The 57,287-nt window shown below is 69.5% G+C and carries 52 protein-coding genes and 3 tRNA genes (2 of these 55 only partly in view); 10 read left to right on the forward strand and 45 right to left on the reverse strand.

The window, feature by feature from the left end; translation table 11 throughout:
* On the reverse strand, positions 1-77 hold the start of the coding sequence (rpsJ, locus tag ACXJKD_RS07525; protein WP_009775966.1) for a 30S ribosomal protein S10. The gene continues 232 nt to the left of window position 1, outside the view; 77 of the gene's 309 nt are visible here — the first part of the coding sequence; the start codon lies at positions 75-77; the stop codon falls past the left edge of the window.
* 454 nt (positions 78-531) lie between these two features.
* On the opposite strand from rpsJ, the gene ACXJKD_RS07530 reads away from it, so the two are divergent.
* Both ACXJKD_RS07530 and ACXJKD_RS07535 read left to right on the forward strand, forming a co-directional pair.
* On the forward strand, positions 532-1,842 hold the full coding sequence (locus ACXJKD_RS07530) for an alpha-hydroxy-acid oxidizing protein (RefSeq protein ID WP_457253848.1): 1,311 nt from the start codon (positions 532-534) through the stop codon (positions 1,840-1,842).
* Positions 1,842-2,417 (forward strand): GNAT family N-acetyltransferase, encoded by a 576-nt coding sequence (locus ACXJKD_RS07535; RefSeq protein WP_457253849.1) that lies wholly within the window; start codon positions 1,842-1,844, stop codon positions 2,415-2,417. The genes ACXJKD_RS07530 and ACXJKD_RS07535 overlap by 1 nt, the downstream gene beginning before the upstream one ends.
* On the opposite strand, the gene ACXJKD_RS07540 is transcribed toward ACXJKD_RS07535, so the two are convergent.
* The 5 genes from ACXJKD_RS07540 to rpsL all read right to left on the reverse strand — a co-directional run bounded on the left by ACXJKD_RS07540 (position 2,395) and on the right by rpsL (position 9,149).
* Positions 2,395-4,569 carry a PKD domain-containing protein gene (locus tag ACXJKD_RS07540; RefSeq protein WP_457253850.1) on the reverse strand — a complete coding sequence of 725 codons (2,175 nt, stop codon included), beginning with the start codon at positions 4,567-4,569 and terminating at the stop codon, positions 2,395-2,397. The genes ACXJKD_RS07535 and ACXJKD_RS07540 overlap by 23 nt on opposite strands.
* A gap of 184 nt (positions 4,570-4,753) precedes the next feature.
* On the reverse strand, positions 4,754-5,950 hold the full coding sequence (gene tuf, locus ACXJKD_RS07545; RefSeq protein ID WP_344129948.1) for an elongation factor Tu: 1,197 nt from the start codon (positions 5,948-5,950) through the stop codon (positions 4,754-4,756).
* 116 nt (positions 5,951-6,066) lie between these two features.
* Positions 6,067-8,184 carry an elongation factor G gene (gene fusA / locus ACXJKD_RS07550; RefSeq protein WP_457253851.1) on the reverse strand — a complete coding sequence of 706 codons (2,118 nt, stop codon included), beginning with the start codon at positions 8,182-8,184 and terminating at the stop codon, positions 6,067-6,069.
* Positions 8,185-8,304: 120 nt separating this feature from the next.
* A complete protein-coding gene (gene rpsG, locus ACXJKD_RS07555) occupies positions 8,305-8,775 on the reverse strand; it encodes a 30S ribosomal protein S7 (RefSeq protein ID WP_056915473.1) in 471 nt (156 codons plus the stop codon).
* On the reverse strand, positions 8,775-9,149 hold the full coding sequence (gene rpsL / locus ACXJKD_RS07560; protein WP_056883290.1) for a 30S ribosomal protein S12: 375 nt from the start codon (positions 9,147-9,149) through the stop codon (positions 8,775-8,777). Before rpsL ends, rpsG begins: the two co-directional genes overlap by 1 nt.
* 370 nt (positions 9,150-9,519) lie before the next feature.
* Between rpsL and ACXJKD_RS07565 the strand changes: the two genes are divergently transcribed.
* A complete protein-coding gene (locus ACXJKD_RS07565; RefSeq protein ID WP_457253852.1) occupies positions 9,520-10,026 on the forward strand; it encodes a GtrA family protein in 507 nt (168 codons plus the stop codon).
* On the opposite strand, the gene ACXJKD_RS07570 is transcribed toward ACXJKD_RS07565, so the two are convergent.
* Together ACXJKD_RS07570 and ACXJKD_RS07575 are read right to left on the reverse strand one after the other, a co-directional pair.
* Entirely contained in the window at positions 10,010-10,735 is a 726-nt protein-coding gene (locus tag ACXJKD_RS07570; protein WP_457253854.1) for a glycosyltransferase family 2 protein, read from the reverse strand. The genes ACXJKD_RS07565 and ACXJKD_RS07570 overlap by 17 nt on opposite strands.
* Before the next feature lie 2 nt (positions 10,736-10,737).
* Positions 10,738-11,493, reverse strand: a complete 756-nt coding sequence (locus tag ACXJKD_RS07575) for a class I SAM-dependent methyltransferase (RefSeq protein ID WP_457253855.1) — start codon at positions 11,491-11,493, stop codon at positions 10,738-10,740.
* Positions 11,494-11,600: 107 nt separating this feature from the next.
* On the opposite strand from ACXJKD_RS07575, the gene ACXJKD_RS07580 reads away from it, so the two are divergent.
* A complete protein-coding gene (locus ACXJKD_RS07580) occupies positions 11,601-13,868 on the forward strand; it encodes a hypothetical protein (protein ID WP_457253856.1) in 2,268 nt (755 codons plus the stop codon).
* Positions 13,869-14,036: 168 nt separating this feature from the next.
* Here the strand turns inward: ACXJKD_RS07580 and ACXJKD_RS07585 are convergent, their stop codons facing one another.
* From ACXJKD_RS07585 to ACXJKD_RS07645, 13 genes are all read right to left on the reverse strand, one after another.
* The gene (locus ACXJKD_RS07585; RefSeq protein WP_457253857.1) at positions 14,037-17,915 is read right to left on the reverse strand and encodes a DNA-directed RNA polymerase subunit beta'; all 3,879 of its coding nucleotides are present in this window, start codon (positions 17,913-17,915) and stop codon (positions 14,037-14,039) included.
* A gap of 99 nt (positions 17,916-18,014) precedes the next feature.
* Positions 18,015-21,491: a DNA-directed RNA polymerase subunit beta gene (gene rpoB, locus ACXJKD_RS07590; RefSeq protein WP_457253858.1), complete on the reverse strand. Its 3,477-nt coding sequence runs from the start codon at positions 21,489-21,491 to the stop codon at positions 18,015-18,017.
* 401 nt (positions 21,492-21,892) lie between these two features.
* Positions 21,893-22,531, reverse strand: a complete 639-nt coding sequence (locus ACXJKD_RS07595) for a hypothetical protein (RefSeq protein WP_457253859.1) — start codon at positions 22,529-22,531, stop codon at positions 21,893-21,895.
* A gap of 25 nt (positions 22,532-22,556) precedes the next feature.
* Positions 22,557-23,111, reverse strand: coding sequence for a hypothetical protein (locus ACXJKD_RS07600; RefSeq protein ID WP_457253860.1), 555 nt, complete (start codon positions 23,109-23,111; stop codon positions 22,557-22,559).
* Positions 23,108-24,379 (reverse strand): MlaD family protein, encoded by a 1,272-nt coding sequence (locus tag ACXJKD_RS07605; RefSeq protein ID WP_457253862.1) that lies wholly within the window; start codon positions 24,377-24,379, stop codon positions 23,108-23,110. Before ACXJKD_RS07605 ends, ACXJKD_RS07600 begins: the two co-directional genes overlap by 4 nt.
* The gene (locus ACXJKD_RS07610) at positions 24,376-25,650 is read right to left on the reverse strand and encodes an MCE family protein (RefSeq protein ID WP_457253863.1); all 1,275 of its coding nucleotides are present in this window, start codon (positions 25,648-25,650) and stop codon (positions 24,376-24,378) included. Before ACXJKD_RS07610 ends, ACXJKD_RS07605 begins: the two co-directional genes overlap by 4 nt.
* On the reverse strand, positions 25,647-26,909 hold the full coding sequence (locus tag ACXJKD_RS07615; RefSeq protein ID WP_457253864.1) for an MCE family protein: 1,263 nt from the start codon (positions 26,907-26,909) through the stop codon (positions 25,647-25,649). Before ACXJKD_RS07615 ends, ACXJKD_RS07610 begins: the two co-directional genes overlap by 4 nt.
* Positions 26,909-27,880, reverse strand: a complete 972-nt coding sequence (locus tag ACXJKD_RS07620; RefSeq protein WP_457253865.1) for an MCE family protein — start codon at positions 27,878-27,880, stop codon at positions 26,909-26,911. Before ACXJKD_RS07620 ends, ACXJKD_RS07615 begins: the two co-directional genes overlap by 1 nt.
* The gene (locus ACXJKD_RS07625; RefSeq protein WP_457253866.1) at positions 27,877-28,926 is read right to left on the reverse strand and encodes an MCE family protein; all 1,050 of its coding nucleotides are present in this window, start codon (positions 28,924-28,926) and stop codon (positions 27,877-27,879) included. Before ACXJKD_RS07625 ends, ACXJKD_RS07620 begins: the two co-directional genes overlap by 4 nt.
* Positions 28,923-30,236: an MCE family protein gene (locus ACXJKD_RS07630; protein ID WP_457253867.1), complete on the reverse strand. Its 1,314-nt coding sequence runs from the start codon at positions 30,234-30,236 to the stop codon at positions 28,923-28,925. The genes ACXJKD_RS07625 and ACXJKD_RS07630 overlap by 4 nt, the downstream gene beginning before the upstream one ends.
* A gap of 3 nt (positions 30,237-30,239) precedes the next feature.
* Entirely contained in the window at positions 30,240-31,067 is an 828-nt protein-coding gene (locus tag ACXJKD_RS07635; RefSeq protein WP_457253868.1) for an MlaE family ABC transporter permease, read from the reverse strand.
* A gap of 16 nt (positions 31,068-31,083) precedes the next feature.
* Positions 31,084-31,854, reverse strand: coding sequence for an MlaE family ABC transporter permease (locus tag ACXJKD_RS07640; protein ID WP_091788887.1), 771 nt, complete (start codon positions 31,852-31,854; stop codon positions 31,084-31,086).
* A complete protein-coding gene (locus tag ACXJKD_RS07645; protein WP_457253870.1) occupies positions 31,851-32,852 on the reverse strand; it encodes an ABC transporter ATP-binding protein in 1,002 nt (333 codons plus the stop codon). The genes ACXJKD_RS07640 and ACXJKD_RS07645 overlap by 4 nt, the downstream gene beginning before the upstream one ends.
* 235 nt (positions 32,853-33,087) lie before the next feature.
* On the opposite strand from ACXJKD_RS07645, the gene ACXJKD_RS07650 reads away from it, so the two are divergent.
* Positions 33,088-34,026: a hypothetical protein gene (locus tag ACXJKD_RS07650; RefSeq protein ID WP_457253871.1), complete on the forward strand. Its 939-nt coding sequence runs from the start codon at positions 33,088-33,090 to the stop codon at positions 34,024-34,026.
* 148 nt (positions 34,027-34,174) lie between these two features.
* Here the strand turns inward: ACXJKD_RS07650 and rplL are convergent, their stop codons facing one another.
* From rplL to ACXJKD_RS07695, 9 genes are all read right to left on the reverse strand, one after another.
* Entirely contained in the window at positions 34,175-34,561 is a 387-nt protein-coding gene (rplL, locus tag ACXJKD_RS07655) for a 50S ribosomal protein L7/L12 (protein WP_056924017.1), read from the reverse strand.
* Positions 34,562-34,633: 72 nt separating this feature from the next.
* Positions 34,634-35,308: a 50S ribosomal protein L10 gene (rplJ, locus tag ACXJKD_RS07660; protein WP_457253872.1), complete on the reverse strand. Its 675-nt coding sequence runs from the start codon at positions 35,306-35,308 to the stop codon at positions 34,634-34,636.
* A gap of 283 nt (positions 35,309-35,591) precedes the next feature.
* Positions 35,592-36,359 carry a hypothetical protein gene (locus ACXJKD_RS07665; protein ID WP_457253873.1) on the reverse strand — a complete coding sequence of 256 codons (768 nt, stop codon included), beginning with the start codon at positions 36,357-36,359 and terminating at the stop codon, positions 35,592-35,594.
* 137 nt (positions 36,360-36,496) lie between these two features.
* Positions 36,497-37,216 carry a 50S ribosomal protein L1 gene (gene rplA, locus ACXJKD_RS07670; protein ID WP_056924020.1) on the reverse strand — a complete coding sequence of 240 codons (720 nt, stop codon included), beginning with the start codon at positions 37,214-37,216 and terminating at the stop codon, positions 36,497-36,499.
* Positions 37,217-37,415: 199 nt separating this feature from the next.
* Positions 37,416-37,850 carry a 50S ribosomal protein L11 gene (rplK, locus tag ACXJKD_RS07675; RefSeq protein ID WP_056924021.1) on the reverse strand — a complete coding sequence of 145 codons (435 nt, stop codon included), beginning with the start codon at positions 37,848-37,850 and terminating at the stop codon, positions 37,416-37,418.
* A gap of 92 nt (positions 37,851-37,942) precedes the next feature.
* Complete coding sequence (gene nusG / locus ACXJKD_RS07680) at positions 37,943-38,893, reverse strand: transcription termination/antitermination protein NusG (protein WP_457253874.1); 951 nt, start codon at positions 38,891-38,893, stop codon at positions 37,943-37,945.
* Positions 38,894-38,958: 65 nt separating this feature from the next.
* A complete protein-coding gene (gene secE / locus ACXJKD_RS07685; protein WP_457253876.1) occupies positions 38,959-39,228 on the reverse strand; it encodes a preprotein translocase subunit SecE in 270 nt (89 codons plus the stop codon).
* A gap of 60 nt (positions 39,229-39,288) precedes the next feature.
* Positions 39,289-39,361 (reverse strand) — tRNA-Trp (locus ACXJKD_RS07690).
* 140 nt (positions 39,362-39,501) lie between these two features.
* Positions 39,502-39,888 (reverse strand): LuxR C-terminal-related transcriptional regulator, encoded by a 387-nt coding sequence (locus ACXJKD_RS07695; RefSeq protein ID WP_457253878.1) that lies wholly within the window; start codon positions 39,886-39,888, stop codon positions 39,502-39,504.
* Positions 39,889-39,895: 7 nt separating this feature from the next.
* On the opposite strand from ACXJKD_RS07695, the gene ACXJKD_RS07700 reads away from it, so the two are divergent.
* The 5 genes from ACXJKD_RS07700 (at position 39,896) to ACXJKD_RS07720 (ending at position 45,244) form a co-directional block, all read left to right on the forward strand.
* Complete coding sequence (locus ACXJKD_RS07700; protein ID WP_457253879.1) at positions 39,896-41,194, forward strand: aminotransferase class I/II-fold pyridoxal phosphate-dependent enzyme; 1,299 nt, start codon at positions 39,896-39,898, stop codon at positions 41,192-41,194.
* A gap of 62 nt (positions 41,195-41,256) precedes the next feature.
* Positions 41,257-41,691: an adenosine deaminase gene (locus ACXJKD_RS07705; RefSeq protein WP_457253880.1), complete on the forward strand. Its 435-nt coding sequence runs from the start codon at positions 41,257-41,259 to the stop codon at positions 41,689-41,691.
* Positions 41,692-41,829: 138 nt separating this feature from the next.
* The gene (locus tag ACXJKD_RS07710; protein WP_457253881.1) at positions 41,830-43,155 is read left to right on the forward strand and encodes an MFS transporter; all 1,326 of its coding nucleotides are present in this window, start codon (positions 41,830-41,832) and stop codon (positions 43,153-43,155) included.
* The gene (locus ACXJKD_RS07715) at positions 43,152-44,156 is read left to right on the forward strand and encodes a TolB family protein (protein ID WP_457253882.1); all 1,005 of its coding nucleotides are present in this window, start codon (positions 43,152-43,154) and stop codon (positions 44,154-44,156) included. Before ACXJKD_RS07710 ends, ACXJKD_RS07715 begins: the two co-directional genes overlap by 4 nt.
* 50 nt (positions 44,157-44,206) lie before the next feature.
* Positions 44,207-45,244, forward strand: coding sequence for an adenosine deaminase (locus ACXJKD_RS07720; protein ID WP_457253883.1), 1,038 nt, complete (start codon positions 44,207-44,209; stop codon positions 45,242-45,244).
* Positions 45,245-45,367: 123 nt separating this feature from the next.
* Here ACXJKD_RS07720 and ACXJKD_RS07725 read toward each other — a convergent pair whose 3' ends face one another.
* The 15 genes from ACXJKD_RS07725 to ACXJKD_RS07795 all read right to left on the reverse strand — a co-directional run.
* Positions 45,368-46,444, reverse strand: coding sequence for a UDP-N-acetylmuramate dehydrogenase (locus tag ACXJKD_RS07725; protein WP_457253885.1), 1,077 nt, complete (start codon positions 46,442-46,444; stop codon positions 45,368-45,370).
* A gap of 11 nt (positions 46,445-46,455) precedes the next feature.
* Positions 46,456-46,878: a MaoC family dehydratase gene (locus tag ACXJKD_RS07730; RefSeq protein WP_457253886.1), complete on the reverse strand. Its 423-nt coding sequence runs from the start codon at positions 46,876-46,878 to the stop codon at positions 46,456-46,458.
* A 2-nt stretch (positions 46,879-46,880) separates the two neighbouring features.
* Positions 46,881-47,327 (reverse strand): FAS1-like dehydratase domain-containing protein, encoded by a 447-nt coding sequence (locus tag ACXJKD_RS07735; RefSeq protein ID WP_457253888.1) that lies wholly within the window; start codon positions 47,325-47,327, stop codon positions 46,881-46,883.
* A gap of 114 nt (positions 47,328-47,441) precedes the next feature.
* Positions 47,442-47,612 carry a 50S ribosomal protein L33 gene (rpmG, locus tag ACXJKD_RS07740; RefSeq protein WP_056882210.1) on the reverse strand — a complete coding sequence of 57 codons (171 nt, stop codon included), beginning with the start codon at positions 47,610-47,612 and terminating at the stop codon, positions 47,442-47,444.
* Between the two features lie 149 nt (positions 47,613-47,761).
* A tRNA-Met gene (locus ACXJKD_RS07745) sits at positions 47,762-47,835 on the reverse strand.
* Positions 47,836-47,867: 32 nt separating this feature from the next.
* Positions 47,868-47,940, reverse strand: a tRNA-Thr gene (locus ACXJKD_RS07750).
* 216 nt (positions 47,941-48,156) lie between these two features.
* Positions 48,157-49,347, reverse strand: coding sequence for an acyl-CoA dehydrogenase family protein (locus ACXJKD_RS07755; protein WP_457253889.1), 1,191 nt, complete (start codon positions 49,345-49,347; stop codon positions 48,157-48,159).
* A 36-nt stretch (positions 49,348-49,383) separates the two neighbouring features.
* Positions 49,384-49,833 carry a type II 3-dehydroquinate dehydratase gene (aroQ, locus tag ACXJKD_RS07760; protein ID WP_457253890.1) on the reverse strand — a complete coding sequence of 150 codons (450 nt, stop codon included), beginning with the start codon at positions 49,831-49,833 and terminating at the stop codon, positions 49,384-49,386.
* Positions 49,834-50,107: 274 nt separating this feature from the next.
* Entirely contained in the window at positions 50,108-50,857 is a 750-nt protein-coding gene (locus tag ACXJKD_RS07765; protein WP_457253891.1) for an SRPBCC family protein, read from the reverse strand.
* A gap of 4 nt (positions 50,858-50,861) precedes the next feature.
* A complete protein-coding gene (locus ACXJKD_RS07770) occupies positions 50,862-51,716 on the reverse strand; it encodes an FAD binding domain-containing protein (protein ID WP_457253892.1) in 855 nt (284 codons plus the stop codon).
* Positions 51,713-54,214, reverse strand: a complete 2,502-nt coding sequence (locus ACXJKD_RS07775; RefSeq protein WP_457253893.1) for a xanthine dehydrogenase family protein molybdopterin-binding subunit — start codon at positions 54,212-54,214, stop codon at positions 51,713-51,715. The genes ACXJKD_RS07770 and ACXJKD_RS07775 overlap by 4 nt, the downstream gene beginning before the upstream one ends.
* Positions 54,211-54,699: a (2Fe-2S)-binding protein gene (locus tag ACXJKD_RS07780; protein WP_457253894.1), complete on the reverse strand. Its 489-nt coding sequence runs from the start codon at positions 54,697-54,699 to the stop codon at positions 54,211-54,213. The genes ACXJKD_RS07775 and ACXJKD_RS07780 overlap by 4 nt, the downstream gene beginning before the upstream one ends.
* 153 nt (positions 54,700-54,852) lie before the next feature.
* A complete protein-coding gene (locus ACXJKD_RS07785; RefSeq protein ID WP_457253895.1) occupies positions 54,853-56,049 on the reverse strand; it encodes an XdhC family protein in 1,197 nt (398 codons plus the stop codon).
* Positions 56,042-57,169, reverse strand: a complete 1,128-nt coding sequence (locus tag ACXJKD_RS07790; RefSeq protein ID WP_457253896.1) for a vWA domain-containing protein — start codon at positions 57,167-57,169, stop codon at positions 56,042-56,044. The genes ACXJKD_RS07785 and ACXJKD_RS07790 overlap by 8 nt, the downstream gene beginning before the upstream one ends.
* Positions 57,166-57,287, reverse strand: the 3' end of a protein-coding gene (locus tag ACXJKD_RS07795; RefSeq protein ID WP_457253897.1) for an AAA family ATPase. Its footprint extends 769 nt past the window's final position; only the last 122 of its 891 coding nucleotides appear in the window; its start codon lies off the right edge, out of view; it ends in the stop codon at positions 57,166-57,168. Before ACXJKD_RS07795 ends, ACXJKD_RS07790 begins: the two co-directional genes overlap by 4 nt.

Genomic DNA, 57,287 nt, shown 5'->3' on the forward strand with positions numbered 1-57,287 from the left:
ACAATCTTGCGCGCCGAGTTGTCGATGACCTCGTGGTCATACGACTTCAAGCGGATGCGGATCTTCTGTCCCGCCATCTCCGTTACGTCTCTCTCTCGCCGAACATCTAGCTTGGCCGGCTCTTGGCCATCTCCGACCCCCGCGGTCGGGTGTGTCGCACCCGCTTCGCGGCCGGACGACACGCGTTTTCACGCAGTCGTGCGGTTCGGATTGACCGGCAGAGCCGGGGCTTGCGCTTCCCTGGAGTGTCGCCCCGTGCTGATCGCACGGTTCGAGGTGTGTCACCGGGGGTGGCGGCGTCGACATGGGTCAACGGCGCGCGTCAAGCAACCGGTCCAGTGTGCCAGAGCGGGCGGCGACCTACCAAATCGAGCCGGTGGCACCCGGCATACCCGCACCAGTGGCGCGTCGCGCACCGCCGACCCCGCCCACCCTGCCAGCACCGGTATGCCGCCGGCCCACCTCTCGCGGCGCGTCAGGTCGGCCTCTCGTTCGCAGCCACGGCGCCCGGCTGACTGGCAGGATCGAGCCATGTCGGACCGATCAGCCGTCCCGCCCCCCGAGGGGCCCGGCCGCACCCGCCAAGGTCTGGTCTACCGCGCCGGCGTCCTCGGGCACCGGCCCACCGTGCCCACCGACTTCGGGGAGCTCGAGCGGCGCGCGCAGGCGGCGATGTCGCCGCGGGCCTGGGCCTACGTCGCGGGCGCCGCCGGCGAGGGCGCGACGGCACGCGCCAACCGGTCGGCGTTCGACCGCCACCGGATCGTCCCCCGCATGCTGCCCGGCCGGGCCACCCGTGACCTGTCCACCGAGCTGCTGGGGCGTCGGCTGCCCGCTCCCGTGCTGCTCGCACCGGTGGGAGCGGCCGGGCTGGTCCACCGCGACAGCGACACCGAGATCGGCGCGGCCGCAGCCGACCTGGGCCTGCCCTACATCGTGTCGAACCAAGGGTGTTCCCCCATGGAGGACGTCGCCACGGCCATGGGTTCGGGTCCGCGGTGGTTCCAGCTCTACTGGTCGAAGGACGAGCTGCTGGTCGACAGCCTCCTGGCCAGGGCCGAGGCCAGCGGCGCCGAGGCGATCGTCGTCACGCTGGACACCACGATGCTGGGCTGGCGACCGCAGGACCTCAACCTGGGGTCGCTGCCGTTCTCGCAGGGGATCGGGATAGCCCAGTACACCTCGGACCCCCGTTTCCAGCAGGTCGTCGCCGAGCGGGTGGCGGCCAAGCAGGAGCAGCAGGGCTCCACCGAGGACGTCAAGGTCACCCTCGGCGCGCTGCGGTCACTGCTGTCCATCAGTCGTGAGCACCCCGGCGACCTGCGGTCCAACCTGCGCTCCCCCACCCCCCGCGCGGCCGTGGAGACGTTCCTCGACATCTACTCCAACCCCGGGCTCACCTGGGAGCAGCTCGCGACCCTGCGCGACCGCACGTCCCTGCCCTTCCTCGTCAAGGGGGTGCTCCACCCGGACGACGCGAGGCGCGCGGTCGAGGTCGGAGCCAGCGGCATCGTGGTGAGCAACCACGGCGGCCGCCAGGTCGACGGCGCCATCGCCTCGCTCGACGCCCTGCCCGCCGTACGGGCCGCGGTCGGGCCTGAGCTCCCCCTCGTGCTGGACAGCGGGGTCCGCACGGGGAGCGACGTGGTGAAGGCGATCGCCCTCGGTGCCGACGCCGTGGCGATCGGGCGCCCCTACATCTACGGACTGGCCCTGGCCGGGCGCGTCGGGGTGCGGGACGTCCTGGCCAACATCGTGGCCGAGCTCGATCTGACGATGGGCCTGTCCGGGGTGGGGTCGGTGTCCGAGATCGGACCGGAGCTGCTGGTGGCGGCTCCCTGATGGCGCGGCCGAGCCTGACGACGGCCCGGCTCGAGCTCCGACCGCTCACCGACGACGACGGCGCCCTGCTCGTCGAGCTGGACGGCGACCCGGCCGTGATGGAGTTCCTCACCGGTCGGGAGACCCCTCCCGACGAGGTCATCGAGGTGTGGATGCCGCAACGCACCGACCCGGCCCACGACCGGCTGGGACTGGGCTACTGGTCGGCCTTCGAGCACGACGAGTTCGTCGGGTGGTTCTGCCTGACGCCGACGGGTGGCGACGCCGCCGAGCTCGGCTACCGGCTGCGCCAGCGCGCCTGGGGACGCGGGCTGGCCAGCGAGGGCGCAGCCCGCGTGCTCGAGCACGGCTTCGACACCGTGCGCCTCCGGCGCATCTGGGCCGAGACGATGGCCGTGAACACGCGGTCCCGAGCCGTCCTCCAGCGGCTCGGGCTACGACCCGTGCGCACCGACGTGCGGCAGTGGGACGAACCGTTGCCGGGGTCCGAGCTCGGCGAGGTGGTCTACGAGCTGACCGCCACCGAGTTCGACCGGATGCGGACCGGCCGGGTCAGGGGAACGGGACAGCCTTGAGGTCGTCGATCGACGTGGTGATGGGCGCATTGGTCGCCGTGCCCGAGAGGTAGAGGTAGAAGCCCACGCCACCAGCCGCCTGGAACCCTGCCGTGGAGTCCGTCGCGGTCTTCTGCCACGTCGTGGGCTCGGTGGTCCCGGACTTCCAGACCCGTGCACGGACGGTGGTCGGAGAGGTGCCGGTGACCTGGACCCGGGCCAGCAGTTTCTCTCCGGCCGCCATCGTGATCCCCGGGAGCTGCGTCTCTGCCGCGAGGACGGTCTCTGCGTTGGCCGAGGTGGCCCGCTGCAGCGACAGCCACACTCCGCCGTTGGAGGTGTAGTGCACCTTGGCGCGGTAGTCGCCGACGCCGGCCACCCGCCGACCGTTCAGCGAGACGTACTCGCCGCTGCCGGTGGGCACCTTGTCGAGCGCGATGGTGGCGATGAGGTCGGTCGAGGAGGAGGAGACGCCCGCGAGGGCGAGCCACGGGCCGGACCCTGCGGCGAGCCTCACCTGGCCCACCCCGGAGCCCACGGACAGGTTCGTGGCGGACCCGTTGAAGGTCCAGGCCCCGCCGGTGTCGGCGCTCCCCCAGCCCGAGGCAAGGGTGCGGCTGTACGCATCGGCGGCGAGGACGGTCACCGGGGGCGGGGCGGTCACCGTGACGGAGCTCGTGGTCAGGCCGGTCGCACCGTCGTTGTCGGTGACGGTGAGGGTGACCGGGTAGGTGCCGGCCGCGGCATACGTGCGGCTCGACGTCGCCCCGGTCCCGGTGCTGCCGTCCCCGAACTGCCAGGCGTAGGACGCGATGGTCCCGTCTGGGTCGCTGGAACCCGTGCCGTTGAAGGTGCAGGCCAGGTCGGTGCAGCTGTTCGTGAAGCTCGCCGTCGGGGGCTGGTTGGGCGCCGGGGCGACCGTGACCGACCTCGTGGTGGTGTTGGTGGCGCCGTCGTCGTCGGTCACGGTGAGGGTGATCGTGTAGGTGCCGGCCGCGGCATACGTCCGGCTGGACGTGACGCCCGTGCCGGTGCCGCCGTCACCGAACTGCCACGCATAGGAGCTGATCGTGCCGTCTGCATCGGTGCTGGCAGAGGCGTTCACCGTGCAGGCGAGCTGGGTGCAGCTCGGGGTGAAGTCGGCCGTCGGCGGCTGGTTGGGCGGCGCGGCCCCGCGCGTGATCGTGAAGGCGTCGGTGAAGGTGCCACCCGAGGCGCGGCGGAACGTCGCCGTCAGCACGTCCGCCGTGGCGGAGAAGTCCAGCACGCCGAACGTGGAGTTGATGTTCGCCCCGGCGTAGGCGGCGAAGTAGCCGGCCTCGGGGTCGGTGGTGTTGACGTCGCGCTGGTTGATCCCACCGGTGCCGACCGTGGCGAAGACGGTGCCCACGCCGGCGGCCAGGTCGTTGTCGGAGTCGACGACGCACGAGGCGTTGAAGGTGCCCGGGACGAGCTGGGTGCAGCCGGTGCGGGTGGTGAGCTGCTTGGTGCGCTGATAGAGGTGCTCGTGTCCGCCCAGCACGACGTCGACCTTCTTGGCCAACAGCAGATTGGCCAGGTCGGAGCCCATCTCACAGGCATACATCCCCAGGCTCAGGCACGGCGTGTGGTTGGCGACGACGACCCACGGGATGCCGGCGGTCCGGGCGGAGTCGATCGCCGCCGACGTCCAGTTGTACTGCGGGGTGCCGACGGCATAGCTCAGCGTGCCCGTGGTGAAGGGGATGCCGGCGGCCACGGCGATGTAGCGCACCAGGGGCGCCGACGCGGGCACGTCGACGTAGTACTGGCGCCCGTAGGTCCCCCGCAGGCCGGGCAGCTGGTTGGGCAGGCAGGCCGAGAAGTCGTTGATGTTGCCGTTCTGCCCGTTGCTCTCGTGGTTGCCCGAGATCAGCTCGAACGGATAACCCTCTCCCACGCCGGCCTTGACCGCGGTGCACCACGCGTCCTCGGCGCCCGTGGCGCCGTAGGACATGTCACCGAGCGCGGCGTGGAAGTCGTTGTCGAGCGAGCCGACGAGGTCGAAGACACTCGTCGCGGCGGACGACGCCGAGAAGTCACCGGCGGCGCTGAACCGCACGGTCGGGTCACCGGGTGCCGACGCCACCGGTCCTGCGAGCACGGTGAGGAGCACCACCGTTCCCAGGGCCACGCGGCGGAACCGTCCGGTCATGGCCCGAAAATAGCCCCGCCCGCGCACGCCCGCCTCCCCCACGAGCCGTACCCGGGAACCGGACAGACACGGCATACCCGGTCAAAGTCGGGTATGCCCCGGGCGACCACAGGACAGGGCGAAGGGCCCCGCAGCCGAAGCTGCGGGGCCCTCCAGGTGGTGCTGGTGCGTCAGATCGCAGGAACTACTTCGTGATCTTGGTGACGCGGCCGGCGCCGACGGTACGGCCGCCCTCGCGGATGGCGAAGCGCAGGCCCTCCTCCATGGCGATCGGCTGGATGAGCTCGACGTTCATCTCCGTGTTGTCACCGGGCATGACCATCTCGGTGCCCTCGGGGAGGTGCACGACGCCGGTCACGTCGGTGGTACGGAAGTAGAACTGCGGGCGGTAGTTGTCGTAGAACGGCGTGTGCCGGCCACCCTCGTCCTTCGAGAGGATGTAGACGTTCGCCTCGAAGTCCGTGTGCGGGGTGATCGAGCCCGGCTTGCAGATGACCTGCCCGCGCTCGACGTCCTCGCGCTTGGTGCCACGCAGCAGCAGGCCGACGTTCTCGCCCGCACGACCCTCGTCGAGGAGCTTGCGGAACATCTCGATGCCGGTGACGGTGGTCTTGGTGGGCGGACCCTCGTGGATGCCGACGATCTCGATCTCCTCGTTGACGTTGAGGATGCCGCGCTCGATACGACCGGTGACGACGGTGCCACGACCGGTGATCGTGAAGACGTCCTCGACGGGCATGAGGAACGGCTTGTCGACCTCGCGCTCCGGCTCGGGGATGGCGCTGTCAACCGCGTCCATCAGCTCCAGGACCGACTTGCCCCACTCGGCGTCGCCCTCGAGCGCCTTCAGCGCCGAGACCTTGACGACCGGCAGGTCGTCGCCCGGGAACTCGTAGTCGGACAGCAGCTCACGGACCTCCATCTCGACGAGCTCGAGGATCTCCTCGTCGTCGACCATGTCGGCCTTGTTGAGCGCCACGACGATGTAGGGAACGCCGACCTGGCGGGCCAGGAGGACGTGCTCCTTCGTCTGGGGCATCGGACCGTCGGTGGCCGCGACAACGAGGATCGCACCGTCCATCTGCGCCGCACCCGTGATCATGTTCTTCACGTAGTCAGCGTGTCCGGGGCAGTCGACGTGGGCGTAGTGACGGCTCTCCGTCTGGTACTCGATGTGCGCGATCGAGATCGTGATACCGCGCTGCTTCTCTTCGGGTGCCTTGTCGATGTCGTCGAACGCGAACTGCGGGTTCAGGTCCGGGTACTTGTCGTGCAGGACCTTGGAAATCGCAGCCGTCAGCGTCGTCTTACCGTGGTCGATGTGACCAATGGTGCCGATGTTGACGTGCGGCTTAGTCCGCTCGAACTTTGCCTTCGCCACTTGATGTCCTCCTCAGGACTCTTCTTTGGTTGAACGCCGTGTTCCCAGGCGGGACGTGGCGCGGATTGGGGGTTGTGGAGCTCTGCAGTCCGTGGTGCGACCGGTAATGCTACCGGTCACTCACCACGGGTCTTCTTGATGATCTCCTCGGCAACAGCCTTGGGGACCTCGGCGTAGGAGTCAAACTCCATCGAGTAGTTCGCCCGACCCTGGGTCTTGGACCGCAGGTCTCCGACGTAGCCGAACATCTCCGACAGGGGGACCAGACCGCGAACGACCTTGGCACCACTGATGTCCTCCATGGCCTGGATCTGGCCACGGCGGGAGTTGATGTCACCGATGACGTCGCCCATGTAGTCCTCGGGCGTGCGCACCTCGACGGCCATCATCGGCTCGAGGAGCACGGGGTCGGCCTTGCGGACGGCCTCCTTGAGCGCCATCGAGCCGGCGATCTTGAACGCCATCTCGGAGGAGTCGACGTCGTGGTAGGCGCCATCGAGCAGCGTCGCCTTGATGCCGACCAGCGGGTAGCCGGCGAGCACGCCGTACTGCATGGCGTCCTGGATCCCGGCGTCGACCGACGGGATGTACTCGCGCGGGACGCGGCCACCGGTGACCTTGTTCTCGAACTCGTACAGCTCGCCGGACTCGGTGGTGTCGAGGGGCTCGATGCTGATCTGGATCTTGGCGAACTGGCCGGAGCCACCCGTCTGCTTCTTGTGGGTGTAGTCGAACTTCTCCACCGTGCGACGGATCGTCTCGCGGTAGGCCACCTGCGGCTTGCCGACGTTGGCCTCGACCTTGAACTCGCGCTTCATGCGGTCCACGAGGATGTCGAGGTGGAGCTCGCCCATGCCGGCGATGATCGTCTGGCCGGTCTCCTCGTCGTGGTGGACCTGGAAGGTCGGGTCCTCGGCGGAGAGCTTCTGGATGGCCGTGGAGAGCTTCTCCTGGTCGCCCTTGGTCTTGGGCTCGATGGCCACCTGGATGACCGGGTCCGGGAACGTCATCGACTCGAGCACGATCTGGTCGTTCGGGTCGCTCAGGGTGTCACCGGTCGTGGTGTCCTTCAGGCCGATCGCCGCGTAGATGTGACCCGCGAGGGCCTCGTCCACGGGGTTCTCCTTGTTGGCGTGCATCTGGAAGAGCTTGCCGATGCGCTCCTTGCGGCCCTTGGTCGTGTTGACGACCGCGGAGCCGGAGGAGATCTGGCCGGAGTAGACCCGGATGAAGGTCAGCGTGCCGAAGAACGGGTGCGTGGCGACCTTGAAGGCCAGCGCCGAGAACGGCTCGCTCGTGTCGGGCTTGCGCGTCATCTCGACCTCCTCGTGGTTCGGCTTGTGGCCGACCATCGGGGGGACGTCGAGCGGCGACGGCAGGTAGTCGACGACCGCGTCGAGCATCGGCTGCACACCGCGGTTCTTGAACGCCGAGCCACACAGGATCGGGTAGAGCTCGGAGCTGACCGTGAGCTTGCGGATCGCGCCCTTGATCTCCTCGGGCGTCAGCTCCTCGCCACCGAGGTACTTCTCCATGAGGACGTCGTCGGACTCGGCGACGCGCTCGACGAGGGCGTGGYGGTACTCCTCCACCTTCTCGAGCATGTCGGCCGGGATCTCCTGGATCTCGTACTTGGCACCCATGGTGACGTCACCCTTGGCGTCACCGGGCCACACGAGGGCACGACGGTAGATGAGGTCGACGACGCCGACGAACTCGCTCTCGGAGCCGATCGGCAGCTGGAGCACGAGGGGCTCCGCGCCGAGGCGGTCCTTGATGGTGTCGACGGTGAAGTAGAAGTCCGCGCCGAGCTTGTCCATCTTGTTGACGAACGCGATGCGGGGGACGTCGTACTTGTCGGCCTGACGCCACACGGTCTCGGACTGGGGCTCGACGCCCTCCTTGCCGTCGAACACGGCGACGGCACCGTCGAGGACGCGCAGCGAGCGCTCCACCTCGACCGTGAAGTCCACGTGACCGGGGGTGTCGATGATGTTGATCTGGGTGCCCTCCCAGAAGGAGGTGACGGCGGCAGACGTGATCGTGATGCCGCGCTCCTTCTCCTGCTCCATCCAGTCGGTGGTCGACGCACCGTCGTGGGTCTCACCGATCTTGTGGTTGACACCGGTGTAGAAGAGGATGCGCTCAGTCGTCGTCGTCTTGCCGGCGTCGATGTGCGCCATGATCCCGATGTTGCGGACCTTGGTCAGGTCCGTCAGGACGTCGAGTGCCAATGTGATCGTCTCATCTCGCTCGTTAGAAAAAGTTCGTGGTGGTGCGTGGGGGGCGGGGCCTCGACCACGCACCTCCGGTATGCCGCGTGCACGCGGTGGCACGCGGCATACCGGTCGCTGTTACCAGCGGTAGTGCGCGAAGGCCTTGTTGGACTCGGCCATCTTGTGGGTGTCCTCGCGACGCTTCACCGCGGCGCCGAGGCCGTTGGATGCGTCGAGGATCTCGTTCATGAGCCGCTCGGTCATGGTCTTCTCACGACGCTGCCGCGAGTAGCCGACCATCCAGCGCAGGGCGAGGGTGGTCGCGCGGTTGGGCTTGACCTCGATCGGCACCTGGTAGGTGGCGCCACCGACCCGACGCGACTTGACCTCGAGCGTCGGACGGATGTTGTCCAGCGCGCGCTTGAGGGTCACGACGGGGTCGGAGCCGGTCTTCTCCTTGACGCCCTCGAGGGCGCCGTAGACGATCGTCTCGGCGATGGACTTCTTGCCATCGAGGAGGATCTTGTTGACCAGCTGGGTCACCAACGGGGAGTTGTGGACCGGGTCGACGACGAGGGGGCGCTTGGGCGCGGGTCCCTTGCGAGGCATTACTTCTTCTCCATCTTCGCGCCGTAACGGGAGCGGGCCTGCTTGCGGTTCTTGACACCCTGGGTGTCGAGCGAGCCGCGGACGATCTTGTAACGGACACCCGGGAGGTCCTTCACACGACCGCCACGCACGAGCACGATCGAGTGCTCCTGCAGGTTGTGGCCGACGCCCGGGATGTAGGCCGTGACCTCGATGCCGCTGGTGAGGCGCACACGGGCGACCTTGCGCAGGGCAGAGTTCGGCTTCTTGGGGGTGGTGGTGTACACACGCGTGCACACGCCACGGCGCTGGGGCGAACCCTTGAGGGCAGGAGTCTTGGTCTTGGTGACCTTGTCCTGACGCCCCTTGCGCACAAGCTGGTTGATCGTAGGCAACCTGTTCTCCGTACGTAGTTGATGTTCTGTGCCGCCGGGCCGCGGCTGCGGTCCTGCTGGCACTCCTTGGTGTGGTGCCTTGCCCGACCCCCGCACTCGGGTGTGTCGGGCTCGGCGCTCTCCCCTGCACCCTCCACGCGCGAACCATGGCGGTTCGGTTGCGGAGTGCCCGGCGAGAGGGGTGCTGGTCCAGCGGCCGACGGTCGTTCACGGTGGTCGGCTCCGACTCCAGCGCATGACTGAGGCAGACCTCAGACACAGTGTTCAAAGATACCGCCTGCGTGGTACCCGACCAAATCGGTTACCCCGCGCCCCCCGGTCCCGGATTGGTAGCGTGGGGCGTCAGCCACCCACCACCTCGAGGAGCCCCATGGTCGCGCTGCGTGACCGCCTGCACCCGGTGTTCCGGCAGGTCGTGAAGTTCGGCATGGTCGGCGGCCTCGGTTTCGTCGTCGACGTCGGCGGGTTCAACCTGTTGCGCTTCGCCGGCGGCCACGGTCCCCTGTACGACTACCCGCTCAGTGCCAAGGTCGTCTCGGGCGCCGCCGCCACCGTGGTCGCCTGGCTCGGGAACCGCTACTGGACGTTCCGGCACTCCCGCCGTGCCGCGGCCCACCACGAGTTCCTGCTCTTCGCGGTGATGGCCACCGTGGGCACGCTCATCGCGATGGGCTGTCTGTGGGTGTCCCACTACGCCCTCGACCTCACCTCGCCCCTGGCGGACAACATCGCCGCCAACGGCGTGGGGCTGGTCCTGGCCACGGCGTTCCGGTTCTGGGCCTACCGCCGGCACGTGTTCAGCGACCACGCGGACGGCACCGCCCTCAACGAGGTCGTGGAGGAGCTGGACTCCCCCCGGCTCAGCGAGCGCGCCTGATCGACCCCTTGCGGACCCACATGCGCAGCACGAGCACGATCATCTCCAGGCCGAGCCGGATGGTCTTGTCGAGGTCACCCGTGACCGAGGAGACGCCCACCCGGCTGTGGTAGTTGACCGGGACCTGCACCATCCGGGCCCGCATGATGACCGACAACAGCAGCATCTCGAGCCCGTACGCGGAGCCGTCGAGCCTTGACCGCCGAAGGATCTCGTCGGCCTGCGCGCGGGTCATCACCCGGAAGGTGCACCCCACGTCACTGAGGTAGGCGGTGTTGTAGAGCACCTCGATCAGCTTGGCGACCGCCCAGTTGCCCCACCGCAGGAAGGGTCCCATGTTGGCCCCGTGCCAGATGAAGTTGCTGACCGTCCTCGACCCGACGACGACGTCGCACTCGGACATGAAGGCGAGCAGCTTGGTGAGGTCCTCCGGCTTGAACGTGCCGTCGGGCTCGCAGATGCAGACCAGGTCGGTCTCCGCCTCGCGCATCCCGCGCTTGATCGCCGCGCCGTAGCCCTGGGTGGTCTCGACCACCTCACGAGCCCCCGTGCGCGCCACCTCCTCGGAGGTACCGGCCGCCGCGTTGTTGTTGACGACGATCACCTCGTCGACGACGTCAAGCGCCTCGAAGTCGGCGATGCACTGGGCGATGCTCTCTTTCTCGTTGTAGGTGGGCAGGACGACGGCAAGGCTCTTGCCATTCCACATCTTCAGGCTCCTTGGGGGATGGCAGTCGGGGCGGGCTCGGCGACGACCAGCATCTGACCGGCGAGGGGTTTGACGGGCGAACGCAGGTACCAGGGCACCAGGAAGGTCAGGCCGGAGCCGCGCGACTTGAGGGTGAGCGGCAGGAACCGGGCCCTGGCCTCGACGATGCGCCAGCCCTCGGCGACCAGGTAGTCCTGCAAGGACTGGTCGGTGAAGATCGCGACGTGGGTGAAGTCGTCGAAGTAGCGGCCCGGGTTGAGCCGGAAGTTGGGCTGCATGAGGATCAGCCGTCCGCCGGTCCGCAGCACGCGCCGGGCCTCGGCCAGCAGCTGCTGCGACTGGGGGCGCTGGAGGTGTTCGAGCAGGTTGGACGCGAAGACGACGTCGAAGGTCGCGTCGTCGAAGCGGGCCAGGTCGGTGCAGTCCCCCACCACGGCCTCGACGTGGGGGGCCGCGGCCCGCTCCACCGTGCCGTCGAGGTCCATCGCGACGACGCGGCCGGCCTTGACCTGGTTGGAGAAGTCGCACCAGCCCGCTCCGAGCTCCAGCACGGCCGCATCGGGTCGCACCCACCTCGCGAGGTAGGCACACAGGTGTCTCCACACCTTGATCCTGTTGGGGTCCTGGGACAGCCGCGTCTCGAAGTACCCGGCCGTGTAGACCCCGTCAACCGCGGTGTCGACGGGCGCGTCACCCGTCTCTGCGGTCGGACCACCGCTGCTGGGGGACTCCTGGCGTGCCGCTGCTGCGTCTTCCACGGTCGGCAACCTATCAGCCATGAAGCGGGTCGAAATGCCCACGTATACTCGCGCCAGCCCCGCCTCGGGGCGGCCCCCTGACCTCGAGTGACGGAGACCCTCCCGGCATGTCTGCACCGCACCTGACCCGACGAGGTGCGCGACCCGCCCCACGAGAGGTGCTCCTCGGGGCGCTCGCGCTCGCACCCCTGCTCGCCGTGGCGGGATTCCTCGCATATGCCGTCGAGCGCGGCCTGTCGCCGCGTCATGCCGTGACCGCCGCCGCCGCGGTGGGCCTCGTGCAGGTGCTGCCGGGCGCCCTGTGCTGGCGCGCCGTCCGACCCCGTCAGGGGTGGCTGGTCGAGGACCTGGTCATGGGCTTCGCGATCGGGTGCTGCCTCGCCATCGGCGCCCAGGTCGTGGCGGGGCTGTCGCGGGTCACGTGGCTCTCGGCCGGCATACCGCTCGCCGTCGGCGTGGTCCTCGTCCTCGTCCCTGCCACGAGACGGCGCATCGTGGAGGCCCGCTGGACGGCCCTGCCCCCGTGGTTCGGCCCGGTCGTCGCCCTCGCATCCGTGCCGGTGTTCCCCCAGCTGATGGCCTACTTCCACCGGCACGAGCTGCACTGGCCGGCCGGGGCCTGGCAACCGCACATCGACGTCTACCTCCACCAGGCGCTCGCTGCGGAGCTGCTCAACCGAGGCCCCGCGGCCTGGCCCACGGTCCAGGGCGAGGACCTCGGGTACCACTGGTTCGCGCACGCCTGGATCGCCCAGACCGCGCGGGTCAGCGGCTTGGGGCTGGACGAGGTGCTCCTGCGGTTCATGCCGGCCGTGATGCCCTCGATCGTGGTGGCCTGCGCCGCGGTGGCAGCCCTGCGGCTGACCGGTCGCCCCGTGGTCGGCGCGCTCGCGGGCGTGCTGACGATGCTCGGCGGCACCCTCAACGTCTTCGGCCGCTTCGCGCCCGGATACCCCGTCGAACCCCTGTCCCCCACCCTGGCGATGGGCGCCCCGACCCTGTGTGCGCTCATCGTCGTGCTCGCCGTGCGGTGGCGGGGCGAGTCGCTCCGGGGAGCGTTCGTGCTGGTGCCCCTGCTCGCGGTCGCCGCCGCCGGCACCAAGGGCTCCACCTCTCCGCTCGTGGTCGCCGGGCTCGGCCTGGCCCTCGTGGCCATGCTCGTCTGGGACCGCAGCCGCGCGCGGCAGGTGGCCCTCGACCTGGCCGTCGTCACCGCCGCCCTGGTGTTCACCATCATCGTCGTCTTCCACGGCTCGTCGGCCGGCCTCAGCTTCGGCATCGACGACGCAGCCCAGCAGACGGCTACCGGCACGTGGCTGGGGCCGCTCGACACCCCTGCCCTGCGCTGGATGGCCATCGTCACCTCCGTCCTCGGCGTCCTCGCCCGCGGAGCCGCCGGCTTCGCCCTGCCGTTCTCGGCCCGTTGGCGCAAGGACCCGCTCACCTGGCTGTTGCTGGGTGCGTGCCTCGCAGGCGCGGGCGCGCTGGCTGTCTTCTCGCACCCGGGCAAGAGCCAGTGGTACTTCGCCCTCACCGCGATCCCGTTGCTCAGCATCACCTCGGCCATCGGTCTGTACGAGCTGGCCCGGTCACTCGGAGCACGGCGCCTCATCCCGCTGGGCGCGGTCGCAGCCGTCGGCGGGGTGCTCCTGGCCCTCCTGCCGGAGTGGGTCGAGGGCCGTCTCGTGACGGGCGGCTACGAGCAGGCCTGGTCGATGGTCGGCATCGCGGCCGGTGTGCTGGTCGCCACGGCCCTCGCCGCCGCGGCGATGGGGCGCGGACGGTCGGCGCACCCGGCGCGCGGCGCCGTCGCCGTCAGGGCCGCCACCGCCGTCGGTCTCTGTGCCGTCGTCGGGGGGCTGACCGTCTTCGCCAGCTCGTCCTTCGAGCCGGTCAAGACGGTGTGGCAGCCCGTCTCGACCAAGACGTCCTGGTCGGTGACCCAGAAGCAGATCAACGCCGCCCGCTACATCCGCGACCACTCGGCCATCGACGACGTCGTGATGACGAACCGGCACTGCACCTACCCTCGATCCCCCTTCGACGGCTGCGACAGCCGCCGTTGGGTGGTCGCCGCCTTCAGCGAGCGGCAGATGCTCGTCGAGGGCTGGACCGCGACCCCGAAGGCCACCGAGCTCGCACCGCACGGCAGGGACTCGATCACGGTGAACTACTGGAAGCCCGACATCCTGCGGCTCAACGACGACTTCATCGCCGCCCCCACGGAGGATGCGGCGCGTCGGCTCTGGGGTCTCGGGGTGCGCTGGATCTACGTCGAGCACACCCGGCCCTACGCCAAGACCCTCGAGCCCTACGCCACCCGCCGCTACGGCAACTCCGACGCCGAGGCATACCAGCTGCTGCCGCCCCGCTGACGCCACAGGGCGTCACTGACGGGACGGGGTAGTGCCGCGAAGCGAAGTGACCACTCGGCCGCCACCTGGCTCGGGGCGCAGGTCGGCACCGGCGACGGCACGCCAAAGGGCGGGTATGCCGCGTGGTGACCACGCGGCATACCCGCCCTCAGCGGTGGTGCTTGCTGACTAGTCGAGACCCAGCTCGGCGTCGTCGAGGCGGATGGCCTCGCCGGAGCCGGGACCGAACACCGGGTAGTCGTACTCGTAGCTGGGCATCGAGTACATCGCGGCCTTGGCCTCTTCGGTGGCCTCGACCTTGACGTTCCGGTAGCGCGGGAGACCCGTGCCGGCCGGGATGAGCTTTCCGAGGATGACGTTCTCCTTCAGACCCAGCAGCGGGTCCGACTTGGCGTTCATCGCGGCCTCGGTGAGCACGCGGGTCGTCTCCTGGAAGGAGGCGGCCGAGAGCCAGGAGTCCGTGGCCAGCGACGCCTTGGTGATACCCATGAGCTCGGGGCGACCCGAGGCCGGGCGGCCACCCTCGGCGACGACGCGACGGTTCTCGGTCTCGAACCGACCACGCTCGGCCAGCTCACCGGGGAGCAGGTCGGCGTCGGCGGACTCGATGATCGTGATCCGGCGCAGCATCTGGCGGACGATGACCTCGATGTGCTTGTCGTGGATCGACACACCCTGCTGGCGGTAGACGTGCTGCACCTCGTCGACGAGGTGCATCTGCACCGCACGCGGGCCGAGGATGCGAAGGACCTGCTTGGGGTCGATCGAACCCTGGGTCATCCGGTGGCCGACCTCGACGTGGTCGCCGTCGGCGATCAGCAGACGCGCACGCTTGCTCACCGGGTAGGCGTGCTCCTCGGAGCCGTCGTCCGGGGTGAGCATGATGCGACGGGTCTTGTCGGTGTCCTCGATGGCCACCCGACCGGACGCCTCGGCGATCGGGGCGACACCCTTGGGGGTGCGCGCCTCGAACAGCTCGACGACACGGGGCAGACCCTGCGTGATGTCGTCACCAGCCACACCACCGGTGTGGAAGGTACGCATCGTCAGCTGGGTGCCGGGCTCACCGATCGACTGGGCCGCGATGATGCCGACGGCCTCGCCGATGTCGACCAGCTTGCCGGTCGCGAGCGACCGGCCGTAGCAGGCGGCACAGGTGCCGACGTGCGACTCGCAGGTGAGGACCGAGCGGACCTTGACCTCCTCGACGCCAGCGGCGACGAGGGCGTCGATGACCACGTCACCGAGGTCGATGCCGGCCTCGGCGAGGACGGAGCCGTCCTTCTCGACGTCGGCGGCGAGCGTGCGGGCGTAGACCGAGGTCTCCACGTCGTCGTGCTCGACCAGGGCGCCGGCCGCGTTCTTCTGTGCGATCGGCATGGTCAGGCCACGCTCGGTGCCACAGTCGTCCTCGCGGATGATGACGTCCTGCGAGACGTCCACCAGACGACGGGTCAGGTAACCCGAGTCGGCGGTACGCAGCGCGGTGTCGGCAAGACCCTTACGCGAACCGTGCGTCGAGATGAAGAACTCGAGCACGGACAGGCCCTCGCGGAAGTTCGCGCGGATCGGTCGCGGGATGATGTCGCCCTTCGGGTTGGACACCAGACCACGCATACCGGCGATCTGCCGCAGCTGCATCCAGTTACCACGCGCACCCGAGGACACCATCTTGTAGATGGTGTTGGTCTTCGGGAGGTTGGCCTCCATCTCCTTGGCGACCTCGTTGGTGGCCTGGGTCCAGATCTCGATGAGCTCCTGGCGACGCTCGTCGTCGGTGATCAGACCGCGCTCGTACTGGACCTGGACCTTGGTGGCCTTGGTCTCGTAGCCCTCGAGGATCTCGAGCTTGCGCGGCGGGGTCACGACGTCGGAGATGGCGACCGTGGTGCCCGAGCGGGTCGCCCAGTGGAAGCCGTACTCCTTGAGCGCGTCGAGGGACGCAGCCACCTGGACCTTGCTGTAGCGCTCGGCCAGGTCGTTGACGATGGTCGAGAGGCGCTTCTTGTCGACGACCGCGTCCACGAACGGGTAGTCGACCGGCAGGGTCTGGTTGAACAGCGCCCGGCCGAGGCTGGTCTCGACGATGAGCGAGGCAACCTGGCCCAGCTCGTTCGCCTCGACACCCTCGCCCAGCTCCGTGCCGGGGATCGGCACGACGTCGAGCAGGCGGATCTTGACCTTGCTGCCGAGCTCCAGCTCGCCGGCGTCGAACGCCATGCGGGCCTCGGAGACCGACGAGAACGCGCGGCCGGAGCCCTTGCCGTTCTCCACCTCGGAGGTGAGGTGGTAGAGCCCGATGATCATGTCCTGGGTGGGCATGGTCACCGGACGACCGTCGGCCGGCTTGAGGATGTTGTTGCTCGAGAGCATGAGGATGCGGGCCTCGGCCTGCGCCTCGGTGCTCAGCGGCACGTGCACCGCCATCTGGTCACCGTCGAAGTCGGCGTTGAAGGCCGAGCAGACGAGCGGGTGGATCTGGATGGCCTTGCCCTCGACCAGCTGGGGCTCGAAGGCCTGGATGCCGAGTCGGTGCAGGGTGGGTGCGCGGTTGAGCAGCACGGGGTGCTCGGTGATGACCTCTTCGAGGACGTCCCACACGACCGGGCGGGCCCGCTCCACCATGCGCTTGGCCGACTTGATGTTCTGCGCGTGGTCGAGGTCGACCAGGCGCTTCATCACGAACGGCTTGAAGAGCTCGAGCGCCATCTGCTTGGGCAGACCGCACTGGTGCAGCTTGAGCTGCGGGCCGACGACGATGACCGAACGGCCGGAGTAGTCGACGCGCTTGCCGAGCAGGTTCTGGCGGAACCGGCCCTGCTTGCCCTTGAGCATGTCGGACAGTGACTTGAGCGGACGGTTGCCGGGGCCCGTGACCGGGCGGCCGCGACGGCCGTTGTCGAAGAGGCTGTCGACAGCCTCCTGGAGCATCCGCTTCTCGTTGTTGACGATGATCTCCGGCGCACCGAGGTCGAGCAGTCGCTTGAGTCGGTTGTTGCGGTTGATCACGCGACGGTAGAGGTCGTTGAGGTCGGAGGTCGCGAAGCGGCCACCGTCGAGCTGCACCATCGGGCGCAGGTCCGGCGGGATGACCGGGACGGCGTCGAGGACCATGCCGGAGGGCTTGTTGGTCGTCGCCTGGAAGGCTGTCACGACCTTGAGCCGCTTCAGCGCACGGGTCTTCTTCTGGCCCTTGCCGGTGGCAATGATCTCGCGCAGCAGCTCGGCCTCGGCCACCAGGTCGAAGTCCTCGAGGCGCTTCTGGATCGCCGCGGCGCCCATGCCACCCTCGAAGTACAGACCGAAGCGGTCACGCATCTCGCGGTAGAGGATCTCGTCGCCCTCGAGGTCCTGGACCTTGAGGTTCTTGAACCGGTCCCAGACCTGCTCGATGCGCTCGATCTGCATGTCGGCGCGCTTGCGGATCTGGTTCATCTCGCGCTCGGCGGACTCGCGGACCTTGCGACGGGCGTCAGCCTTGGCACCCTCGGCCTCGAGCTCGGCGATGTCGGACTCGAGCCGCTTGGCACGGGTGTCGACCTCGGAGTCGCGCTTGTTCTCGTACTCCTTCTTCTCCACCTCGATCTGCGCCTCGAGCGAGGGCAGGTCCTTGTGACGCTGCTCCTCGTCGACGGACGTGATCATGTAGGCCGCGAAGTAGATGACCTTCTCGAGGTCCTTCGGGGCGAGGTCGAGCAGGTAGCCCAGGCGCGACGGGACGCCCTTGAAGTACCAGATGTGGGTGACGGGGGCGGCGAGCTCGATGTGGCCCATCCGCTCACGACGCACCTTGGCGCGAGTGACCTCGACGCCACAGCGCTCACAGATGATGCCCTTGAAGCGGACCCGCTTGTACTTGCCGCAGTTGCACTCCCAGTCCCGGGTGGGGCCGAAGATGCGCTCGCAGAACAGGCCCTCCTTCTCGGGCTTGAGCGTGCGGTAGTTGATCGTCTCGGGCTTCTTCACCTCGCCGTGGCTCCACTGGCGGATGTCGTCCGCCGTGGCCAGGCCGATGCGCAGTTCGTCAAAGAAGTTGACGTCGAGCACGTGGTTCCTTCTTCCGTGTCTCTAGCTAGAACTTAAGGGGTTGGTCGTGAGGGGAGGTATGCCGCGTGGTCACCGTGGCGGTGAGCACGCGGCATACCGTCAGACCTCTTCGACCGAACTGGGCTCGCGCCGGGACAGGTCGATGCCGAGCTCCTCCGCCGCGCGGAAGACGTCCTCGTCGGACTCCTTCAGCTCGATGGAAGTGCCCTCGCTGTTGAGCACCTCGACGTTCAGGCACAGCGACTGCATCTCCTTGATGAGCACCTTGAAGGACTCGGGGATGCCGGGCTCCGGGATGTTGTCACCCTTGACGATGGCCTCGTAGACCTTCACGCGGCCCTGGACGTCGTCGGACTTGATCGTGAGCAGCTCCTGCAGCGCGTAGGCGGCGCCGTAGGCCTCCAGTGCCCACACCTCCATCTCACCGAAGCGCTGGCCACCGAACTGAGCCTTACCACCCAGCGGCTGCTGCGTGATCATGCTGTAGGGGCCGGTGCTGCGGGCGTGGATCTTGTCGTCCACGAGGTGGTGCAGCTTGAGGATGTACATGTAGCCCACGGACACCGGCTCGGGGAACGGCTCGCCGGAGCGGCCGTCGAAGAGCCGGGACTTGCCGGAGCCGTCGATGAGCCGGACGTCGTCGCGGGTCTTGGTCGTCGAGTCGAGCAGACCCACGATCTCGTCCTCGCGCACACCGTCGAACACCGGCGAGGCGACTCGCGTGCCGGCCGGGGCCGAACGCGCATCCTCGGGGATGAGCTTTGCCCAGTCCGGGTTGCCCGCGATCTCCCAACCGCGGGAGGCGGCCCAGCCGAGGTGCAGCTCGAGGATCTGTCCGACGTTCATCCGACCGGGGACACCGAGCGGGTTGAGCACGACGTCGACGGGGGTCCCGTCCTCGAGGAACGGCATGTCCTCGACCRGCAGGATCTTGGAGATGACGCCCTTGTTGCCGTGTCGGCCGGCGAGCTTGTCACCATCGGTGATCTTGCGCTTGTTGGCGACGTAGACGCGGACCAGCTGGTTGACGCCCGGGGGCAGGTCGTCGCCTTCGTCCTTGTCGAACACCTTGACGCCGATGACCGTGCCGGTCTCGCCGTGGGGCACCTTGAGCGACGTGTCGCGGACCTCGCGGGCCTTCTCACCGAAGATGGCGCGCAGCAGGCGCTCCTCCGGGGTCAGCTCGGTCTCACCCTTGGGCGTGACCTTGCCGACGAGCAGGTCGCCGTCGCGGACCTCGGCACCGATGCGGATGATGCCGCGCTCGTCGAGGTCGGCGAGGACCTCCTCGGAGACGTTCGGGATGTCCCGGGTGATCTCCTCCGGCCCCAGCTTGGTGTCGCGGGCGTCGACCTCGTGCTCCTCGATGTGGATCGAGGAGAGGACGTCGTCCTGCACCAGGCGCTGGCTGAGGATGATCGCGTCCTCGTAGTTGTGGCCCTCCCACGGCATGAACGCCACGAGCAGGTTGCGGCCCAGGGCCATCTCGCCACCGTCGGTCGCGGGACCGTCGGCGATGACGCCGCCGGCCTCGACCCGGTCGCCCTCGTTGACGACGACGACCTGGTTGTAGGACGTGCCCTGGTTGGAGCGCGCGAACTTGGCGATCCGGTAGGTGCGGGTCGAGCCGTCGTCACCGGCGACGGTGACGAGGTCGGCGGACACCTCGGTGACCACGCCAGCGGTCTCCGCACGGACGACGTCGCCCGAGTCGAGCGCGGCGCGGTACTCCATGCCGGTGCCGACCAGCGGAGCCTCGGACTTGACCAGCGGCACCGCCTGGCGCTGCATGTTCGAGCCCATCAGGGCGCGGTTGGCGTCGTCGTGCTCGAGGAACGGGATCAGCGCGGTCGCGGCCGACACCATCTGTCGGGGCGAGACGTCCATGTAGTCGACGTCGGCACCGGGGATGTAGTCGATCTCGCCGCCCTTGGTGCGGACGAGCACGCGGTCCTCGGTGAACAGGCCGTCGTTGTTGATGACGGCGTTGGCCTGCGCGATGACGTGCCGGTCCTCCTCGTCGGCGGACAGGTAGTCGACCTTGTCGGTGACCTTGCCCTTGACGACCTTGCGGTACGGCGTCTCGATGAAGCCGAAGGCGTTGATCCGACCGTAGGAGGCGAGCGAGCCGATCAGGCCGATGTTCGGGCCCTCAGGGGTCTCGATCGGGCACATGCGGCCGTAGTGCGACGGGTGGACGTCACGGACCTCCATGCCGGCGCGGTCACGGGACAGACCACCCGGGCCGAGGGCCGACAGACGCCGCTTGTGCGTCAGGCCCGCGAGCGGGTTGTTCTGGTCCATGAACTGCGACAGCTGGGAGGTGCCGAAGAACTCCTTGATCGAGGCCACCACGGGGCGGATGTTGATCAGGGTCTGCGGCGTGATCGCCTCGACGTCCTGCGTGGTCATGCGCTCGCGGACGACGCGCTCCATGCGGGACAGGCCGGTGCGGACCTGGTTCTGGATCAGCTCACCCACGTTGCGCAGGCGACGGTTGCCGAAGTGGTCGATGTCGTCGACCTCGACCGGCACCTCGTCGCCGTTCTTGCCGGCGAGGGTGGACTCACCGGCGTGCAGCGCGACGATGTACTTGATCGTGGCGACGATGTCGTCCACGGACAGCACGGAGGCGCTGAGCTCGGCGGCGACGCCCAGCTTGCGGTCGATCTTGTAGCGACCGACCTTGGCCAGGTCGTAGCGCTTGGGGTTGAAGTAGAGGTTGTCCAGGAGGGTCTGGGCGGCCTCACGGGTCGGCGGTTCGCCCGGGCGCAGCTTGCGGTAGATGTCGAGCAGCGCGTCGTCCTGGCCGGCCGTGTGGTCCTTCTCCAGGGTGAGTCGCATCGACTCGAAGTCGCCGAACTCCTCGAGGATGTCGGCCTCGGACATGCCGAGGGCCTTGAGGAGCACCGTGACCGACTGCTTGCGCTTCCGGTCGACGCGGACGCCCACCATGTCGCGCTTGTCGATCTCGAACTCCAGCCAGGCACCGCGGCTCGGGATGACCTTGGCGGTGTAGATGTCCTTGTCGGACGTCTTGTCGGGCGTGCGCTCGAAGTAGACGCCCGGGCTGCGGACCAGCTGCGACACGACGACACGCTCGGTGCCGTTGATCACGAAGGTGCCGCGCTCGGTCATGAGCGGGAAGTCGCCCATGAAGACCGTCTGGCTCTTGATCTCGCCAGTCGTGGTGTTCATGAACTCCGCGGTGACGAACAGGGGCGCCGAGTAGGTCTGGTCGCGCTCCTTGCAGTCTTCGATGGAGTACTTGACCTCCTCGAAGCGGTGGTCGCGGAACGACAGCGACATGGAGCCGCTGAAGTCCTCGATGGGAGAGATTTCCTCGAAGATCTCCTCGAGGCCGGAGCGATCCGGCACATCCCCACGGCCAGCGGCCTTGGCCTCTGCGACACGGGCCTGCCAGCGCTCGTTACCGAGCAGCCAGTCGAAGCTTTCCGTTTGCAGCGCCAGGAGGTCGGGGACCTCGAGGGGTTCGCGGATCTTCGCGAACGACAGACGGCCGGAAGCCGTCCGTGCGGTGGACACAGTCTGAGTCGCGTTGCGCGAGGCAGCCAAGGAGGGGTCCTTCCACGGGCCTTGTCTTAAAACTGATGGTTCGAAACCGGTGCAGCGCCAGCCGCCAGCCGGACCACGCAGGAGACTGGGCCACGAATCCGTGCCGCAGGGCACGACGAAGGGCTGAGGTCTGAGGTGAGGTCAGGAAAGAGGGCAGCGCAAAGGGTTACCATACACGAAAGAGGGCAGCCTCGTCCAACCGTGTCCAGCGGGCTCGCGCCACGAACTGTCGACGGGGGTCAGGCCCGGGCCACAAGCCGCGGGCTGATCCGACGCAGATGAGGATGACGCGCCAAACCCCCCACGTCAAGACAATCTCGGCGCGCGTCGCCGAACGGACTGCGGCGACGCACCCGGGAGGGGTACATCGCCGCAGGTCAGGAGGGCTGTCCGGGGGTGTCCTAGAAGGCCGCGACCTTGCTGATGAGCCAGCGGTCGCCGACCTTCGACATCGTCGCGATGACGCGGTTCTGGTCGACGACGGGCTGCTTCTGGTCGGTCCCGACGCGCGCCTGGTTGACGAACGCGAGCACCGTGACGGTGGTGTCGGAGGAGCTCATCACGCCGATGTCGGAGACCCTGGCCTGCACGACGGTCTGGTTCTTGACCGCGAGCGGCGTGATGTCCTTGGCCATCGCGGCGCTGAACTCGCCCTTGAAGGACCCGGTCAGCAGGCCCTCGATCTGGGCCGCCTGGGCGTCGATGGTCTTGTAGTTGTAGCTGAGCATCTGCTCGATCGACGTGCGGGCCTGGCTGGCCGCCGCCCGGTCGGTCCGCGCCTGGGCCGCCGGGTCGCGCAGGCTGACGCCAGCGACCGTGCCGAGCAGCGCGAGCACCGCGACGAGCGCGACGACCGGCGCCAGCCAGCGTCGACGACCGGCGGTGCCCTGCGTGCCGACCGGTGCCGTGGCGGCGGTCCGCTTCGGAGCCGGCTTCGTGGGCGCCGGCTTCGTGGCCGTCGAGGTATGCCGCGTCAGCGGCTTCGGCTCGACGGGCCCCTGTGCCTGCGGGGCGCGGGCGCGCGAGCGCTCACCGGCCACGCGGGGACGTTGCCGCACTGTGGTCTCAACCGACGAACTCAAGGTTCTCCACCTTCCACTCGTCGCCAACCATCCGCAGGTCGAGCCGCATCCGGTAGGTCTTGGTCTCGCCGTTGGGGACGGCGGTGTTCTTGGTCGGCGCGACCACCCCGACGAGGGCGACGGCCGAGTCCTGGTCACCGGAGACCAGGGCGGCCTCGGTGCGCGCGACGCTCGACTGGGTCTTGTTCGCGACCAGCACCTTGCTCAGGTCGGCGGCCGAGGTCGAGTAGCTCTTGAGGAACTCCCCCGTCGCACCCGCCTTGACCCGCGCCACGTCGGCGTCGACCTGGGTGTAGTCGACGGTGACGAAGTTGATGGCCAGCTGCTTGGCGGCAGCCACGGCAGCGGCGTTGGCCGCCTCGGTCTGCCGCGCGGCATACCAGTCGCGACCGCGGGTCGCCCCGAGCGCGATGCTCGCCACGAGCGCCACGGCCACCACGATCCAGAGCATCCGTGGGGTGAGGCGCAGCGCCTTGACGCGGTCGCCAGGCGTCAGGAGCGCCGGCATCGGGTCGGCAGGGGTGGTGATGGTGCTCATCGAGCAGCCTCCTTCATGATCCACAACCACGAGGACTCGCTGCTCTCACCTCCGGACGGAGGAAGAGGCACCGACACTTGTGGTGTTGCCATGCCCAACGACGCAGCCATCCCCGGGGATACGGGTTGGTCGCCGAAAGCGAAGGGAACGGTCGAGTTCGTGCTCGACGACGGCCCGGGAGCGTTCTGGGCGCCGCGCACGCTGGTGCCGGACCCGCGGGCTGCGGTGCACCGGGCGGCGGTGTTCGCCTTGGCGTCGCTCGTCACGCTCGGGCTGCGCCGCTTCGTGCCCTGGTAGCCCTGGGTGCAGACCGGCGGGTCGTGCGCGAGCGCCAGCCCGAAGTGCGCGGAGCCGTCGCCCGGCACCACCGTGTAGCCACCGGCCACGACGTCGGGGTACGTGACCAGCAGCTGCTGGATCCCGTCGACCCGCGAGGTCGTCACCTGGCCGATGGTGATGAGGTTGGCGAGCAGGGCCGCGAGGTTGCCGCGGTTGTCCCTGACCAGGGTGTCGAGCTCCTTGGAGGCCACCGCGCCCCGGTCGAGGATGAGCCGCAGGTCGCCGTCGGAGGACTTGAGGGTCTCGGACAGGTCGGCGAAGTTGCTCGCGAACACCTTGACGTCGCCGGCGGTGTCGCGCTGGGTGTCCAGCACGATCCGGCCGTCGTCGATCAGCTTGATCGTCTCGGGGAGCGCCTCGGTGGCCGACTTGGTGAGGGCGTCGCCGCTGTCCAGCAGGCGCTGGAGGTCCTCGCCTCCGTCGGCGAAGCCCTTGCCCAGCTCGTCGACGACGGTCGACAGGTCCTGCTTGTCCACCGAGTTCACCGTCTGGTCCAGGTCCAGGAGGAGCGTGTCCACCCGCAACGGGTAGGCCGTGTCCTTGCGCGGGATCGCATCGCCGTCGGCGAGGTCGGGGCCGTTGTCGCTGCGCGGCTGGAAGTCGAGGTACTGCTCCCCCACCGCCGACCGGTTCTCGACGACGACCTTGGTGTCCTTGGGGATCTTCACCCCGCGCTCGAGCTTCGCGTCGACGATGACGCCGTCCTTCGACAGCCGCAGGTCGTCGACCCGTCCGACGGTGACGCCGCGGTAGGAGACCTCCGACCCGACGAAGATGCCGCCGGACTGCTCGAAGTCGGCCGTCACGTGGATCTGTCCACCGGCCACGCGGTCGTAGAGCCCGACGTAGCGCGCGGACAGCAGGGAGACCGTGAACAGGGTGATGAGCAGGAAGGCGACCAGCTGCACCCGTACGGTCCGGCGGATCATGCGGCACCGCCGTAGTAGAGCGAGCGCCACGACTCGTCGGACGACCCGGACTCCTGGGCCGGTGCGCCCAGCGGGCAGCCGACGATCGGCGGGCAGCTGGTGCTGCTGCTGGTCGAGCTGCCGGTGGGCAGGGGGGGCAGTCCGGGCAGCGGCGGGACCGGCGGCAGGGGAAGGCTGGGGGTCCCGGTCGGCAGGCTGGGGCCACCGGGCGGCGTGGTCGGGACCCCGAGGTTGCCGGCGAGGTTCTTCAGGTTCAGGTCCATGTCGACCGACATGTTGGTGAAGTCGCCCTTCATGGCACCCGTCGTCGCGTCGGAGAACGGGTAGGTCAGCAGCAGCTGGAGCGACTTGGGCAGGTCGTCGCCGGCCTTGGTCAGCTGGGCCAGGATCGGGGCGAGCGCCTTGAGGTTCGCCGCCGTGTCGGCCTTGCTCTGCTGGATGACCTGGGTGCCGACCGCTCCGAGCCGGCTGAGCGCCTGGAGCATCTGGACCAGCTGGGTGCGCTGATCGGCCAGGACCTTCAGGCCCTTCGGCAGGGCCTCGAGGGCCGCGGCGATGTCGTCCTTCTGGGCGGCCAGCTTGCCGGCGAGCTTGTCGATGTTGTCGATCGCGCGGACGATCTCGGCCTTCTGGTCGTCGAGCCCGCCGACGAAGGTGTCGAGCTGCTTGATGACGTCCTTGATCTCGGCCTGGTTGCCGCGCATGGCGTTGTTGAGCTCGGACTCGATCACCTTGAGCTGGGCCACCCCGCCACCGTTGAGCAGCAGTGAGAGCGCGCTCAGGACCTCCTCGACCTCGGGGTTGCGACCGGTCCGCGCGAGGGGGATGTTGTCGCCGTCACCGAGGTGGCCCTCGGGCGCCGTCGAGGGCGGAGCCGAGAGCTGGACGTACTTCTCGCCGAGCAGCGAGGTCTGCTTGAGCTCGGCGACCGCGTTGTCCGGCAGGTCGATGTTCTTGGGCAGCCGCAACGTCACCCGCGCCGTCCAGCCGTTCAGCTCGATCTTCTCGACCGAGCCGACCGTCACCTGGTCGACCTTGACCGACGACTGGGGCACGAGGTCGAGCACGTCGGCGAACTCCGCCGTCACGCGGAAGATGTCGCCGCGGTTCGCGGCCCCTCCGGGAAGGGGGAGGTCGAACGCGCCCTGGCACCCCGACACCCCGAGCAGGGTAGAGACGACGACGGCGCCGGACAGGAGGCGGCGGCCCCGCGGCATACCGGTGGCTCGTGGTGCGTGGCTGTTCATCGGGCTGTTCATCGGGCTGTTCATCGGGATCCCTCCAGCAGGCCGCCGAGGGTGGGGTCGGCGCCGCGCATCTGCACCATGCCGGCCGCGGAATCGGTGGGCGTCACGGCGGTTGCGGTCTGCGACTGCGGCAGCGCCGACAGCAGGTCGAGCGGCAGCTTCACGCCGAGCTTGTCGGCCTGGTCGAGGAGGTCCTCGATCGGCTTGAGCGCGCCGCTGACGGTCTTGCACAGGGACGCCGGCTGGCCGCCCTCGGTGATGAAGCTGCAGATCAGGTTCTGGAGCTTGAGGTTCTCGTTGACGTTGGCCCGGGTGTCGAGGGTGCCCGTGTCGGGGTTGTAGGCGTTCTGCAGGTTGCTGATCGCGACCGGGGCGTTGGTCAGCGTCTCGGCGACGGCGTCCCGCTGCTCGGCGATCGTCCCGGTGACCGACGCGAGCTGCTTGAGGTTGGTGGTGAGGCCGGCGCGGTTGTCGTGGACGAACGAGCTGACCTCGCTGAGCGCGACCGCGAGGTTCTTCAGGGCGGCCGCGAGGTCGTCACGCTCGCCGTCGAGCTGCTCGGAGACGTTGGCGAGGTCGCTGTTGAGGCGGCGCACCTGGCTGTCGTTGGTGGCGAGCATCGTGGTGAAGGCCTGGAGGTTCTTCACCGTGCCGAACAGGTCGTTGCGGCCACCGGAGAGGGTCTCCAGGGCCCTGGACAGGTCACGGTTGGTGTCATGCAGCTTCTGGCCCTGGCCGTCGAGGTTCTTGGCGCCCGTGTCGAGCAGGTCGGCGAAGGCCCCGTCCTTGTTGGCCCCCGTCGGGCCGAGCGCGACCAGCAGGTCGTCGAGGCTCGAGGAGATGCGGTCCAGCTCCACCGGCACCGCCGTGTGGTCCAGGCCGATCGTGGCGTTGTCCTTCAGCACCGGGCCGGACGTGTATGCCGGGAGCAGCTGGATGTAGCGGTCGCTCACCAGCGAGGGGGCCACGACGGCCGCCTTGGCGTCCGCGGGCACCTTGTACTTGCGGTCGAACTCGAACTTCACCTCGACCTTGTCGCCCTGTGGCGTCACCTCGGTGACCTTGCCGACCGCGACGCCGAGGATGCGGACGTCGGAGCCCGGGAAGAGCCCGACGGCGCGGGTGAACTCACCGGTGACGTGGACGTTGTCCTGTCGCGGCCAGAAGGCGTAGGCGCCGGCGACGAGGGCGACCACCACGAGGGCGCCGACGACCTTGGGGACCAGCCCGAGCCGCGGAAGTCGCGGCAGGTTCGGCAGGCGCAGGGCGGGCAGGCGCTTCATCAGTTGCCTCCCGGGGAAACGGGGGTCGTGAGGTTCGCGATGTAGGTGTCGAACCAGCGGCCGTTGCCCAGGACGTTGGAGAACAGCCGGGTGAACGGCCCCATCGCGGCGATGGTGTCGCTGAGGTCCTGGTCGTGCTTCTGGAGCACGGCGAGGACCTTCGTCAGCTGGTCGAGCGCCGGCTTGAGCTCGGTGCGGTTGTCGCGCACCAGGCCGGTGATCTGCTGGGCCATCGCCGAGGTGTTGGTGAACAACGTGTGGATGGCATCGCGACGGGCGTTGAGCTCGACCATCAGCAGGTCGGCGTTCTTGATGATCGACTCGACCGCCTTGTTGCGCTGCGCGATCGTGCCGCTGACGGTGTTGGCCGAGGCCAGCAGGTGGCGCAGCTCGTCGTCCCGCGAGGCGATCGTGTTCGAGAGCCGGCTCAGTCCGTCGAGCGCCGCCTTGACGTCCGGCGGGCTGTCCTTGAACTCGGTCGCGAGGGTGGTCAGCGACTTCGCGAGCTGGTCGGTGTCGATCTCCTCCGAGGTCGTGGCGAGGTCGGCGAACGCGTTGACGATGTCGTAGGAGGAGACGGTCCGATCGAGCGGGATCTCGCTGTCCTCCTTCAGCTGGCCGCCACCGGCCGGCTCGAGCGCGAGGTACTTCGCGCCGAGGAGGGTCTTCATCCGCACGCTGGCGCCGGTGCGGGTGCCGAAAGCCACCGGCTCGGTGACCCTGAAGTCGACGAGGACGTGGTTGCCGGCCAGGTCGACCTTCTCGACCTTGCCGACCTTGACTCCGGCGATCCGGACGTCGTCGCCCTTGATGAGGCCACCGGCTTCACTGAAGGCCGCGCGGTAGTGGTCCCCGCCGCCGACGAACGGGATGCTCTGGATGTTGAACGCGAGGAAGAGCACCAGGCCGATGGCCAGCAGGCCGGCGGCACCGATCGGGACGGGGTTGCGCTCACGGAAGGGGATGCTCATGACGAGCACCTCGCTCCGGACAGGCCCGCGGGCTTGTCGACCGGGATCTTGACGGCCGGCGCACCCTTGACCGGCGACGGCACGACGATGGTGCCGCTGAAGTCGCACAGGTAGAAGTTGAACCACGAGCCGTAGGTGGCCGTCCGGGTGATCGTGTTGATCTTGCCCGGCGAGGTCGACAGGAACTTCTCGAAGGTCGCGGTGTTCGATGGCTTGTTGAGGTTGGCGCTGAGGTCGTGCAGGTGCGCGATGTCGGCCTTGATCGAGGGCCGGGTGACCTTGAGCAGGTCAGCGGTCTCGGCGGTCAGCGAGTTGATGTTCGTCAAGGAGGCACCGATCGTGGTGCGGTCGGCGGCCAGGCCCGAGATGAACCGCTGGAGCTGGTCGATCAGCTCCTTGAGGGCGGCGTCGTGGGCGTCCACGGTGCCGAGGACGGTGTTGAGGTTGGAGATCGTGCGGCCGATGACCTCGTCACGGTCGGCCAGGGTCGAGGTCAGGGAGGCGGTCTTGGACAGCAGCGAGTTGATGTTGCCGCCCTCCCCCTGCAGGACGCTGATGATGTTGGTCGACAGCTCGTTCACGTCCTTGGGCGAGAGCGCCGCGAAGAGGGGCTTGAACCCGTTGAACAGCACCGTCAGGTCGAGGGCGGACTGCGTGTGGTCGAGCCCGAGGGTGGCGCCGTCCTTGAGCGGGCTCGCGCCACCGACGTCCTGGGTGAGCGCGATGTAGCGCTCGCCCACGAGGTTGCGGTACTTGATCGTGGCCGTGGTGCCCTGGGTGAGGACGCTGGTCTTCAGCACGTTGAACTCGACCGTCGCGTGCACGCGGTCGGAGGCCACCGCGATCGACTTCACCTCACCGACGCGGACGCCTGCGATGCGCACCTCCTGCCCGTTCGCCAGACCGGTGACGTCCTCGAAGACGGCGCGGTAGGTCGCCTTGTCGCCGAACTGGGTGTTGGCGATGGTGGCCGCGAGAGTGCCGGTGGCGAAGAGGGTCGCCACCACGAAGATGATGAACTTCACGAGGCTGGAGCGGGTGTTCATCGTTGGTTCACCACCGTTCCACGCAGCATCGGGCCGGCGAGGAGCGTCGTGATGGCCGAACGCTTCCCGTCCGCGGAGAGCAGGGCCGCCACGACGTCCTGCTCACCCTCGGTGCCGGCCAGGCCGGAGTCGGCGCCCACGATGCTCTGGCCCGAGGTACCGGAGAACATCGAGGGCAGGGCGCTGCCGGCAGCCGAGCTCGGGTGGTTGGTGCCGTCGTCGAAGTGGTTGCCCCTCCACGGGTTCTCCTGCGTGCCGAAGCGACCAGGCAGTCCCTGACAGCTCGGGCCGCGGCGCTCGCCCCAGCGCGGCTCCTCGCCGGGAACGTACCCGGGGCGCTGCTGGGTGACCTCGAGGGTGATGTGGAAGGTCTTGTCGCGCCAGGCCTCGTCGATCCGGGGGATCCAGTTGGTCATGGCGGTCGCGATGCACGGGTACTGCGGCGAGTACTTCGCCAGCACCTCGACCGTGGGGCGCTGCACGGCCCCGACCCGGATGATCCGCTGGCCGTTGGCATCGAGGAAGTCGGCGGTGGTGTTGGCGAACCCGGCCGTCCCGGCCAGGAAGCCCGACAGCGCGTCCTTCTTCTCGACGATCGTCGTCGAGGTGGTGATCAGCGCCTTCGCGGCGCGCACGAGGTCCGGTGCCGCCACGGCATACGTGCTCGCCAGGTCGGCGAGGCCACTGATGTCGGCCTTGATGACGGGCAGCTTCGGGTTGATCTCCTTGAAGTAGGAGTCCACGAGGACGAGGTTCTGGCCGAGCTGGGTGCCCCGACCCTCCAGGGCAGTGGCCAGCGCGTTGAGCGTGGCGGACAGCTTCTCCGGCTGGACGGTGCGCAGCAACGGCAGGAGGTCCTCGAACACCCGCTCCAGCTCGATCGCCACCGAGGTCCGGTCCTGCCCGATCGTGTCGCCCTTGGCGATGTGGCGACCACTGGCCTCGGTGGGGGCCACGAGGTCGACGAACCGCTCACCGAACAGCGTCTTGGGCAGCAGCCGGGCCGACACGTTGGCAGGGATCAGGTCGACCATCTCCGGCTTCAGCGCGAGCTGCAGGCGGGCGCCCTTGCCGGTGGTCTCGATCGAGCGGACCTCGCCGACGATCAGGCCGCGGATCTTGACGTCGGAGGCGGTCTGCAGCTGCGACCCGATCCGGTCGGTCAGCAGGTTGACCATGACGACGGAGGTGAACCGCTTCTGGAACGACGCGACCGACAGCCCGACGAGCAGGCCGACGACGAGGATGAACCCCACGCCGTAGGCACGGTTGCCCAGGCGTGAGAGTGCTCCAGTGGATGAGTCAGCCATGGTTCAACCCGCGATCCGTACGGTCGTCGTGGCGCCCCACACTGCGAGCGAGAAGAAGAAGTCGACGATGTTGATGGCCACGATCGAGGTCCGCACGGCCTTGCCCACGGCGACGCCCACGCCGGCCGGTCCACCCGACGCGTTGTAGCCGTAGTAGCAGTGGATCAGGATGATCACGACGGCGAACACCATCACCTTGAGGAAGGAGAACAGCACGTCGATCGGCGGCAGGAACAGGTGGAAGTAGTGGTCGTAGGTGCCGGCCGACTGCCCGAAGTAGTGCACGACGATGAAGCGCGTCGCGCCGTAGGACGACAGCAGCCCGAGCACGTAGAGCGGCACGACGGCGACGAAGCCCGCGATCATGCGGGTGGTCACGAGGAACGGCAGCGACGGGACGCCCATCACCTCGAGGGCGTCGACCTCCTCGGAGATCCGCATCGCGCCGAGCTGGGCGGTGAACCCGCAGCCCACGGTGGCCGCGAGGGCCAGCCCGGCGACCAGGGGCGCGATCTCACGGGTGTTGAGGTAGGCCGAGACGAAGCCGGTGAACGCCCCGGTGCCGAGCTGGTTGAGCGAGGAGTAGCCCTGCAGCCCGACCTGGCTGCCGGTGAAGAAGGCGAGGAAGGCGATGACGCCGACGGTGCCGCCGATCACGGAGAGGGCGCCGGAGCCGAGGGAGACCTCGGCGAGGAGGCGCATCACCTCCTTCTTGTAGCGGCGGAGGGTGCGCGGGCTCCAGGCGAGCGAGCGGATGTAGAACCGCATCTGCTCGCCGAGGCTGTCGAGCGCCTCCACGGGGCGACCGGCCAGGTCGAGGACCTTGCTCATCGTCGATGCACCTCCTTCAGATCTTCTGGGGGACGACTTGGAAGTAGACGGCGCTCGCCACGAAGTTCACGACGAACAGGAACATGAAGGTGATGACCACGCTCTGGTTGACGGCGTCGCCGACCCCCTTGGGACCACCGCCGGCCGTCAGGCCCTTGTAGGACGCGACCACCGCGGCGATGAAGCCGAAGATGACCGCCTTGATCTCGCTGGTCCAGAGGTCGGCGAGCTGGGCGAGCGCGGTGAACGACGCGATGTACGCGCCCGGCGTGCCGCCCTGGATGATCACGTTGAAGAAGTAGCCGCCTGCCACGCCGACGACCGACACGAGCCCGTTGAGCAGCAGCGCGACGAGCATGGCCGCGAGCACACGGGGCACGACGAGGCGCTGGATGGGGCTGATGCCGAGCACCTCCATCGCGTCGATCTCCTCGCGGATCTTGCGCGAGCCGAGGTCGGCACAGATGGCGGAGCCACCGGCTCCGGCGATCAGCAGCGCGGTGACGATCGGCGAGGCCTCACGGATGACGGCCAGGACCGACGCGGCACCCGTGAAGGACTGCGCGCCGAGCTGACGGGTCAGGGTGCCGAGCTGGAGGGCGATGACGGCCCCGAACGGGATCGAGACGAGCGCGGTCGGGACGATCGTGACCGAGGCGATGAACCAGCACTGCTGGATGAACTCCTTGGTCTGGAACGGCCGCTTCGGCAGGGCCCGGATGACGTCGAGCACCAGCGCGAAGAGCGACCCGCTCTGGCGCAGCGCACCGATGGCTGGGTTGCTCATGCGACCGTCGCCCCCGCAGGTTCGGTCGGCTCGGAGTAGCGCACCCCGGGAACGCCGGCGTTGTGCGACTGGAACGAGCCGGGCGGCGGGGTGACGCCGTTGTCGCGGCACCACTGGCCCGCGGGACGCTCGCCGCGGCGAGGCGCACCGTCGCTGGTGCCCAGCTGCAGCGGGATCGGCGGCAGCGGCGGCAGCTCCTGGCCGGACCGCGCCTCGGCGGCGAGCTCGTCGGCGTCCTTCTCCTCGGACATGCCGATGGGGCCGATGGTCTGGGCGTTGAGGAACTGGCGCACGACCGGCTCCTCCGAGCTCAGCAGCATCTCGCGCGGCCCGAACATGGCGAGGTGCTTGTGGTAGAGCAGGCCGATGTTGTCCGGCACGGTGCGCGTCGAGTTGATGTCGTGCGTGACGATGAGGAAGGTCGCGTCGATCTGGGCGTTCAGGTCGATGAAGAGCTGGTTGATGTAGGACGTGCGCACCGGGTCGAGGCCGGAGTCGGGCTCGTCGATCAGCAGGATCTCGGGGTCGAGCACCAGGGCGCGGGCGAGGCCGGCGCGCTTGCGCATCCCACCGGAGATCTCGCCGGGCAGCTTGGACTCGGCACCGGTGAGGCCGACCAGGTCCATCTTCTCCAGCACGATGTTCCGGACCTCGGACTCGGACTTCCGGGTGTGCTCGCGCAGGGGGAACGCGACGTTGTCGTACAGGTTCATCGAGCCGAAGAGCGCGCCGTCCTGGAACAGCACCCCGAACAGCTTGCGTACCTCGTAGAGGTCGTTCTCGCGCAGCCGGGTCAGGTCGCGTCCCTCGATCATGATCGAGCCGGCATCCGGCTTGAGCAGCCCGACCAGCGTCTTGAGGAACACCGACTTGCCCGTGCCCGACGGGCCAAGCATCACGGAGATCTCGCCTGCGGGGAGGGTGAGGGAGACGTCGTTCCAGATGACCTGCGACCCAAATCGCTTGGTCAGGCCCTCGACCTTGATCTCAACGCCCACAGCTCACCTCATCGTGAAGTCCACGCCCGTCACTGCTGACAGGCCCCGGTTCGCTTGGCTCAACGAGGGAGGTGGCACGAAGTTACGGTCCGGTATGCCGCGGGCTACCCTCCGAGCGACCCCCGGGATGCCAGCCGCGCGGCATACCCCGCTCTTGGCATCCCACCCGTGCCGCGCCCGGACGTTGTCCACAGGGCCACGGCGGGACAGGGGGGCACTGCGCCAGAGTGAGCCCATGGGAGGGACCCGTCGACGCCGCCTGACCCGGGAAGATCGGGCGATCGCGGCTGCCGAGTTCGCTGGGCACCAAGGCGGGGTGGTGAGCCGGGCCCAGCTCCGCTCCCGGTCCGTGACTCGGGCTGACGTGCGGTCGGAGGTCGGTGCCGGGCGCTGGCACGACGCAGGACGGCACACGGTGGTGGTCGGTGCCGGTCCGTTGACTGCCGAGGCGCAGAGGTGGCGGGCCGTCTGGGAGTCAGGGGCTGGGGCTGCCCTCGACGGGGTGGCGGCACTCATCGCGGCCGGTCTCACCGGTTTCGTCAGCGAACGCATCGACGTGAGCCTGCCCCACGCCAACCGTCACCACCGCGTCGACGGGGTGTGGGTGACGCGGCGCCGCACGATGCCGCGGACGGTGTCGGCAGGGGTCCCCCGCGTCCACCCCGCCACGGCCGTGCTGCACGCCGCCGACTGGGCAACCAGCGATCGGCAGGCAGCACTGCTCCTGTGTCTGGTGGTCCAGCAGCGGTTGGTGCGACCGGCCGACCTCATGGGCGCGTGGAGTCAGGTGGCTCGCTGTCGACGACGGGCCCTCGTGGGAGCCGTCGTCGCAGACCTCTGCGATGGGGTGCACTCGCTGGGTGAGCTCGACTTCGCGAGACTGTGCCGAGGTCGCGGCCTGCCGAACCCCACCCGTCAAGTGGTGCGAACGACGCCCCAGGGCCGGGTCTACCTCGATGTCGCGTGGGAGGACATCAGCCTGGTCGTCGAGATCGACGGTGGCCATCACGCCGCTGCTCTGAACCCGATCGATGACGCGCTCCGCCAGAACGACTTGGTCCTGTCCGGTGAACGGGTCCTTCGCATCCCCGTCATCGGGTTGCGGGTGTCCTCCGACCGCTTCATGGATCAGGTCGCACGGGCTCACGTCGAACTCGCACGGAAGGCAGCCTGAACTGGGCCCGGGATGCCAGCCGCGCGGCATACCCCGCTCTTGGCATCCCATCGATCGCACCGGTGACGCCGGGAACGCGGAAGCGGGCCCGACCGTGTGGTCGGACCCGCTTCGCAGCAGTGCTGGTGCTCCCCGAGGGGAGCTCAGATCACTTGAGGGTGACGGTGGCCCCGGCGCCCTCGAGGGCCTCCTTGGCCTTGTCGGCCGCAGCCTTGTCAACCTTCTCGAGGACGGGCTTGGGGGCGCCGTCGACGAGGTCCTTGGCCTCCTTGAGGCCGAGGGAGGTCAGCGCGCGGACCTCCTTGATGACCTGGATCTTCTTGTCACCAGCGGACTCGAGGACGACGTCGAACTCGTCCTGCTCCTCGACCTCGGCGGCGCCGCCGCCAGCCGGGGCGCCGGCCGCGGCAACGGCCACGGGGGCAGCAGCGGTGACGTTGAAGGTGTCCTCGAACTGCTTCACGAACTCAGAGAGCTCGATGAGGGTCATTTCCTTGAAAGCCTCAAGGAGCTCGTCGGTGGAGAGCTTCGCCATGATGGGCGTCCTTTCTATTTCTTCGTATGCCGTGAGTGGCGGTTTGGTGTGCGAGCTGTGGTCCCGGAGGACTCAGCTCTCGTCGCCACCCTCGGCGACGTCTGCGGTTGCCTCGGCCACGGGGGCCTCGACGGGGGTCTCCTCGGTAACGTCAACTGCCGGAGCTGCCCCGGTGTTGTCGTCCGCAACCTCGGCCTCGGCGGCGGGAGCGGCGGCAGCAGCCACCGGGCCCTCGGCCTCGACCTTGGCACGCAGTGCGTCGACGACCCGAGCGGTCTGCGACAGCGGTGCGGCGAAGAGGTAGACAGCCTGGCTGAGCGACGCCTGAAGGGCACCGGCCAGCTTGGCCAGGAGAACCTCGCGGGACTCGAGGTCCGCGAGCTTCGTGATCTCCGCGGGAGTCAGGGCCTTGCCGTCGAGGACGCCGCCCTTGATCACGAGGAGGGGGTTCGCCTTGGCGAAGTCACGCAGGCCCTTTGCGGCCTCGACCGGGTCACCATCGACGAACGCGATGGCGGACGGTCCGACGAGCTGGCCGTCGAACGCCGTGACTCCGGCGTCCTTGGCAGCAAGCTCGGTGAGCGTGTTCTTCACGACGGCGAAGGTGGCGTTTCCGCGCAGCGAGTTGCGGAGATCGGTGATCTGCTTCACCGACAGCCCGCGGTACTCGGTCAGCACGGCCGCGCCGGAGTTGCGGAACTTGTCCGACAGCTCGGCGATGGCGGCAGCCTTGTCAGCCTTGGCCATGGGGCCTCCCTTCCGTGTGTTCGACCGGCCGGAGGTGAAGGCCCCACATGGAAGAAGCCCCGTGCACAGGGCACGGGGCTCGCACGCGGACAGGCTCTGGGAGCCGGTACTGCGGGTGATTCGTGGCCTGCGCTGGACGTCCACCAGGGTGGAACCTTCGGTCACGTGCTGCCTATTGCGGTGGCGCGTGACAACCGAGCGGTCTTTGGTCAGGGTCCAGCGTACGGGTCGGTGGCCTCCCCTCCAAATCGGGCGGAGCGGCCACCGGACACGGCTCGGTCGATCAGGGGCTGGGCAGCTCGAAGGCGCCGACCTGGTCAGCGGGCGGCGCGCTGATGGACACCGGCTTGCCCCAGCCGCCGAAGGTGATCGTCAGGCTCTGACCCTGGACGTCGACGGTCATCAGGGTCGGGCGGTTCTGCGCGTCGAGGGTGTAGCGCGCCTTGACCGGCTCCGCGGCCGGCCCTCCGGAGCCCGCCGCTCCCCCGAGCAGCGCCTTGGGGTCGATCGTCACGTCGTAGGTGCTGGAGTCGGCGGTGGAGCTCACCACCGTCGCCTTCGAGCCCTCGAGGGCCTTGGCGAGCTGGCGCGGGTCACCCATGTCTCCGGCCATCCCCGCGAACATCTGGCTCACCGGGTCGTCGGCCTTGGGGTCGATCTTGACCCACGGCTTCTTCGACCCCGGGAGGCCCTTCATGTAGATGACCCCGCCGGTGGAGACGATCTGCATCGTCTGCCCCTCGATCGGCATGGTCATCTGCTGCTCCATGGCCCCGCCCTTCATCGAGAAGGAGCCGCTGGCCTTGCCCTCGGTGCCGAGGTCCAGCGAGAGGGTGCCCGACCCGGCCTTGACCATCGCGTCGGTCATCTTGGCGGCGAGCTCGCCGCCGTCGACGGTGGCGCCCGGCGCGAGGCCAGCGGCCGCGGAGCTGGACGAGCTCGAGGACCCGGACGTGGTCGTGGTGCCGGACTCACCACCGCCGTCGCCACAGGCACTGAGCCCGAGCGCGGCGGTCAGTGCCAGCGCGGCGAGCGACTTGGTCTTGGTCACGAGCTCTCCCCCATCGGTGGTGGGCGGCCAGAACGGTGCCGCCTCTCTCGATCGTAACCGCGGTCCCTGGGGAGACGTCGAGAGCCCGCCTCCCCAGGGGGTGGCGGGCTCTCGCGTGGTGCGCTGCGGTGCGGGACTCAGGCGGTGGCCTCGTCCTCGACCAGCAGGTTGCGGGTGCGGGTGTAGTCCAGCGGGATGCCGGGGCCCATCGACGTCGACAGGGTGGCCTTCTCGATGTAGCGGCCCTTGGAGGAGGACGGCTTCAGGCGAAGGATCTCGTCGAGTGCGGTGGCGTAGTTCTCGACGAGCGACTTCTCGTCGAAGGACGCCTTGCCGATGATGAAGTGGAGGTTCGCGTGCTTGTCGACGCGGAACTCGATCTTGCCGCCCTTGATGTCGGTCACGGCCTTGGCCGTGTCCATGGTGACCGTGCCGGTCTTCGGGTTGGGCATGAGACCACGCGGCCCCAGGACCTTGCCGAGCCGACCGACCTTGCCCATCATGTCCGGCGTCGCGACGACGGCGTCGAAGTCGAGCCAGCCGCCGGCCACCTTCTCGAGCAGCTCGTCGGAACCGACGTGGTCGGCGCCGGCCTCACGGGCGGCCTCGGCCTTGTCGCCGTTGGCGAACACCAGAACGCGGGACACCTTGCCCGTGCCGTGCGGGAGGTTGACGGTGCCACGGACCATCTGGTCGGCCTTGCGGGGGTCGACGCCGAGTCGCATGGCGACCTCGACGGTCTCGTCGTACTTGGCCTTCGCCGACGCCTTCGCGAGGCGGACGGCCTCGAGGGGGGCGTAGCTCTTGGTCACGTCGATCTTGTCCGCGGCCTCGCGGTAAGCCTTGCTGCGCTTCATGTCTGCTCCTGTGCTGGGTGTTTCGGTGGAGTTGTGGTCGATACGGACCAGCGCGGTCCTGCCACGTGCCCCGGTATGCCGCGTGGGCGGCATACCGGGCGGTTCCAGCAACCTTTGTTAGCAAAAGTTGCTGGTCGGTGGACAGGTTGCAGCCTGTCCACCATCACCTAACCCTTGCTAGCAAAGGTTAGGGAAATCGTCAGAGGGTGGTGTCGATGCCCATCGAGCGGGCGGTGCCGGCGATGATCTTCATCGCCTGGTCGATGTCGTTGGCGTTCAGGTCTTCCATCTTCTGCTCGGCGATGGCGCGGACCTGGTCGGCCGACAGCTTGGCGACCTTGGTCTTGTGCGGCTCACCGGAGCCCTTGGGCACCCCGGCGGCCTTCTTGATCAGCTCGGCGGCCGGCGGCGTCTTGGTGATGAAGGTGAAGGACCGGTCTTCGTAGACCGTGATCTCCACGGGGATGACGTTGCCGCGCTGGGACTCCGTCGCAGCGTTGTACGCCTTGACGAACTCCATGATGTTGACGCCGTGCTGACCGAGGGCGGGGCCCACGGGCGGGGCGGGCGTGGCCGCACCGGCCTGGATCTGCAGCTTGATGAAGCCGGAGATCTTCTTGCTCTTGGGAGGCATTGCTGTGTTCCTTTGGTTGAGGTGGGCCTACGCCGTGGGCGATGACCCGGTTGCATGCTCCCGGGATGCCGGGAACAGGTGCTGCCGCGCGCTCAGATCTTGGCGACCTGGTTGAACGACAGCTCGACCGGGGTCTCCCGGCCGAAGATGGAGACGAGCACCTTGAGCTTCTGGGTGTCGGGGTTGATCTCGGAGATCGTGGCGGGAAGGGTCTCGAAGGGCCCTTCCATGACGGTGACGGACTCGCCCACCTCGAAGTCGACGACCGCGACCTCTTTGGGCTTGCCCGAGGTGCCGCCCGCGGCACCGGCCGTGGCCGGGCTCTCGAGGTCGGCGGGGGCCAGCATCGTGAAGACCTCGTCGAGGCTCAGCGGCACCGGCTGGTGGGCGTTGCCGACGAAGCCGGTGACCCCCGGCGTGTGGCGCACGGCGCCCCACGACTCGTCGGTGAGGTCCATGCGGACGAGCACGTATCCGGGCATCCGGACGCGGCGCACGAGCTTCTTCTGGCCGTTCTTGATCTCGGTGACCTCTTCCATCGGCACCTCGGCCTCGAAGATGAAGTCCTCCATGTTGAGCGAGGTCGTGCGGTTCTCGAGGTTGGCCTTCACGCGGTTCTCGTAGCCGGCGTAGGAGTGCACGACGTACCAGTCGCCGTACTTCGCGGCCAGGGCGTCCTTGAACTCCTGGACCGGGTCGCCCGGAGCGGCGTCGATGTCGTCGGCCGCGTCGGCGTCCTCGTCGTCGGAGTCGACCACGGCGGTCTCGTCGTCCGAGAAGGTCAGCGTCGACACCTGCGGCTGGTGGACCTGCTCGTCGTCGAGGTCGTCGCTGTCGTCACGCTCGACCTCGTCGACGATGGCCTCCTCCGCGGCGGCCTCGTCGGCGTCTGCGTCGGTGTCATCTGCGTCGGTGTCCGCCGCGGCGTCATCGGTGTCGGTGTCGGCCTGGGTGTCGCTGGTCTCGAGCTCGGCGGCAGCACCGTCGACCGTGACCTCTTCGGTCCCGGGCTCGGCGTTGTCGGTGGTCCTCTGGTCGGACACGCTGATGACCTACTTCCTTCTGGTATTCGCCGGGTGACCCCGGGATGACTGCGGCAGGGCGGCGGTCAGCCGCCGAAGACCCACAGGACGAGCTTGGTGAAGCCGAAGTCCACGGTCGAGACGAGCGCCATCACGAAGGTCACGAACACGATCACGACGATCGTGTAGTTGACCAGCTCGGAGCGAGTCGGCCGCACGACCTTGCGCAGCTCGTCGAGGATCTGGCTGACGAAGAGGGACATCGAGCGGAACAACCGCGAGATGGGGTTGCCGCCCTTGTCACTCTTGCGGCCGGTGCGACCAGAGCCGCGGGTGTCCGCGCTCACGTCCGTCACGATGCCTCTGCTTTCACTCATCTGTGCCGCGACCGGGTCCGGTCACAGGTCCTGCATGCGCAGGGCAGGAGGGACTCGAACCCCCAACCGCCGGTTTTGGAGACCGGAGCTCTACCAATTGAGCCACTGCCCTACGGAACTCACCGCGGGGGCGGAGGGTTCCGGGAGGCTGAGCCGACCTGCGCCCGGGCACGCCGAAAGCATGGTCAAGTCAACCGAGGAAGAAGCATACGTGAGGCGATGGGCCGAACGCGAACTCGCCGTTGGGGTCGGCTAGACGAGTCCTAGCTCCGAGGCTCGACGCACCACCTCGCGCCGCGTCCCGAGGCCGAGCTTGGTGAGGACGGCGGACACGTGGTGGTCGGCCGTGCGCGGCGACATGTACAGCTTCTGGGCCAGCTCGGCGTTGGTCAGGCCCAGGAAGAGCTTCAGGGGATTTCCTTCTTCTGGTGGTGGTGCGACGACCGTTGTCGCCGCCCTCCAAGAGTCCGGTCGAGCGGGGGGCCCGGGCATCGGTAGGCACTGCCCATCTGTCTGCCCCCGCACCTGCCCACGGAGCTGCCCACGGAGCTGCTCACGCACCCGCCCACGCGGACCGCTCCCGCTTGGTGACCGGGCTGCGGACGGTGACTTCGCGGCATACCGGGGCTCTGGGAGCATGGAGCCCGTGACCGAGCAGACCGCCACCGCCACCACCCCCCTCGCCGAACGCTCCGCGCAGGAGCTCGACGCCTTCGCCCAGGAGCAGCAGGAGGCGTATGCCGCGCTGAAGGCGCGCGGGCTGTCGCTCGACCTCACGCGGGGCAAGCCCGCTGCGGCCCAGCTCGACCTGTCCGATGACCTGCTTTCACTGCCGAAGGGCGTCAAGGACGCGGCCGGCGTCGACACCCGCAACTACGGGGGTCTCGAGGGCATCAAGGAGCTGCGCGAGATGTTCGCCGAGCTGCTCTGGGTCGAGCCCGACCAGGTCGTGGCGGGCGGCAACTCCAGCCTCGTGATGATGCGCGAGGTGCTGGTCGACCTCTGGCTGCACGGCGGGGTCGACAGCGAGCGCCCGTGGGGCCAGGAGGCGAAGGTCACCTTCATCTGCCCGGTGCCCGGCTATGACCGCCACTTCACCCTGCTCGACTGGTTCGGCATCGAGATGGTGACCGTGCCGATGCACGACGACGGCCCCGACATGGACGAGGTCGAGCGGCTGGCCGCGAGCGACCCGAGCATCAAGGGCATGTGGCTCGTGCCGACCTACGCCAACCCGACCGGGTCGGTGGTGACGCAGGAGATCGCCGCGCGGCTGGCCTCGATGCCGACCGCTGCGCCCGACTTCAAGATCTTCTGGGACAACGCCTACGCGTTCCACCACCTCACCGAGGACGAGGCCAAGAGCGCCGACATCCTCACCCTCGCCGCGGCGTCGGGACACCCGCACCGGCCGATCCTGTTCGCATCGACGTCGAAGATCACCCTCGCCGGCGCCGGCGTCGCGTTCCTGGCCGGGTCCCTCGAGACGGTCACGTGGTACACCGGCCACCTCGGCAAGGGCGCCATCGGTCCCGACAAGGTCAACCAGCTGCGCCACTCGCAGTTCTTCGGCTCCCCGCAGGGCGTGCGTGACCACATGGTCAAGCACCGCGAGATCATCGCGCCGAAGTTCGCCGAGGTCGAGCGGGTCCTCAGCGAGCGGCTCGGCGGCCTCGGGGTCGCCACCTGGACGAAGCCGACCGGCGGCTACTTCGTGAGCCTCGACGTCCTCGACGGCACGGCGTCCCGCGTGGTCCAGCTGGCCAAGGAGGCCGGCATCGCCCTCACCCCCGCGGGCGCCTCCTTCCCCCACGGCGACGACCCGCGCGACCGCAACATCCGGCTCGCGCCCACCTTCCCGCCGCTCGACCAGGTCAACGAGGCGATGGAGGCCGTGGCCACGTGCGTGCTGCTGGCGGCGGCCGAAACGCTTCGGGCTGGCTGACCCCAGCGGGTATGCCGGGTGCTCACCTTGCGCGCGCATCGCGGGTCACGCAGGGTGGAGCCATGAGCGAGCAACCCGGCACGGAGAGTTTCGAGGACGACCTCGGCAGCATCAGCATCGACGACGCGACCGACTCGGGCAGCGGGCAGGACGACCTGCTCGACGCCAGCGAGGGTGACAACGAGCCCTGGTCGCCGCCGGACCTCCAGCCCCGCAACACCGAGTGGGGCACCACCGCCTGGGAGCAGGGCCAGGAGGAGACGATCGAGCAGCGCATCCGGCAGGAGGAGCCCGACCCCGACTCTGCGTACGGAGCGCCGGACGACGAGGGCGGGCTGGACTCCGGTGACGCGGACGGCGACGGCTTCGAGTCGGCCGCATCCGACGACGACGAGCCGGACTCCTCGACCGAGATCGTCGACGACGGTGAGGTCGGCGGTGCCGAGGCAGGGGCGGGCAGCCCCGAGTCGGCGGCGATGCACGTCGTCGAGGACTGACGCAGCGGGCCGGCGCCGAGCGCTGGCGCGCGGCGGCGCCGACCGGCGCTGATCTGCGTGAACGGCCGCCCGCGGCACGGCGCGCTTCGTAGACTGGCCCCACCGCGCACGGACCCGCGCGGGCACCAGGGGGCGCTCGTGTACCTCGCCGACCGGCACCGCCCGGCTCCGACCGGTGCGCCAGCCACCCACGGGGCCAGGGGGGCCCGGTCACCGGTCGCGCGGACGGTCATCCTGCTCGGGCTGGTCAGCCTCGCCACCGACATCTCGTCCGAGTCGGCGGCGGCCGTGCTGCCGCTCTACCTCACTGCCGGCCTCGGCCTGTCGCCACTCGCGTACGGGCTGGTCGACGGGCTGTACTCGGCGGCCTCCGTGGTCGTGCGCTACCTCGGCGGCTGGCTGGCCGACCGGCTGGACCGGCCCAAGCGGGTGGCCCTGACCGGCTACACCGTGTCGGCCCTCGCCCGCACCGTGCTGCTGTGGACGCCGGGGGCCGCGGTGGTCGCAGGGGTCCTCGGTGTCGACCGCCTCGGCAAGGGGCTGCGCACCGCCCCTCGCGACGTCCTCATCGCGGCCTCCAGCGATCCCGGGTCGCTCGGCCGCTCGTTCGGCGTGCACCGTGCGCTGGACACCACGGGGGCCATGCTCGGGCCGCTGCTGGCCTTCCTCGCCCTGTGGGCGGTGCCCGAGGACTACCGGCTGGTCTTCGCGATCTCCTTGGCGGCTGCGGCGATCGGGGTCGCCCTCCTCGCCCTGCTCGTCCCCGACCTGCGACCGGCCCGGGCGGACCAGGCGGCCAGGGCGGCCAGGACGGACCGGGCGGAGGCCGAAGCCAGCGCCGCCGATCCCGCGACGACGCCCGTCGACGTGGCCCACCCCACCGTGCGGATGCTGGCCGAGCCCGGGTTCGCCCGACTCGTGGGTGCCGCCGGCCTGCTCGGGCTGTTGACCCTCAGCGACGCCTTCATCTACCTGGTGCTGCAGGACCGCAACGACCTCGCCGCGCTGTGGTTCCCGCTGCTGTTCGTCGGCACCAACCTCGCCTACCTCGCGCTCGCCATCCCGTTCGGCCGGGTCGCGGACCGCGTCGGACGGGCGCGCGTGATGGTCCTGGGCCACCTCTTCCTCGTCGGCGCCTACGTCTGCGCCTCGGGGCCGGTCGGCTCCCTGGTGGTCGGCGCGGGGTGCCTGCTCCTGCTCGGCGCCTTCTACGCCTCCACCGACGGCGTCCTGGCCGCGGCCGCAGCCTCGGTGGTCCGAGCGGAGGTGCGCGGCAGCGCGATCGCCACGGCCCAGTCGGCCGTGGCCCTCACCCGGCTCGCGGCGGCGGTGGTCTTCGGCTGGACGTGGACCCTCGTGGGTCCGGGGCGCGCGGCCCTGCTGATGGCGGCCCTGCTGGCTCTCGTCATCCCGGTGGCGTGGCTGCTCCTGCGATCCGCTCCCGTGCACAGAGCCCCTCGATGAGCCAGCGCTCCCGGGTCGTGGCCTTCGCCGTGGTCGTGGTCCTGTGCGTCGCGGCGGTGGTGACGTATGCCGTGCTGAGCCGCAGGGCGCCGGCGTCCCCGCGCACGTCCACGAGCGTCCCCAGCGCTTCGCTCGCGCAGGTCGAGGCAGTCCCGCACCTCGTCTACCGCTCGACTGCCCTGGGGCCCGACTTCGGCAAGGTGGCGATGTCCACGCTGGCAGACCCCGACGGTCCTCGCGCCGTCACCGCCGACGCCTGCGAGCGCGTCGACCAGCGCGCAGGGACGACACTCTGCCTGCGGTCGCGCGCGGGCGTGGCGCTGGGCAGCTCGGTCACGGCCTGGGACCGCACCGGTCACGTCACCTACCGACGCAGCCTGCCCGGCATACCCAGTCGCGCCCGGCTCTCCCCCGACGGCAGGCTGGCTGCGACGACGGCCTTCGTGACCGGCGACTCCTACCTCAGCGCCGGCTTCGCCACCCGCACGTACGTGCACGACCTGGCCGCGGGCACCGCGGTCCACCTGGAGGACTTCGCACTCACCCACGAAGGTCGGCGGATCACGCCGGTCGACCGCAACTACTGGGGGGTGACCTTCCTCGACGACGACACCTTCTACCTCACCGTCGCGTTCGACGGACGGCCGTGGCTGGCCAGGGGCAGCGTGTCGAAGCGGTCGGTCACCACGGTGCGCTCCGGCGCCGAGTGCCCGGCGCTGTCACCGGACGGGCGACGGGTGGCCTACAAGAAGCTGCAGGCGTCGTCGCGGGGGTGGCGGATCGCCGTGCTCGACCTGGCCACGGGGAGTGAGCGGCTGCTGGCAGAGTCCCGCAGCGTCGACGACCAGGTGCAGTGGCTCGACGACTCCACCGTCCTCTACGGGCTCCCCCTGACCGGCGAACGCGGTGGTGAGACCGACCTCTGGGCAGTCCCCGCCGACGGGACGGGCGCACCCCGGCTCCTCGTGCCGCAGGCCTGGTCCGCCTCGGTCGTCCGCTGAACCGCGGGTCCCGAACCGGTCCGACGGGAGCGGATGCAAGACTGCCTCGCATGCCGCGCCCGGTGACCGACCTGCCCAAGGCGCACCTGCACCTGCACTTCACCGGCTCGATGCGCGTGGAGACCGTGCGAGAGCTCGCCGAGAAGCACCACCTGCACCTCCCCGACGCCCTCACCACCGGGTACCCGCCGCAGCTGAGCGCGCGCGACGAGCGCGGGTGGTTCCGCTTCCAGCGGCTGTATGACGCGGCCCGCGCCTGTGTGCGCGACGAGTCCGACCTGCGGCGCATCGTCCGCGAGGCGGCGCTGGACGACGGGAGCGAAGGGTCCCGGTGGCTGGAGATCCAGGTGGACCCGACCTCGTACGCGCCATTCGTCGGTGGCATCACCCCGGCCCTCGAGATCGTCCTCGACGAGGCCGCCGCGGCGTCGCGGGAAGGGTCGACCCAGGTCGCCGTGGTCGTGGCGGCGAGCCGGATCCGGCACCCCCTCGACGCCCGCACCCTCGCCCGGCTGGCGGCGCACCATGCCGGCGAAGGGGCGGGGTCGGTCGTGGGGTTCGGCCTCAGCAACGACGAGCGCCGCGGTCAGACCGCCGACTTCGCGCCCGCCTTCGCGATCGCCAGACGGGCCGGTCTGGCGCTGGTGCCCCACGCCGGCGAGCTGCTCGGCCCCACGGCGGTCGAGTCCACGCTCGAGGCGATCCGTCCCGACCGCATCGGCCATGGCGTGCGCAGCGTGGAGGACCCCCGCGTCCTCGAGCTCGTCGCCGAGTCGGGAGTCGCCCTCGAGGTGTGCCCCCGGAGCAACGTCGCGCTCGGGGTCTACGGCAGCAACGCCGAGGTGCCGCTGCGCGCGATCGTCGAGCACGGCATACCGGTGGCACTGGGCGCCGACGACCCGCTGCTGTTCGGGTCACGGCTGGCCGACCAGTACCAGCTGGCCCGCGACGCCCTCGGCTTCACCGACGAGGAGCTGGCCACCCTGGCGCGCGGATCGGTGACCGCATCACGGGCACCCGCCGACCTGAAGGACGCCGCCCTGGCCGGTGTCGACGCCTGGCTGGCAGCCCCGCCCGACCTGACCTGACGCCGGAGCGGACCCATGCAAAAGGCGAGTTAGCGCCGGTGGCAGGGACGAAAGGCGGCGCTACCTCGCCTTTTGCATGAGGTAGCGACGGCGGTGGTCGGAGTTCGTGACCGACTCTGAGCCTCAGAGCTCGTGTCCCACGAAGACCGGCTCGTTGACCAGGGTGACGCCGAACGCGTCGTGCACCCCGGCCTGCAGGTGGCGGGCCAGCTCCGCGACGTCGACCGCCGTGGCGTCACCGCGGTTGGTGATCGCCAGGGTGTGCTTCGTCGAAAGGGCCGCGCCACTGCCGGGGAGGGCGAAGCCCTTCTCGAACCCCGCCTTGTCGATCAGCCACGCGGCACTCGTCTTGACGTTGCCGTCGGCGTCGGTGAACCGCGGCGGTGTCGACCCCTCGGCCCCCAGTCGAGCGGCCGCCCGCGACTCCAGCGCCGCGAACCGTGGGACGGACAGGATCGGGTTGGTGAAGAACGAGCCGCACGACCACGTGTCGTGGTCGGCCTCGTCGAGCACCATGCCGCGGTTGCGCCGCTGTCGCAGGACCGCCTCGCGGGCGTCGGCCAGCGGCACCCGCTCGCCCACCTCGACGCCTAGCTGACGGGCCAGGTCGGCGTAGCCCACCGGCTGGCTCAGCTCGCTGGGGATGAGCTGGAAGAGCACGTCCAGCACCACGTGGCGCGAGGACGCCTTGAAGACCGAGTGGCGGTAGGTGAAGGCGCAATCGAGCGAGCTGATCGTGCGCACCTGCTGCTGGGCGCGATCCCAGACCCGGACGGACGCGATGGTCTGCGCCACCTCCTGGCCGTAGGCCCCGACGTTCTGCACCGGGGTCGCACCGGTCGAGCCGGGGATGCCCGACAGGGCCTCCACCCCGGACCAGCCCTCCACGACGGCCTGCGCCACGAGCTCGTCCCAGACGACGCCGGCAGCCACCCGGACCATCACGCCACCGCACAGGTCGGCCGACTCGACGGTGACCCCGTCGGTGGCCATCCGCACCACGCTGCCCGCGAACCCGGCATCGGCGATGACCAGGTTGGAGCCGCCCCCGAGGACCAGCAGCGGCTCGTCGGCGTCGTCGACCTCGCGCACGGCGTCGACCACGTCGTCGATCGTCTCGGCCGTGACCAGCCGCGCGGCGGGTCCGCCGACGCGCATCGTCGTGAGGGACGCCAGGGAGACGTCGTGCTCGTCGTGCATCGGCGGCCCGGTCAGTCGAGCTGGACGACGGCGATGCAGCGCCCGAGCACCTTGGCGCCCTCGCTGGTGGCGGTCAGCTCGACGGTGGCCCGACGGGTGTCCACGTCGACGCTCTTGACCACTCCGGAGACCTCGACCTCGCCGCCGCTGCGCGGGACGACCACGGGCTTGGTGAAGCGGGTGCCGAACTCGACCACCCGGCCCCCGTCACCGGCCCACTCCTCGACGACCGAACCGGCCGCGCCCAGGGTCCACATGCCGTGGGCGATGACGTCGGGCAGGCCGACTGACTGCGCGAAGTCCTCGTCCTGGTGGATCGGGTTCTGGTCACCCGAGGCGTTCGCGTAGGCGACCAGGGTCTCGCGGGCCACGGCCAGCGTGACCGGTCCGATGGTGTCGCCCACGGTGGTCTGGGCCAGGGTGCGTGCAGCCACGCTCACTCCCCTCCTCGGATGACGATGGTCGAGGTCGAGGTGCACAGCGCCTCGCCCTGCTCGGTGGTGAGCTCGGTGCGGGTGGTCACCATCGCGTGGCCGCCCGCCTCCCGCACCGTGTCGACCGTGAGGGTGCCCAGCACGGAGTCGCCGGCGGTGATCGGCCGGTGGTGGACGAACCGCTGCTCGCCGTGGACCACCCGGCTGTAGTCGATGCCGGCCTCAGGGTCCTGGACGAACACGGCGTCGCACTGCTGCGCGATCGTCACGGCGAACGTCGGCGGCGCGATCACGTCGCGGTAGCCGGCCGCCTGCGCTGCCTCGCTCGAGGTGTGCACGGGGTCCTGCGAACCCACCGCGGAGGCGAACGCCGCGAGCATCGCCGCGTCCACGGCATACGGGCCACTGGGCGGGTAGCTGCGCCCTGCGAAATCTGCGTTGACGGCCATGCTCCCCACCCTATGGGGCACTGGTCCGAGCATGACAAAAGGCGGCGTGACAAGCCGCCACATGACAAAACCGCCCTGGACCGAGGTCCGGGGCGGCTGTCGAAACGCGTCAGGTCAGCGGGTCTCGCGGTGGACCGTGTGCTTGCCGTCGCGGGGGCAGAACTTCTTCATCTCCAGGCGGTCGGGGTTGTTCCGACGGTTCTTCTTGGTGATGTAGTTGCGCTCCTTGCAATCCACGCACGCCAAGGTGATCTTGGGGCGGACGTCTGCGCTCTTGCTAGCCACGGGGCAACCTGCTCTCGGAACTGACTGGTGGTCTGCTGTCTTGTCTCAACACTGTCTTGGATCAACAGCTGTGATGGTGGGCGCACCGACGAAGGCGCGACGACGCATCAGAATACGCGAGTCCAGGGTGAATCCTGAAATCGCGGCTGTAGCGGGAGCGGGGCTCGATCCCGCGACCTCACGATTATGAGTCGTGCGCTCTAACCAGCTGAGCTACCCCGCCATGGGGCGTGCGCCTCACGGCGCCCTTCCCAGAGCCCCCTGTCGGAATCGAACCGACGACCTTTTCCTTACCATGGAAACGCTCTACCGACTGAGCTAAGGGGGCGGGCACGAACCTCGCGGGCCGGACCCGCGCGGAAGTGCGACGGTGAGACTACACGCTCAGATGCCTCCACCGAAAATCGAGGGTATGCCGCGCGGCCGGGCCCGCGAGGGCCCGCACCTTTATCGGGTTTAGGGACTTCGTTGCGCTCCACCCGAGAACCCTTCTCGGGTGGAGCGCAACCTTCCTGCTAGACCGATAAAGGTGGGGTGGGAGGCCCTAGCGGAAGGCCTGCTGACCCGTCATCGCCTGCCCGATCACGAGGGTGTGCATCTCGACGGTGCCCTCGTAGGTGAGCACCGACTCGAGGTTGTTCATGTGTCGGATGATCGGGTACTCGAGGCTGATTCCGTTGGCCCCCAAGATGGTTCGGGACATCCGGCAGATGTCGATCGCCTCGCGGATGTTGTTGAGCTTGCCCAGGCTGACCTGCTCCGGCCGCAGCGTGCCGGCGTCCTTGCGGCGGCCCAGGTGCAGCGCCAGGAGCTGGCCCTTGACGAGCTCCAGCGCCATGTCGGCGAGCTTCTGCTGGGTCAGCTGGAAGCTCGCGAGCGGGCGGCCGAACTGCTCGCGCTCGATGGAGTAGCGACGGGCGGTGTCGAGGCTCGACCGGGCCGCCCCCAGAGCGCCCCACACGATGCCGTAGCGGGCCTCGGACAGACACGACAGGGGCCCCTTGAGACCGCGGACCTCGGGGAACACCGCGTCGCCCGGCAACCGCACGCCGTCGAGCACCAGCTCACTGGTGACGGAGGCCCGCAACGACAGCTTGTGCTTGATCTCAGGGGCCGAGAAACCGGGGCTGTCGGTGGGGACCACGAAGCCACGGATCCCGCCGTGCTCCTCCCCCGCATTCGCCCAGACGACGGCGACGTCGGCGATCGAGCCGTTGGTGATCCACATCTTCGCGCCGTCGAGCACCCAGTCGTCACCGTCGCGGCGGGCCCTCGTGCGCATCGACGCAGGGTCGGAGCCGTGGTCGGGCTCGGTCAGGCCGAAGCAGCCGATCGCCTCACCGGTCGCCATCGAGGGCAACCAGCGTTCGCGGTGTTCCTCGGTGCCCCAGCGGTGGATCGCGAACATCGCCAGCGACCCCTGCACCGACACCAGGCTCCGCACGCCGGAGTCGGTGGCCTCGAGCTCGAGGCAGGCCAGCCCGTAGTCGACGGCGCTCATCCCGGCACAGCCGTAGCCCTCGAGGTGCATCCCGAGCAGCCCGAGGGCGCCCAGCTCCTTGGTCAGGCCTCGGACGTCGTCGATCTCACCGCGCTCGAACCAGTCGGCGACGAACGGCTCCACGCGCTTGTCGAGGAAGGCTCGGACGGTGCCGCGGATCGCCTTCTCCTCGTCGGAGAGCAGGTCGTCGATTCCTGCGAGGTCCATCGGGTCGAGCGGCGACGGCGGGGTCATCCCCGCAGTCTTGCAGGGCGTGGTCGTGCCGGCGGGCTAGTGCCGGTGGTCGACCAGCTCGGAGATCCGGGCGATCGCGTAGGCGTAGCCGCTGGGGCCGCAGCCTGTGATGACACCGTTGGACACGGCGGACAGGTAGGAGTGGTGACGGAACTCCTCGCGCTGGTGCACGTTGCTGAGGTGCACCTCGAACACGGGGAAGCTCACCGCCGCGAGCGCGTCGCGCAGCGCGATCGAGGTGTGCGTGTAGGCGCCGGCGTTGATGACCAGGCCCACGGCTGACGTGCGGACCTCGTGGATGGCGTCGATGAGGGCGCCCTCGTGGTTGCTCTGGCGGAAGTCGATCTCCAGCCCCGCGAGGCCGGCCGCCTTGCGGCACAGGGCCTCGATCTCGGCGAGGGTGTCGGACCCGTAGATCTCCGGCTCGCGCTCGCCGAGCAGGTTGAGGTTCGGTCCGTTGAGGACGACGACGGTCTGCGGGCTCATCGTGGCGTGCTCCTGTGCTGGCAGGGTGCCGCGTGGCCTTGCGGCGTGGGGGTGACGCTTCGGGGTGGCGCTGGAGTGGAGCTGGTGGCTGGGGTCACCCTTCCACGCACCCGACCACTTTCAGGGTAGGTCACCGCAGGTCCACATGTCCGGATGACCCCGTCCTCACCCGTTTGGGCGGGTCGGCGGCCATTGGCTGTGGCCCGCCGACGCGCGGCGGCCCGCGCCGTCCGGAGGCGGCGCGGGCAGTCGCGGTGGGTATGCCGTGGGCGAGCTAACCGCTCATCGCCCGCCAGATGACGATGACGGCGACCACGACCACGAGGCCGACGACGAGCTGCTTGCCGTAGGACCTGAGCAGGATCGGGAGCACGGTGGAACCCAGGTCGAGCGCGTCGTCCTGGTCCTTCGCCGGGACCGACCGCGGGGACGGGGCCACCGGAGCCAGCGTGACCGGGGCCGGGACCTCGGCCGCCGGGGTCGGCACCTCGGCCGCCGGGGTCGGCACCTCGGCCGTCGAGGCCGTGGCCTCGGCCGGCTCGGCGGCGACGGCTGCGGGCTCGGCTCCGCCCGGGTTGGCGTCGCCGATCTTGCCCTCGATGCAGACGATGAACTGCCCGAGCAGCTTGTCGGACACGTCCTGCATGACGCCCCGCCCGAACTGCGCCGGCTTGCCGGTCACGGCCAGGTCGGTCTGCACGTCGGCGCGGGTCGACCCGTCGCCCGCGTCGGTGAGCTGGATCGTCACGGTGGCGCCCGCCGTGCCGTTGCCCCGCTTGTCCTTGCCCTTGGCCTCGATCACCGCCCGGTGGGCGGCGTCGTCACGCTCGACGAAGGCGCCCGTGCCGGAGTACATCAGCGCGATGGGGCCGAGCTTGACCTTCACCGTGCCCGCGAAACCCTCGTCCGTCACCTCGGTGACGGTGGCACCGGGGAAGCATCCCCCGACCAGGGGCAGGTCCATGAAGGTCGCCCAGGTCTGGTCGACCGTGGCGGGCACGGTGAAGGTGTGGCTCAGCTCCACGGGCTCACGCTCCTGCCGCGGCCAGCACGGCCCGTCGGGCCAGGACCGTGGCGAGGTGCTTGCGGTAGTCGCTGTCGCCGTTGAGGTCAGACGGCGGGTTGGTCCCGTCCGCGGCCGCGGCGCAGGCGTCGCGCACCGCCTCGTCGGTGGCGGCGCGGCCCACGAGCGCCTGCTCCACGGCGGTGGCCCGCAGTGGGGTGGAGCCCATGTTGGTCAGCCCGACCCTGGCCTCGGCGATCGTGCCGCCGTCGACCCGGACCGTCGCCGCGACGGCGACGATCGACCACTGGTGGGAGACCCGCACGAACTTCTCGTAGCGGTGGCCCCAGCCGGTGTGCTTCGGGATGCGGATGGCGGTGAGCAGCTCGCCCTCCCCCACCGCCGTCTCGAACAGGTCCTGGAAGAAGTCGGTCGCCGCGACCGTGCGCTCGCCACCACTTCCGGTGATGACGAACTCGGTGTCGAGGGCGAGGGCCGGCGCACCCACGTCGCCGGCCGGGTCGGCGTGCACCAGCGCGCCACCGACCGTCCCACGGTGCCTGATCTGCGGATCGGCCACCTCGGTGATCGCGTCGGTGAGCAGCCCCGCGTGCTGGCGGACGAGGTCGCTGGCCAGCACATCGGCATACGTGGTCATCGCACCGATGACGATGTGGTCGCCGTCCTCGGACACGCCCTTGAGCTCCTCGATCCGGCCGAGGTCGATGACCTTCGCCGGCGCGTTGAGCCGCATCCTCAGGATGGGCAGCAGGCTCTGGCCGCCGGCCAGCACCTTGGCGTCGTCGCCCGCCTCGGCCAGCGCCGCGAGGGCGTCGGCGACCGAGGTGGGGGCGACGTAGTCGAACGATGCGGGGATCACTGGCCTGCTCCGTCCGTCGAGGCGTTCGGCTGTTCCGGGTGGTGGTCGGGCGCGTCCTGGTTGGGCGCCCCGGCGTCGAAGTGCGGCTGGGCCTCACCGGTGGTGGCGTCGGCCTGGTTCGCGCCCGCGGACTGGATGGCCTTCCAGACGCGTTCGGGGGTGCACGGCATCTGGATGTCGTTGACGCCCAACGGCCGCAGGGCGTCCACCACTGCGTTGACGACGGCCGGCGTGGAGGCGATCGCACCCGCCTCGCCGACTCCCTTGGTCCCCAGCGTGTTGCTCGTCGACGGGGACGTGGTGTTCTCCGTCACGAGGCTGATCGTGTCGGCGGCGGTCGGCAGCGTGTAGTCGACGAACGAGCCGGTCACCAAGGTGCCCTGGTCGTCGAAGACGGCCTCCTCCCACAGGGCCTGCGCGATGCCCTGGACGACGCCGCCGTGCACCTGACCCTCGACGATGAGCGGGTTGATGATCTGGCCGACGTCGTCGACGCAGACGTACTTTCGCATCGTCAGCTGGCCGGTCTCGGTGTCGACCTCCATGGCACACAGGTGCGTCCCGTGGGGGAAGGAGAAGTTGTCGGGGTCGAAGGTCGCCTCGGCGTCGATGCCCGGCTCGAACCCGTCCGGGAGGTTGTGCGAGGTGAACTGCGCCGTGGCGATCTCGGTGATGCCGATCCCGTTGTCGGTGCCCCGCACGCTGAACCGGCCCTGCGCGAACTCCACGTCGTCGATGCTCGCCTCCAGGAGGTGCGCAGCGACCACCTTGGCCTTCTCGACCACCTTGTCGGCAGCCCGCACGACGGCTTCGCCGCCGACGACCAGCGAGCGCGAGCCGTAGGTGTCGAGGCCACGGGGCGAGATCTGCGTGTCGCCGTGGAGCACCTCGATGTCCTCGAACGGGACACCCAGCCGGTCGGCCGCGATCTGGCTCCAGGCCGTCTCATGGCCCTGGCCGTGGGGTGAGGTGCCGGTGATCACCTCGACCTTGCCGGTGGGCAGCATCCGGATCGAGGCGTGCTCCCACCCGCCGGCGCCGTAGTTGAGGCTGCCCAGGACGCGCGAGGGAGCCAGGCCGCACATCTCCGTGAACGTGGAGACCCCGATGCCCAGCTGGACGGGGTCCTTGCTGGCGCGGCGCTCCTGCTGCTCCCGCCGCAGCCCCTCGTAGTCGAACAGCTCCTTGGCGCGCGCCGTGGCGGCCTCGTAGTTCCCCGAGTCGTAGGTCATGCCCGCGACCGAGGTGAACGGGAACTCCTCGTGCTTGATCCAGTTCTTCTCGCGGATCTCCAGCGGGTCGACCCCCACCTCGACCGCGAGCTCGTCCATCAGCCGCTCGACGGCGTAGGTCGCCTCCGGTCGACCGGCGCCACGGTAGGCGTCCACCCACGTGGTGTTGGTCAGGACGGTCTGGACCGTGAACCGGTACGCGCGGAACTTGTAGATGGCGTTGAACATCCAGGCCCCGAGGACGGGCACGCCTCCGCCGACGAGGCCGACGTAGGCGCCCAGGTTGGCGATGAGGTCGACCTTGAGGGCGGTGACGGTGCCGTCCTTCGTCGCGGCCAGGGTCAGCGTCTGGTACTGGTCTCGCCCGTGGTGCCCGGAGACGAGCGACTCCGAGCGGGTCTCGGTGTACTTCACCGGCTTGCCGATGTGCCGCGCGGCGGCCAAGGTCGCGAACTCCTCAGCGGTGGTCTGCAGCTTGCCGCCGAAGCCACCACCCACGTCGGGGGCGATGACCCTGACCTTGGACTCGGGCAGGCCGGTCGTCGCGGCGATGAGGAACCGCAGGATGTGGGGGACCTGGGTGGACGTCCACACCGTGATCTGCTCACCCGTGGGGTCGACGACCGTCGAGCGCGGCTCCATGAAGGCCGGGATGAGGCGTTGCTGGCGGTACTCGCGCTCGATGACGATGCCGTCCACCCGAGCCTTGGCGATCTCCTCGTCGACATCGCCACCGCTGCCCTGCTCACCGGAGTCGAGCCGCCACAGGGCCGACGTGTTGGTGCCCAGGTCGGGGTGAGCCAGGACGGCGTCCGTGACGGCCTCCTTGGCATCCAGCACGGCGGGCAGCTGGTCGTAGTCGACGTCCACGAGCTCGGCGGCGTCGCGCGCCTGCGCCGCGGTCCGAGCCACCACGAGGGCGACGATCTCCCCGGCGCAGGCGACGTGGTCGACGGCGACGGGCAGGTGGGCGGGTGCCTTCTGGTCGGTGGTGATCGGCCAGGCGTTGGCGACTGCCCCTTGGGTGTCCTTGATGTCGGCACCCGTCAGGACGGCGACCACGCCTGGCGCCTGCTTCGCCGCCGCGGTGTCGATGCCGGTGATCCGGGCATGGGCGAACGGGCTGCGGACCATGGCCAGGTGCTGCATCCCCGTGAGCTGGAGGTTGTCGGTCCACTTGGTCCGGCCGGTGATGAGGCGCTGGTCCTCCTTGCGCTTGCGCGGCGCGCCGACCTCGGTCCTCGGGCGGTCCTCGACGGCGGTCATGACCCGGCTCCTTCCGAGGCGCCCGCGCCCGCACCGGCCGCCTGCTGCACGGCCTTGACGATGTTGTGGTAGCCGGTGCAGCGACAGAGGTTGCCCTCGAGCCCGACCCGGATCTCGTCCTCGCTGGGGCTGGGGTTCTCGTTGAGGACGTCGATGGCCTGCATGATCATGCCCGGCGTGCAGTAGCCGCACTGGAGGGCGTGGCAGTCGTGGAAGGCCTGCTGCATCGGGTGCAGCTCGCCACCCTGGGCCAGGCCCTCGATCGTGGTCACGTCGTGGCCGTCGGCCTGGACCGCGAGCACGTTGCAGGACTTCACGCTGCGACCGTCGAGGTGCACCGTGCACGCACCACAGTTGCTCGTGTCGCACCCGACGACCGTGCCTGTCTTGCCCAGCTGCTCCCTCAGGTAGTGGACCAGGAGCGTTCTCGGCTCCACCTCGTCGGAGTAGTCGACGCCGTCGACCGTGACGCTGATGCGGGTCATTCGATCACCTCTCTGTGACACAGTGCTGGCTGACTACGGTGCTGGCTGGACAGGCTGGCTGGACAGGCTGGCTGGACAGGCTGGCTGGACAGACTGGCTGGGCAGACCCGGCCCCCTTCGGATACTTCTCCGTCCTCGGTGTGAGGACAACTGTCAATCCGGGTGGTTTCCGGTGGCCTCCTCGGGTCCGGACGTCGCGGCCACGAGGCCTGGCGCATGGTGGTGGATCGGGCCGTCGCGGTGACCGAGGCGCTCGCCACGGCCCCCCCACTGGAGGGCGATGATCTCCGCGGCGATGCTCACGGCGGTCTCCTCCGGTGTGCGGGCGCCGAGGTCCAGCCCGACCGGGCTCGACAGCCGCGCCAGCTCGGCCTCGGTGAGGCCCGCCTCGCGCAGCCGCGCCATCCGGTCGTCGTGGGTGCGGCGCGAGCCCATCGCGCCGACATAGGCCACCTCGGGCAGCCGCAGCGCCACCTCCAGGACCGGCACGTCGAACTTGGGGTCGTGGGTCAGCACACAGATGACCGTGCGCGAGTCGATCCGACCGGCGTCGCGCTCGGCCTCGAGGTAGCGGTGTGGCCACGTGACGACGACCTCGTCGGCCGAGGGGAAGCGGGAGCTGGTCGCGAAGACGGGTCGTGCGTCGCACACCGTCACGTGGAAGCCGAGGAAATGCGCCTGGTGGGCGACCGCAGCGGCGAAGTCGATGGCACCGAAGACGAGCATGCGCGGCTTGGGGGCGAACGACGAGACGAAGACCCGCATGCCCTCGCCGCGGCGCTCACCGTCCGGGCCGTAGGTCAAGGTCTCGGTGCGCCCCGAGGCGAGCATGCCGCGCGCATCGTCGGTGACGGCGTCGTCAGCCCGGGGCGAGCCGAGCGAGCCGGTCGACGCACCGGCGCTGCTGTCCTGCTCGGGTCGCACCACCAGCCGACGACCCAGCCAGCCCGGGTCGGGGTGCTCGATGACGGTGGCCACGGCGACCGGTCGCCCGGCCTCGATGTCCTCGGCCACCTCCACGAGCTCGGGGAAGGTCTGCTGGCTCACCGGCTCGACGAAGACGTCGAGGATGCCCCCACAGGTGAGGCCCACGGCATACGCGTCGTCGTCACTGACGCCGTAGCGCTGCAGGACCGGCACACCGTCGGACACGACGGACTGGGCGAGCTCGTAGACGGCTCCCTCGACGCAACCGCCGCTGACCGAGCCGACCGCCTCTCCCCCGGGACCGACGAGCATCGCCGCGCCGGCCGGCCTGGGCGCCGAGCGCCACGTGCCCACGACGGTGCCAACGCCCACCGTGGCGCCGGCCCGCCACCAGCGGAGCAGCTCGGGGAGCACCTCACGCACGGCCGACCACCTCCACCAGCTCCTCGAAGGCGGCCATCGAGTGACCCGCCACGAAGTCGTCAACGTGCGGCAGGGCCGCCACGATCCCCTGCTGCACCGGCTGGTAGCCGGGCTTGCCACGGTGCGGGTTGACCCAGACGACCCGGTGCGCCAGCGCCTGCAGGCGACGCATCTGCTCACCGAGCGCCTCGGGCTCGTCGCGCTCCCACCCGTCACTGAAGAGCACCACCACGGCACCACGGGCCATCCCCCGCCGACCCCACCTGTCGAGGAAGGCGCGCACCCCCTCGGCGAGCCGGGTGCCGCCCGACCAGTCGGGGACGCTCGCACCGCAGGCGACCAGAGCGCGTTCGGGGTCCCGCTGCCGCAGGGGCCGGGTCACGTGGGTCAGCCGGGTGCCGAGGGTGAAGACCTCGACCGGCAGGCCGGTGGCCGCGTAGGTGTGGGCCAGGCGCAGGAGGGCGTCGGCGTAGGCGCTCATCGACCCGGAGACGTCGACCAGCAGGACGACCCGGCGGGCGCGGGTGCCCTTGCGGCGCCAGGCGATCGGGCCGGGCTCACCCATCCTGCGCAGCTGCTCCCGCAGGGTCTTCCGGGCGTCGACCGCTCCGCGGCGGGAGGGGGTCTGGCGGTGCGCCGGCCGGCGTGGGGCCCGTGGGCGCAGAGCCGCGAACATCGCCGCGAGCCGGGCCCGCTCGGCGCTGCTGAGCGACGCGACGTCGCGGTGCCGGAGCACCTCGGCCGCACTCGCCTGGGCGCGGACCACGTCCTCGGGGGACTCCCCCTCGCCGGACGACCCCTGCCCGAGGTCGAGCGGGGCCTGGGCGACCGTGTGGGTCGAGTCGCGGCGCCGGCGGGTGCCGGCGCGCTCGAGACCGAACCACGCGGCATACACCTGGTCGTAGCGCTCGAGATCGGCCGGCGACGCGCAGAGCGTGGCCCGGCCGGCCCAGTAGGCCGCGGACTGGTCCTGGGCGCCGACGGCCTCCACGGCCTCGAGGTAGGTGCGCTCGCGGTCGGCCGTGACATTGACGCCGGCGGCCCGCAGGGCCCGCGCGAACCCGAGGAGGATCTCGTCCGCCGCGTGCGCCGGCACTGCCTTCGTCGTCTCGGGGGTCATCGGGTCAGGATCCGGTCGAGGGCGGCCCTGACGCGCTCCGCGTCCTCGCGGTACTTCACGGCGACGCCCAGGCTCGCGGCCGCCGTGTCGAGGTCGAGGTCGGTGGCGCCGAGCTCGT

This window comes from Pedococcus sp. P5_B7 (genome assembly GCF_054049895.1).

Coding starts and splice junctions, on each gene's coding strand:
- ACXJKD_RS07530 (WP_457253848.1), top strand. CDS start 532: ATGTCGGACCGATCAGCCGTCCCGCCCCCCGAGGGGCCCGGCCGCACC.
- ACXJKD_RS07535 (WP_457253849.1), top strand. CDS start 1,842: ATGGCGCGGCCGAGCCTGACGACGGCCCGGCTCGAGCTCCGACCGCTC.
- ACXJKD_RS07540 (WP_457253850.1), bottom strand. CDS start 4,569: ATGACCGGACGGTTCCGCCGCGTGGCCCTGGGAACGGTGGTGCTCCTC.
- rpsG (WP_056915473.1), bottom strand. CDS start 8,775: ATGCCTCGCAAGGGACCCGCGCCCAAGCGCCCCCTCGTCGTCGACCCG.
- ACXJKD_RS07565 (WP_457253852.1), top strand. CDS start 9,520: ATGGTCGCGCTGCGTGACCGCCTGCACCCGGTGTTCCGGCAGGTCGTG.
- ACXJKD_RS07570 (WP_457253854.1), bottom strand. CDS start 10,735: ATGTGGAATGGCAAGAGCCTTGCCGTCGTCCTGCCCACCTACAACGAG.
- ACXJKD_RS07580 (WP_457253856.1), top strand. CDS start 11,601: ATGTCTGCACCGCACCTGACCCGACGAGGTGCGCGACCCGCCCCACGA.
- ACXJKD_RS07600 (WP_457253860.1), bottom strand. CDS start 23,111: ATGAGCACCATCACCACCCCTGCCGACCCGATGCCGGCGCTCCTGACG.
- ACXJKD_RS07605 (WP_457253862.1), bottom strand. CDS start 24,379: ATGATCCGCCGGACCGTACGGGTGCAGCTGGTCGCCTTCCTGCTCATC.
- ACXJKD_RS07610 (WP_457253863.1), bottom strand. CDS start 25,650: ATGAACAGCCCGATGAACAGCCCGATGAACAGCCACGCACCACGAGCC.
- ACXJKD_RS07615 (WP_457253864.1), bottom strand. CDS start 26,909: ATGAAGCGCCTGCCCGCCCTGCGCCTGCCGAACCTGCCGCGACTTCCG.
- ACXJKD_RS07620 (WP_457253865.1), bottom strand. CDS start 27,880: ATGAGCATCCCCTTCCGTGAGCGCAACCCCGTCCCGATCGGTGCCGCC.
- ACXJKD_RS07625 (WP_457253866.1), bottom strand. CDS start 28,926: ATGAACACCCGCTCCAGCCTCGTGAAGTTCATCATCTTCGTGGTGGCG.
- ACXJKD_RS07630 (WP_457253867.1), bottom strand. CDS start 30,236: ATGGCTGACTCATCCACTGGAGCACTCTCACGCCTGGGCAACCGTGCC.
- ACXJKD_RS07635 (WP_457253868.1), bottom strand. CDS start 31,067: ATGAGCAAGGTCCTCGACCTGGCCGGTCGCCCCGTGGAGGCGCTCGAC.
- ACXJKD_RS07640 (WP_091788887.1), bottom strand. CDS start 31,854: ATGAGCAACCCAGCCATCGGTGCGCTGCGCCAGAGCGGGTCGCTCTTC.
- ACXJKD_RS07650 (WP_457253871.1), top strand. CDS start 33,088: ATGGGAGGGACCCGTCGACGCCGCCTGACCCGGGAAGATCGGGCGATC.
- rplL (WP_056924017.1), bottom strand. CDS start 34,561: ATGGCGAAGCTCTCCACCGACGAGCTCCTTGAGGCTTTCAAGGAAATG.
- rplJ (WP_457253872.1), bottom strand. CDS start 35,308: ATGGCCAAGGCTGACAAGGCTGCCGCCATCGCCGAGCTGTCGGACAAG.
- rplA (WP_056924020.1), bottom strand. CDS start 37,216: ATGAAGCGCAGCAAGGCTTACCGCGAGGCCGCGGACAAGATCGACGTG.
- rplK (WP_056924021.1), bottom strand. CDS start 37,850: ATGCCTCCCAAGAGCAAGAAGATCTCCGGCTTCATCAAGCTGCAGATC.
- ACXJKD_RS07695 (WP_457253878.1), bottom strand. CDS start 39,888: ATGCTCCCAGAGCCCCGGTATGCCGCGAAGTCACCGTCCGCAGCCCGG.
- ACXJKD_RS07705 (WP_457253880.1), top strand. CDS start 41,257: ATGAGCGAGCAACCCGGCACGGAGAGTTTCGAGGACGACCTCGGCAGC.
- ACXJKD_RS07715 (WP_457253882.1), top strand. CDS start 43,152: ATGAGCCAGCGCTCCCGGGTCGTGGCCTTCGCCGTGGTCGTGGTCCTG.
- ACXJKD_RS07720 (WP_457253883.1), top strand. CDS start 44,207: ATGCCGCGCCCGGTGACCGACCTGCCCAAGGCGCACCTGCACCTGCAC.
- ACXJKD_RS07725 (WP_457253885.1), bottom strand. CDS start 46,444: ATGCACGACGAGCACGACGTCTCCCTGGCGTCCCTCACGACGATGCGC.
- ACXJKD_RS07735 (WP_457253888.1), bottom strand. CDS start 47,327: ATGGCCGTCAACGCAGATTTCGCAGGGCGCAGCTACCCGCCCAGTGGC.
- ACXJKD_RS07755 (WP_457253889.1), bottom strand. CDS start 49,347: ATGACCCCGCCGTCGCCGCTCGACCCGATGGACCTCGCAGGAATCGAC.
- aroQ (WP_457253890.1), bottom strand. CDS start 49,833: ATGAGCCCGCAGACCGTCGTCGTCCTCAACGGACCGAACCTCAACCTG.
- ACXJKD_RS07775 (WP_457253893.1), bottom strand. CDS start 54,214: ATGACCGCCGTCGAGGACCGCCCGAGGACCGAGGTCGGCGCGCCGCGC.
- ACXJKD_RS07780 (WP_457253894.1), bottom strand. CDS start 54,699: ATGACCCGCATCAGCGTCACGGTCGACGGCGTCGACTACTCCGACGAG.
- ACXJKD_RS07790 (WP_457253896.1), bottom strand. CDS start 57,169: ATGACCCCCGAGACGACGAAGGCAGTGCCGGCGCACGCGGCGGACGAG.